This window comes from Microvirga antarctica, from assembly GCF_017921815.1.
Classification (GTDB): Bacteria; Pseudomonadota; Alphaproteobacteria; order Rhizobiales; family Beijerinckiaceae; genus Microvirga; species Microvirga antarctica.
The window spans coordinates 57,672-114,638 of sequence record NZ_JAGEMM010000003.1 but is presented as its reverse complement, the minus strand read 5'-3'; the positions used below and the strand labels follow the sequence as shown (position 1 = coordinate 114,638).

Sequence of the window (56,967 nt, the reverse complement as noted above, 5' to 3'; positions counted from 1 at the left end):
CGGCATCGATCTAGCGGCCCTTGTCGAGACGGGAAACCTCTTCATCGAGCAGGTCGACGCTGCCGAAATGTCCCCGGGGGAGTTTTCCCAGAAGGTGCGGACCTATGTGGACGGCAAGGAGGTGCGTACAGTCGTGATCGACAGCCTGAACGGCTACGAAGCCTCGATGCCTCAGGAGAAGTTTCTGATCCTGCACATGCACGAACTGCTGCAGTATCTAAACCGCCAGGGCGCCACCACCTTCCTCACTGTCGCCCAGCACGGACTTGTGGGCGACATGAAGGCCCCGGTCGACATCACTTACTTGGCCGACACCGTGATGCTGCTGCGCTATTTCGAGGCATTCGGTCGGGTCCGGCGCGCCATCTCGATCATCAAGAAGCGCGCCAGCGCCCACGAGGACACCATCCGCGAATACCGCATCAGTCGGCGCGGCATCAGCATCGGAAAACCTCTGGATGGATTCCAGGGTGTGCTGCGCGGCGTGCCCAACTACATTGGGCACGATCATCCGTTGCTTGAAGAACCCACCGCTTGATGTCGCCCATCGATCCTCACTCGATCCGCGCCCTGATCTTCGCCCCGCGCGGGCGGGATTCCGAGGTGGCCTGTGGTGTATTGGGGGAGGCGCTCATCTGCGCGTCCGCCTGCAGCGACCTGTCGGGGCTGCTGACCGAAATCGAACAGGGCGCAGGCTTGTGCGTCGTGACCGACGACGCGCTGGTGACATCGGACCTGTCGCCGCTTTCGGCGTGGATCGAAAGGCAGCCCGCGTGGTCAGATTTTCCTTTTATCATCCTGACCCAGCGCGGCGGCGGCGTTGAGCGCAACCCCTTAGCCGCGCGGCTGTCAGAGGTGCTCGGCAATGTGACGTTCCTTGAACGTCCATTTCATCCCACCACCCTCGTCAGCGTTGTGAAGGCGGCCTTGCGCGGGCGTCGGCGCCAGTATGAAGCGCGCCGCCGGCTCGAACAGGTGCGGCAGGCCGAGGACCGGTTGATGGCGGCGCTCGCGAAGGAAAAACGCTCGGCCGAGCACCAGCGTCTCCTCATCAACGAATTGAATCATCGGGTGAAGAACACGCTTACGACCGTTCAGTCTCTGGCGGCCCAGACCCTGCGAACGGCGAAGACCAGCGCGGAGGCCGGCGAAGCCCTCGAGACGCGTCTGCTCGCGCTGTCGCGCGCCCACAATGTCCTCACCCATGAGAACTGGGAGGGCGCCGAGCTCACGGACGTGGTGTCCGAGGCACTGGCGCCCTACCGGGGCGCGCGCGACGAACGTGTCAGCTTTACGGGTCCCAATGTGCGCCTCGCGCCAGGAATGGCACTCGCCCTCGCCATGGCGCTCCATGAACTGGCCACCAACGCGGTCAAGTATGGGGCCCTTTCGAACAACGCCGGGATGGTCGATATCGTGTGGAACGTGCTCGACGCGCCGGCGGCTCCCCGACTGGCCCTCAGCTGGACGGAAAGCGACGGCCCTCCGGTGACGCGCCCGACGCGCCGCGGGTTCGGGTCGCGCCTCATCGAGCGCAGCCTCGCCCGTGATCTGGATGGCGCCGTGCATATCGACTTTGCGCCTCGAGGCGTCATCTGCACGCTCAACGCCCCGCTTGCCTAAGGCCCGTGCCAAGGCAAGAACGGCAACGGCCACCGCAACGAATCACGGTGGCCGCAGACAGACTGGATAATGTTTTCTTTAACGGACGATCTGAACGATACGGCGGGTGCCGGGCTCGACGAGAACGGGCGTGTTGTTCACGACCGTGTAGCGATAGCCCTGAACCTTGTAATCAGCCGGCACTTCGTAATAGGTCACGCCCTGCTCTGGCAACACCGCGCCGACCCTGACATCTTCCGAATAGGCATAAGACGGCGCCTTCTGGGTGACGACGTATTCGCGGAACTGGGGCTGCTGCTGCTCGGCGATACCGCCGACGATGGCGCCGCCCACAGCGCCGACGACCGCGCCGATCGGTCCGCCGACAACGGCTCCGCCGACAGCACCCGTGGCCGCGCCGGCAGCGACACCACCGGACTGGGCAAATGCACCGGTGGACGCAAAGCAGACGAGGGCGGCGGCGGCGAGGATGATTTTCTTGGACATTGTCGTCTCCTAAGGGAACACATGCATTCCTGAGGCGACAACTGTATAGAGAAGTAAAAGTTTCCCTTGAATAAAGTATTTTCTCTTAATTTGCGTCGGATAATTTCATTAACGGCGTATGAACGCACCGTTAATCCCTGAATCACAGCCCATCAGCAATATGGGCCCTGAAGTGCTGGGTCACCATTACATCGTTTGAACTGTCACGAAGACGATGGTGAACGCTGTCGTTGATAGGACGAACATGGCAAGCGACCTGGCGAACGACGGAAGCCGCTCCGGAGATGGTGTCTGAATGTGCGGCATCGGCTGACCTGTGAGGAGAGATCATGAGGGGAATTTCAGTCTGCTTTCTGAATTCCAATGAGACGTCAAGGTTCCCTGCTGCCGGGCTGAAGATCACCCGTTTCACGCAGGTTTTCCATTGCGGCGCCCCTGCCGCGACCATTCAAGCGCGAGTACACGATCGATGACGGACGACACGGAGCTTCCTGCGGCCAAACTCGGCTCCCTGAGCCGGTATGTGCAGGATCATCTGGGAGAGCAACTGCGCGCGGCCTACGGCGACCCCGACACCCAGCGGGTTCCACGGCCGCTGGCGCAGCTGATCGCCCGGACGAGCCAGATCATCAGAGCCCATCAGGAGCCGGTCAGTCAGACCTTCGTCGACGGCATCATGGCCAGCATTCCATCGCTGCGGGCCTTTGCGATCTCGCTGACGCGCAACATCGACCGAGCAGAGGATCTCGTTCAGGAAACCGTGCTGCGGGCGCTGAGCCGCCGGGAAGGCTTCGAGGAGGGGACCAACATGCAGGTCTGGCTGTTCACAATTCTCCGGAACAGCTTTTTCACCGCCCACCGGTCGAAGGGCCGCGAGGTGGAGGATACCGACGGCCAGCATGCGGCAACCCTCGTCACCATTCCGGACCAGCACGACCGGCTGGTGATCAAAGACCTCCAGGCGGCGCTTGCCCAATTGTCGACCGAGCAGAGGTCCGCCATCATGCTCGTGGGGGCGGATGGCCTCACTTACGAGGAAGCTGCTCAGGCGCTCAATTGTGCGGTGGGAACAGTGAAGAGCCGCGTCAACCGGGCGCGCAGCAGGCTTGCCCTGCTCATGGGCGTGACAGACGACGGAGTGGGCAACTCGTCCGCGGTTGGCACTTAAGGCCCCTTGGTCTCATCCGCCTGGCGCATGAGAAAAGCAAAGCCGGCGCGAAAAAACCCGCGCCGGCTTTGGAGATGACGATCAGGCTTTGACTTTGGCCTTCTTGGCGGCAGGCGCGCGCTTGGCTTTCGCCGGGGCACCGATCACGCTGTCGCTGGAAACAGTCTTGGGCGACACGACCTTCTTGCGGATCTGACCAAGGCCGAGGCTTTTGGCGAGATCGGAACGACGCTTCGCGTAATTGGCAGCAACCATCGGGTAATCGGAGTGAAGGCCCCACTTCTCGCGATATTGAGCGGGGGTCATTCCCAAGATGCCAAGGTGACGCTTCAGTGTCTTGTAGGGCTTGCCGTCCTCGAGACTGAAGATGAAGTCAGGCGTGACTGACTTCCGGATGGCCACAGCCGGCTCTTGCTTGGGCGGTGCTGGCAGCGCCGGGGCATTCAACTGGTGAAGCGCCGCATGAACCGACACGATGACTTCGGCAAGATCGCCACGCGCCACCGAATTGTTTGCCACATAGGCAGAAACGATGTCGGCGGTGAGTTCAGTGAGATCGGGCAGCTGCTGTTCGAGCGGGTTCATCGTATTTCCAAGTTTATCATCGGGACAGGAATGCTACATCTTCCAATCACGGCATCCGGTCAAGCCGTTGGCGGACCGCCATATCAATTATAGTTATCCTCGCCACGTTGAGCATTCGACCGCAGAACCACCCGTCAGCGCCTCAACCCGAAGAACATTTGTCTTCGGCCAGACGGGAACAGGCCATCGGGCACAGGGCAAGTCTCGAATTGTTCTAAGCCATTTTGCGGAAAGTCGTGGCCAACAACTGTCTGTCACAAAGGCGGCGCCGATGTCTCGGCACGACTTTCCGGACGCGTATCCGCATCGAATCATCCCCGAGATTACGTCGCTCAGCCGCCTCGGCCGCGTCCGGCCGGCCGGTTGGGGCCTCCATGCCCGCCCCTGAGGCAGGGGCTCGACGGCCGACGGACGCGCCGCGCGGTCTGGGCAGTGGCTGCTCTTAAGGGGCGGAGGCGAGCCTGAAGAGCCGTCCCGCGCGTGTCTTCTCTTGACCTTGCTGCCAAACACTGCACGGTATAGGGCGTCACGCATAGATAAGGGCTTAGAGACATCAAATGGCGACTGGTACAGTGAAGTGGTATAACGACCAAAAGGGCTATGGCTTCATCCAGCCCGATACCGGAGGCAAGGACGTGTTCGTTCACGTCAGCGCTCTGGAACGCGCCGGCATGCGCGGTTTGGTCGAAGGACAGAAGATCTCCTACGAGGTCGAGCAGGACCGTCGGTCCGGCAAAGAGTCCGCCACCAATTTGCAATCAGCCTGAATAACGCCGCAGACGCCGGCCTGCTGGCGTCCCGCGCTCAAGCCGCCCTCCGGGGCGGCTTGAGATGGCTTGGGGTCTGGACCGCCTAGCCGTCTCGCCACCGTCCGGTCTCGGTTGCCGATTGGGAGCCACTGCCTCCCGTCCAGCACCGCTCAGGGCATCCGCCGGAGCCCTTTTTCATCATCCCTACTGTGCCAAGCGGCAAGCGCGCGACACCATGCGGGTCGGCACGCCGACGCCGACCCGAAAGCGGCGGAACCGGACCTCAGGCGACAAGCTTTATGCTGGGCGTGCCGATGGTCCCGACGACGCGGGCCCTGACCCGGCGCGCATCGCCCGGAAGATAGGCGATAGGGATATCTTCGGCGTCCACCAGCACCACCGTGTCCATATCCGCACCGGCCTCGACGGCCCGTCGCGTTGCAATGTCCTGGGCAGCCGCAAGTGCCGCCTCCCGGGTCAGGCCTGAGAAGACCTGATCGACCTCTCCCGAGACCTGGGCCATGGCCGCACCGAGCGCATTCGCGACGCCCGCATGCTCAACGTGGATGACCTCGCTCACACCGGCAAGCCGATCCGGCACGAGGAATGCGCCTCCGCCCACAACGATGATCGGCATGTCGCCAGCCGATGTCTTCATCCGGTCGACGCCGTCCTCGATCATCGCGTGGATGGCGGCCAGATGGTGTTTGACCTTTGCCGGGTCGAGATGTCTGACCCGGTCGCGGTCACCGATCTCGACGAGGCCGGCCGCAACCGCGATGTCCGTCGTCGTGAGTGTATCGCCGCCGAAGACCAGGGCCTTTTCGGTGATTCGGTAGCCGACGCTGCGCGGGCCGATCTTGCCGGTGAGCGGATCGATGATGGTGCCCCCGCCCAGCGCCATCGGCAGCAGGTCGGGCATGCGGAAGAGTGTGCGCACGCCGCCCACTTCCACGATATTGTTGGCCTCGCGCGGAAAGCCGTTCACCAGGCAGCCGATGTCGCTCGTCGTCCCGCCCACGTCGATGACCATGCCCTCGTCGCGACCCGACAGAAAGGCTGCGCCCCGCATGGAGTTCGTCGGGCCCGAGGCGAAGCTGTAGACCGGATTGGCGGCTGCCACCTCGGCCAGCACCACCGTGCCGTCGTTCTGCGTGAGGTAGAATGGCGCCACGATGCCGACGCTCTTCAGCGCGTCGCGGAAAGCCGCCACGGTATCCTTGCCGAGACTCTGAAGGGAGGCGTTGAGCAGCGTGACGTTCTCGCGCTCGAGAAGGCCAATGCGACCGAGGCGGTGGGACAGGGTGATGCGCGCGCCGGGCACGATGGCGGCGACGATCTCGGCCGCTTCGAGTTCGCATTCGGATGTCAGCGGCGAGAACAGGGCCGTGATGCCCACCGCGGTGATGCCGGCGTCGCGGATACGCAGCGCGGCATCGCGGATGGCGTCCCGATCGAGCGGGACAAGCGGGCGGCCGTCATATTCGTGGCCGCCGCGAACCATGAAGATCAGCGGATCGACGCAATCGCGCAGATCGGCTGGCCAGTCGACCATGGGCTTGAGCGAGGCCGAGGCTGGCAGGGCGATGCGGATGGCCGCGACCCGGTCGAGACGGGCGCGCTCGACCACCGCGTTGGTGAAATGGGTCGTGCCGATCATCACCGCGTCGATGTCGAGCGGAGTATCGCCTTGTTCGGCGACGATGCGCTGGATGCTGTTGACGACCCCCGTCATGACGTCCGAGGTCGTGGGCGATTTGACGGCTCCCAGAACTGTCGTCTTGTCGATCAGGACCGCGTCCGTATTGGTGCCGCCGACGTCGATGCCGATGCGCTTCATGCTGCGAATACCGATTTGAAATCAAGGTCGTAACCGAAAGCCCTGGGGCCCACATGCTCCAGGCCTTTGGGGGTGAGAAGAACGCCAGGCGCCGGAAGCGCGATCACGGTGACGCGCTGGCCGTAGCGCAGCGTCTCGGTGCCGATCGCCTCGCCCGACACCGTGTCGAGCACGCAGATCAGATCCGGCGTCATGACGATGGCCTCGCCATCCTTGAAACCGACCGCCCACTCGTTCTGGAAGGCGAGCTCGAGCTTGCTGCCGCGATCCGTGTCGAGCCCGTCCAGCGTGGCCGTTCCGCGCAGGAACCCGCCGGTCGTGCGGCGGTCCATGTCGGCGACCTTGCCCTTGAAGACCACCTGCCCGCCCTCATGGCGGAGAACCGCCGCGATCGGGTCAGCATGAGCCGCACGCGCATCGAGCACGGCGCGCCCGAGCGCTGTCGCCTTTGTAACGGTGTGCAGCACGCCCCAGTCCTTGACCTCGCGGCCCGTCCGCGGCGCTTTGCAGGTGGCAGACGTCGAGCCGACCTCCGTGCAGACGGTGCGGGAGATGCGCTCCATCCATTTCCAGGACGGCGTGCGCGCCACCACGACCTCGTTGTCGCGGCAATCGACGAGGCTCAGCGGGTACATTTTGAGATCACCGATGGCAAAGCTCGTCATCTGCGCCTCGGGATAGGCGCGGCCCATGGCGTCGGCATCGACCACCGGCAGGTCGAGAAGCGCGCCAGCCAGAAATGGCGAGAGCGCGTTGCCGCCGCCGATTTCGACGCTCATGATCGCGCGGAAGCGCTTTCCGAGATAGTCTTCCATGACCTGGACGGCGCGGGCGAGATGTGCCGGATCGACCAGGCGTTCCTGTCCGACCAGCGGCGCACCCATCTTCGAGACGACCGCCACATAATCCTCATCGTCGAGGTCGAGCGGATCGATCAGCCGGCAGAACTTTCCGTCCGCATAGAGCTGCTTCAGGTTAAGCTGGGCCAGATAGGGGCTGCCGCCGCCGCCGGTGCCCAGAATCCAGGCCCCGATGGCAAGCGGATCGATCTCGTCCGCCGCGAAGTCACGGATCATGGTGTTCCCTCCCATAAGGATTGGAACGGTAGCCTCAAGGCGGAGCAGCCGAAATAAGGGTCTGCACCTAATCCCTGCACCACAGAAGCAATCGATGCCGGTGTCGCACCGGGTTGTCCCTGCCCTCGCGGTCGCGCTAGAGATTGAAGCACAGATGACAGAGACACGACATTGACCGCGGGGCGATGAGCATCCGGACCTCACCAGAGCCTACCCTCCTCCGTGTCGCATTCGTCACCGTGGGGCAGACGCCGCGCATGGACGTGGTGCCGGAGATCCTGACGCATCTCGCCCTGCCCATCGCCGCCACCGAATTCGGGGCGCTCGATGGCCTGACGGATGCCGAGATCGCCGCCCTTGCACCGGTGGGGGATGAACATGCGCTCGTGACACGCCTGGCCGATGGCACCGATGCGGTCGTGTCCAAGCCGCGCGTGGGTGAGCGACTGGCGCAAATCCTCGCAGGCTTCGCGCCGCACGACTTCGACCTCGTGGTTATTCTCTCGACCGGCCTGTTCCGCGAGTTCGAAAGCCGGTGCCTGACGGTCAATGGCCAGCGGGCGATGGAATCCGGCGTCATGGCGCTCGCCGCCCACGGGGGCGCTGTCGGGATCGTTCAGCCGCTCGCCCAGCAGGTCGACGAGATCGAGGTCACGGCCCTGTCGCCCTATCGAATCTTTCTCAGCCATGCGGCCCCCGGCGACCGCGAGGCGCTGGCCGGCGCCCTGATCGATCTGGCCGAGAGCGAGATCATCGTGCTGAATTCGGTGAGCTTCAATGAGGCGGACCGCGCCATGGTGGCGCGCGCGAGCGGCAAACCGGTCGTGCTGGCGCGCCGCATCGTCGCCGGGGCGATGCGGCTTCTCCTCGACAGACGGCCCCAACCGACGCGTAGCTACGACACCTCGCCGATCCTGGCCGAGCGCCTGCAGCGGCTCACGCCACGCGAACGGCAGGTGCTGTCGCTGGCGGCCGAAGGATTGTCCAACAAGGCCATCGGACGCCAACTCGGCATCAGCCCGAAAACCGTCGAAATCCACCGTTCCAAAGTCATGAGCAAGATGGAGGTGTCCTCAACCGGCGCCCTTATCCGCCTCGTTGTTTCGGCCGAACACCCGGAATTGTGAGGCAGTTGCCCGATTTGAGGGCATGCCTTCCATAGGGGCAATTCCCTATAGCTGAACCCTGAAGCCAGCCGTTAGCCTGCGGCCTTGGAGAATGCAGGGGCCAACCATGACAAGACCGCACCGCCTGGCCTTCGTGACCATCGGCGAAAGCCCGCGTGACGACATCGTGCCGGAAATGCTGGCGGATATCGGCGGCGCCGTGGAGGCGCACGAATTCGGCGCGCTGGACGGCCTGTCCGACGCGGCGATTGCCGCGTTGACCCCGCGCCCGGGCGAGACGGCGTTTGCGACCCGCCGGCGTGACGGACGCGAGGTCACTATCGCCAAGGAGCGTGTGGAAGTGCTGCTCGAGAAGGTTCTGGCGCAGGTCGACGACCAGAATTTTGACGCGGTCGTCCTGCTTTGCACCGGCACCCACGTGAAGCCGCTGCAAAACACTTTGATGATCGAGGCGCAGCGGATCGTCGACTCGATGGTCGAGGCCATGGCGGCATCCTCCCGTCGCCTGGGCGTGATGCTGCCGCTCGAACGCCAGATTGAAGAATTTCCCAAGCGCCATGTGTTCCCTTCCGCCGAGGCGCCGCGCCTCGTGGCGGCCTCGCCCTACGCCGGCGATGCGATGGCCGAAAAGGCCGCAGGCCTGGCGGGTTGCGATCTCGTGATCATGCATTGCATGGGCTATTCGGAAGACATGCGCGCCGAGGTCCGCAGAGTGGTGGACGCGCCGGTCCTGCTGTCGCGCCGCATCGTGTCCGGCGCGATCCGGCAGATTCTCTAGAACAAGAACACCATCATCATGGCACTGGGAACAGGAGTTTCGACAATGCGAAATTGGCTATTCGGCGTTGCCGCCGCAGGTCTGATCGTCGGCATGGCCCATGCGGACAAAGCTGCGGCATTCGAACGCGTCGGCGACAAGAAGGTCGTCGTGTTCGGCGGACGCCAGCAGATTCCGGTCCTCGACCCGCATGTGCGCTACGACTGGTCCACCCGCATGATGCAGCAGGCGGTCTACGACGCGCTTGTGAAGTACGAGGGCGACCCCGCCGTCATCAAGCCGTGGCTCGCCAAGAGCTGGGAGACGAGCGCGGATGGGAAGACCTGGACGTTCCACCTCGTCGACAACGCCAAGTTTCACAATGGCGACCCGGTCGACGCGGAGGCGATCCGCTACTCCTTCGAGCGTGGCCTGAAGCTCAACAAGGGCGTGGCGTGGATGCTCAAGGACTTCCTTGATCCTGGCAGCATCGAGATCGTCGATTCCAAGACCGTCCGCTTCAACCTGAAGACGCCGTACTCGGCCTTCCTGTCGTTCCTGCCCTGGTGGTACGTGGTCAATCCCAAGGAGGTCAAAGCCAACGAAGTCGACGGCGATGACGGCCAGAAATGGCTGACCGACCACGCGGCCGGCTCCGGCCCGTTCAAGCTCAAGCGGTGGGAACCCAACGTTCTCTACGAGGTCGAAGCAGTCGCGGATTACTGGAAGGGCTGGCCGCAGGGTGAACAGAACCGTCCGGGGGGCGTGATCTATCGCATCGTGCGCGAGCCCGCCGTGCAGAAGGCTGCCCTGCAGCGCGGCGAGGTCGATATCGTCGAGGGCCTGACGCCCGACGATTACGTGCAGATCGCCAAGGCACGCGGCATCACGATCCAGGATCATCCTGGGATGACCACCTTCAGCATCAAGTTCAACACGCAGCAGGGACCGACCGCCGACAAGAACCTGCGCAAGGCCATCGCCTATGCGCTCGATTACAACGGCCTCGTTCAGATTTACAACGGCGCAGCCCGCCTGCAGACAAGTCCCTTCCCGGACGCCATTCGCGGCTATGTGAACGTTCCGGGCATTCCCCGGCAGGATCTCGCCAAGGCCAAGGAATACCTGGCAAAGTCCGCCTATCCGAATGGCGGCCTGACGCTCGAATATTACCACGTGGCGGGTCTCGAAGAAGCGCGCCGGATCGGCCTGCTCCTGCTCGATAATCTCGCACCGCTCGGCATCAAGGTGGATATCCGGCCGGAGCAATGGCCCAACATGGTGGCCAAGGGCTCGAAGGTCGAGACGTCGCCCGCCATGAGTTCGGTCTATGTCACGCCGATCTCGACCGACCCGGATGCGGTGGCCTACCAATACCATCCCAATTCCTACGGCCAGTATTTCGCCATGTCGTTCTACAAGAACGATGCCGTGACGGCGATGATCGACAAGGCCCGCCGCAGCAACGACTGGGACGAACGGGCCAAGCTCTACGCGGACATTCAGGCGCAGATCGTGGAAGACCAGCCGGAGGTGATCGGCATGATGCAGGATCGTCGCTGGGCTCACCGCGACTATCTCAAGGGCTTCCAGTTCAGCCCTGTGCGGTTTACCGGCGAGGTCGACCTCTATCCGCTCTGGATCGACGCCAAGTAATGGGCGCCCGGCGAGTCTCGCATGTCCCCCGCGTGGCTCGCCGCTGCTCGCTCAGGTTCACCTCGGCCGTTGGCCGAGGCGATCCGCGCCTCATGACCGACAGGAGGTGACCCCATGCTGTCGCTGACTTTGCGCAAGATCGCCGTACTGATCGGCACGATGATCGGCCTTGCGGCCCTCACGTTCCTCATCACCAACGTCGCGCCGGGAGATCCCGCGCGGCTCGTCGCGGGCCCCGATGCGACGAACGACATGGTGGAAACCATCCGCGTCGAATACGGCCTCGATCGGCCCCTGATCGAACAATTCGGCATCTATATGGGCGACCTGCTGACCGGGGATCTCGGCCGCTCCATCGTATCGACGCGCCCTGTCATCGACGACTTGGCCCGCTACGTGCCGGCGACGCTGGAACTGGTGCTGGTCGCAATGCTGCTGGGCGTCCTGATCGGAGTGCCGTTCGGCATGCTGTCGGCGGTCTATCGCGACAAGACGCTCGATCAGGTGACGCGAATCCTGTCGATCTCGGGCGTCGCCCTGCCGGCGTTCTGGTTCGGCATCCTGCTGCAGCTTTTCTTTGCCGTGCGCCTGGAATGGCTGCCGGTCTCGGGGCAGTTGCCCCTGACGTCGATTGCGCCCGAGCCGATCACCCATCTGATCCTGGTCGATTCGCTGCTGCGGGGCGATTTCGAGACCTTTCGCGAGGCTCTCTCGCATATCATTCTGCCGGCCGTCGTCCTGTCGTTTCCTTGCCTCGCCTCCATCCTGCGGGTGAACCGTGCGGAAATGATCGAGGTCCTGCAATCCGACCACATCATCGCCGCGCGCGCACACGGCATCTCGGCGGCCCGGATCGTCACCGTTTATGCGTTGAAGAACGCGTTGCTGCCGACCCTGGCGATGATCGGGCTGCGCTTCGGCTGGATGCTGGGCTCGACTGTGCTGGTCGAAACCGTATTCGACTGGCCGGGCATCGGTCTCTACGCTGTCTCGTCGTCCCTCGCGTCCGACTTCAAGCCCGTCATCGGCGTCACGCTGGTGATCGGCTTCCTCTTCATGCTCACCAACACCTTCGTGGATCTCGCCTATGCGTGGATTGACCCCCGCCTGAGGAGCGCCCAATGAGCTCCGTCGACTTGCCAGCCATAGCCCCGCACATCCCGGGCTTTCGCGAACGCCATGCCAGCACGATCCGGCAATGGCGGCTCTACGCCCATCTGTTCTCGGGCAGCTTCTCGTCGATGCTGGGACTCGGTCTGGTCGTGCTGTTCCTGATCCTGGCGATTTTCGGATCCTCGCTTGCGCCCTACCCCGAGGATACGCTGGGTGCCGTCAAGCTCGGGCAACGCCTTCTGCCGCCGAGCTTCGCCCACCCGTTCGGCACGGACGAGATGGGGGCCGATATCCTCTCACGCGTGATCGTGGGGGCGCGCACGTCGCTGTGGATCGGCCTCGTGATTACCGGGATCGGCGCCCTCGTCGGCGTGCCGCTCGGCATCATCGCGGGCTACAAGGATGGCTGGGTGCGCTCCGTCATCATGCGCATCACCGACCTTTTCCTGTCGGTCCCCGGCCTTGCCCTGGCGCTCTCGATCGTCGCCGCGCTCGGTCCCGGCATCATGAACTGCGTGATCGCCCTCTCGATCGTGTGGTGGCCCGGCTATGTGCGCCTCGTCCAGGCCAAGACCCTGTCGGTCAAGGAAGAGCTCTACGTCGAATCCGCCCGCGCGCTGGGCGCGCGCACGCCCTGGATCCTGTGGCACCATATCCTGCCCAACTGCATGACGCCGATTGTTGTGAAGGCCAGCATGGATATGGGCATGGCCATCCTGTCCGCCGCCAGTCTCGGCTTTATCGGCCTCGGCGCGAAACCGCCCCAGCCGGAATGGGGCGCGATGATTTCGGTCGCGCGGACCTACATGCCCGACTGGTGGTGGTACTCGGCCTTTCCGGGCCTCGCGATCTTTCTCACGGTGCTCGGATTCAACCTTCTGGGCGACGGCCTTCGCGACATCCTTGATCCGCGGAGCCGCGGTCGATGACAGCTTTTCTGACCATCGAGGATTACCGACTCGACATTCCGACCTTCGACGGCGACCTGAAGGTGCTCGATGGCATCACCCTGTCGCTCGAAAAGGGGGAGACGCTCGGCATCGTGGGCGAAAGCGGCTGCGGCAAGACCGTGCTGGCCCGCTCGATCCTCGGGATCGGGCCAGCCCGCGGCAAGCGCATGTCGGGCCGGATGGTGTTCGACTCAATCGAACTCGACGAGCTCGACGAATCCGAGTGGCGGCGCATTCGCGGCGTGAAGATCTCGATGATCTTCCAGGACCCGATGACCTACCTCAACCCGCTCTTCACCATCGGGCGGCAACTGGCCGACGTGGTGGTGGCCCATGGCCGCGCCAAGGCGGAGCGGACGCCCTCGCGCGACGAGCAACGGCGACGCTGCGACGCGTTGCTGGAGCAGGTGCAGATCCGCGATTCGGCCCGCGTGTTCGACAGTTATCCGCACCAGCTCTCCGGCGGCATGCGCCAGCGCGTGCTGATCGCCATGGCTCTCGCAGGCGAGCCCCAACTGCTGATCGCGGACGAGCCGACAACGGCTCTGGACGTGACGATCCAGGCCCAGATTCTCGAGCTCCTGCGTGATCTCGTCAGCCGCCTCGGTCTGACGGTCGTCATGATCAGCCATGATGTCGGGGCCATCGCGGCCATCGCGCGCCGCGTCGCGGTGATGTATGCGGGCGTGGTCGTCGAACAGGGACGGACCGAGGACATCCTGACCCGACCGCGCCACCCCTACACGCAAGGGCTGCTCGCCGCCTTGCCGGAGATCGAGGGGGAGCGTCACGTGCTCGAGGCGATCCCGGGCACCATTCCCAATCTCATCCACCCGCCCTCGGGCTGCCGGTTCCATCCGCGATGCCCGCGCGCCACGGATATCTGCAGCGTCGAGAAACCTGTCGCGCGCAGCATCGGAGCCGACCATGTCGTCGCCTGTCACCATGCCCTCGCCTGACGCCGGGCGCCCTCCTCTGCTGGAGGCCACCGGTCTCACCAAGGTCTTCCTGTCGGGCGGCAAATCCTTCAAGGCCGTGGACGACGTCTCGCTGCGGATTCCGCAGGGCGGGGTATTGGGGATCGTCGGTGAATCGGGATCGGGCAAGTCGACCGTTGCCCGACTCGTCATGCGCCTGATCGAGCCGACGGCCGGACGGATTCTCTTGGACGGGGAAGACCTCTCGGCAATGTCCGGCGAGCCACTGCGCCTTGTCCGCCGGCACATGCAGATCGTGTTCCAGAACCCGCATTCGGCCCTCAATCCCCGCCACACCATTCGCGACGCGATCGCCGAGCCGTTTCTTGTCCAGACACAGTTACGCGGGATCGAACTGGAGCGGCGGGTGGACGGGCTGTTGGACATCGTCAGCCTGCCCAAGGCCTTCAAGTACCGTTATCCCCACGAACTGTCCGGTGGCCAGAAGCAGCGCATCTGCATCGCGCGCGCGGTCGCCCTCGAGCCGCGCCTGCTGGTGTTGGACGAGCCCACCTCCGCCCTCGACGTCTCCGTGCAGGCGCAGATCATCACGTTCCTCCAGGAACTGCGCGAGCGGCTCAACCTCACCTACCTGTTCATTTCGCATAATCTCGCGGTCGTCCGCTATCTCTGCGACCACGTCATCGTCATGAACCGCGGAAGGATGGTCGAAGAGGGGCCGACCGATGCGGTGTTCGCAAACCCGTCAGAGGACTACACGCGCAAGCTCATCGCGAGCATCCCGCGACTTCCCCAGCGGGCGCAAACCTGAAACGGATCATCACCTATCGGGCCGATTGCCGGTGAGACCGAGCTTCAGTGCCTGCTGGCTGGGAACGGCGGTGTGGAGGCGCTCGCGAAAGCGCCCATTCGCCTCGTTCATGATGCGCTTGTGACGCAGGCCCGAATCGCCATCGTCGACGACGCGCACCACGGCTGCTGCGGCGTTGAAGAGATCGTCTGCCGCCGCCTCGATCCCGGGGTCGCGTTCCACCAGCCACAGAATGCTGAGAATCTGCGCCCGCAGATCGCCGAGACCGGCCTCGCTTTCGGGCTCCCGTGACAAGGCTGCCAGGATCCCATCGATCGCGTCCGTGGCCTGGTGCACGGCATCGTTGAGCTGGGGCATGGTCATGTCTCCTGCGCTGACAACGATCCTTCGTTGGACGCAGCCGACACGGTCCCGTGCTGCGCCCGAATCATTGTTTCGATAGACCTCAGGGAGGCCACCGATTCCACCGGAAGGTCGAGGGCTTCCGCCTGCGTAATAATATCTCCGAGCACGTTCGCCATCGAATCGAGATCGGAAACCTGACTTGCGGATAGAATATGGAAAAGCGTCGTAAGCGCGACCATCACCGCTTGTTCGTTGTTTTCGAGCCTGTCGCAACGCTGCTTCAGCGCCTCGAGCTCCCGGTTCTGCGCCGAGACGATCTCGACAACGGCCAGCAACTGGTCCGTCAGCGTGTCGATCGATCGCGTCATCGCAGACCGATCATCGACGGGTCAGGGTTTGGGGCACGCGGTATCCCTTTTGCGATCGGATCGGACGCCAAGTGTACCGACCGCGTTGCCGGATGGGAAACCGTTGCCGGTGGATAACCCTCGGCTGGTCAGGTCACGCATGCCCGTGCTAGCCCCATGCGCAGGAGGACGAACCGATGAGCCCCTCGCCTCAGGATCCCACCCTGCCCGTGGACGACGACGCCCGCGCGCTCGCCAAGGCTCTGCTGCGAACCGCGCGCGCCGGCACGTTGGCCACGCTCGATGCCAACGGAAGCCCGTTTGCGAGCCTTGTGGCGCTCTCCACCACAATCGATGGCACACCGATCATCCTGACCTCTTCTCTCTCAGCGCACACGCAGTATCTGGCCGCCAATCCTATCTGTTCGGTGCTTGTCGCCGCCATTGGCAAGGGCGACCCGCTGGCGCATCCCCGGCTCACGGTCCTCGCCACCGCCCGGCCCCTGGCGCGGGACGCAGCCGAGACGGCGGAGACGCGGAGGCGCTATCTCGCACACCAGCCCAAGGCCGCGCTTTATGTGGATTTTCCCGATTTCGGGTTCTGGCGTCTCGATGTGACGCAGGCCAGCCTCAATGGCGGATTCGGGCGGGCCTATCGGATGAGTGCTGCGGATCTGTTGACGCCGGTTGACGACGTCGAGGCCTTCACGGTGATGGAGGCCTCGGCCATCGCGCACATGAATGCCGATCACGCGGACGCGGTGTCGCTCTACGCGACGCGCCTATGCGGCGCTGAGCCGGGACCCTGGATCATGACGGCAATCGACCCCGAGGGCGCGCAACTGGCTTGTGGCGACACGGTTGTGCGTCTGGTCTTCGGGCGGGCTCTGGCGAGCCCGGACGAGGTGCGGCCGGCGTTGATCGCGCTCGCCCGCAAGGCCAGAGACGGCAACTCCTGATCGTCGAGGATCAAGCGGCGTATTTGCCGCGCAGATAGGCCAGATACGGCGCCGGATCGAGGCCGCGGCCGGTCTCCCGCACCAGCAATTCATCCCGCCGGAAGCGCCGTCCGTGCTGCCATATCCGCGAGCGCAGAGCGTCCGCAAGGCCGGCGTATTGTCCGGCCTCGATCGCGTGTTCGAGCGACGGGTCGTCCCGCCGGAGAGTCTCCATCATCTGCGCGGCCATCACATTGCCGACGGTGTAGGTCGGGAACGAACCGATATAGCCGGTCGACCAATGCACGTCCTGCAGCACACCCTTGGCGTCGTTGGGGACATCGAGGCCGAGATCGCGCTTGATGGCGGCGTTCCAGGCCGCCGGCAGATCCTTGACCGCCAGCGATCCGTCCATCAGGGCGCATTCCAGTTCGGTGCGCAGCATGATGTGAAAATCATAGGTGAGCTCGTCGGCCTCGACACGGATGAAGCCCGGCTCGACGCGTGTGACCGCGCGGTAGAATTCATCCGCGGTCACGTCACCGAGTTGATCGGGGAAATGCCGTTGCAGGTCCGGGAAGTGCAGCTGCCAGAAGGTCGGGCTGCGGGCCACATGATTTTCCCACAGGCGTGACTGCGATTCATGCGCTCCGAAGCTGGTGCCGCCGACCGCATACAGGCCGATCAGGTCGGTGGTCAGCGTTGTGCGTGTGTAGGCCGGGTCGACGCCCTGCTCGTAGAGACCATGGCCGGTCTCGTGCGCCGTGCCGAACATGGAAGCCGGCAGATAGTGACGGTTGTAGCGGGTGGTGATGCGCACGTCGTTGCGGGTGAACGACACCTCGAACGGGTGCACGGTGGTGTCGAGCCGTCCGCGGGTGAGATCGTAGCCCAGCGTCTCGGCCATCTTCAGGCCAAAGGCCCGCTGCTGTTCTTCCGGGAAGTCGCGGAACAGGAAGTCCGATCGCGGCGACGGCCGCGAGCGGGCGATGTCGAGGATCGGCTGCATGCCGGTGCGCAGGACACCGAACAGGCTCCGCAAGCTCGCGGCCGTCTCCCCCGGCTCGTAGATCGACACCATGGCGTCGTAGGGATGATCTTTGAAGCCGATGCAATCCGCATATGCGCGGGCGAGCGCGACGGTCTTTTCCAGATGTGGCGCGAAGAGCGAGAAATCGCTCTTGGTCCGGGCCGCGATCCACGCTGCCTGGGCCACCGTCCGCAGCGAGGCGCGCTCCTCGATCAGCGAGGCCGGCACACGCGAGTGGTGGGTGAAGGCCTGACGGGTCTGGGCGACCATCCGATACTCGGCCGAATCCTCCGGAAGGTCCGCGACATCGCGCTCCGCGGCATCGAGAGCCGCCTCTGTCTCGCGCGCCAGCAGCAGGTCACGGGCGATGCGGGTCAGGGTCGCAATCTGGTATCCGCGCGTCTCGGCGCCGCCGGCCGGCATCATCGTGCGCGAGTCCCACGTGAGCACGGAGGTCGCGTTCAACACGTCGTTGACGGCGGCCACGCGGGCCTTGAGGGCGGAAAGAGCGGAGTTCTGGGTCATGTCAGTCAGTTCCGTGAAATCAGGCAGTACCGCCGGTGTTGAGATGGCAGGCCGAGAACCGGCCCTCCGCGATCGGCAGCAAGGCCGGCGCCTCGCTGCGGCAGCGCGGACCGGCGAACGGGCACCGCGGATGGAAGTGGCAGCCCTTCGGCGGGTGCAGGGGCGACGGAATCTCCCCAGCGATGGGGCGGAAATCCTTTCGTCCAACACCAACCCGCGGAACGCTCTCGAACAATGCCCGCGTGTAGGGATGGTTGGGCGAGGCATATAGCTCGGGCGTCGGAGCAAGCTCCACGATGCGGCCGAGATACATGATCGCGACGCGATCCGACACATGGCGCACCACGCCCAGATCGTGGCTGATGAAGATCGCCGTGAGATCGAGATCCCGCCGGAGATCCATGAACAGGTTCAGCACCTGCGCCTGGATCGACACGTCGAGCGAGGCCACCGGCTCGTCGAGGACGAGAAGGTCCGGCTTCATGGCAAGCGCCCGCGCAATGGCGATGCGCTGACGCTGCCCGCCGGAGAACTGGTGCGGGAAGCGACGGCGGAAGTTCGGGTCCAGACCCACGCGCTCCAGTGTGTCGACCACATAGGCATCCGCGTCGCGCGCCTTGATGATGTGATGCGTGACCGGTCCCTCGCTCACCGTGTCGCCGATACGCATGCGCGGATTGAGACTGGAGAAGGGGTCCTGGTGGACCATCTGGATGCGGGTCGTGAGTTTGTCGGTGCGGCGGCCTTTTTCGCGCGCCACGGGCTTCTGGTCGAACAGCACCCTGCCGTCGCTGGGCGTGTAGATGCCGGCGACGATGCGCCCCAAGGTCGACTTGCCGCAGCCGGATTCGCCCACGAGGCCGACGACTTCACCCTTGCGGATCGACAGGCTGACGTCGCTGACCGCGCGCACGATCTCGGTCGCGCGACCGGCACCGAGAATCCCGGCGATCCGCTCGCCGAGACTCGGGCGCTTTACGAAGCGCTTTGATACGTGGTCGATGTCGAGGAGAGCGGCTGACATGAATCGGGCTCGATGGGATAATGGCAGAGGGCGGTGCGTCCGTCTTCGAAATGCTGGACAGGCGGCGTCGTGTTGCAGGCGGGCCCCGCCTTGAAACAGCGGGGCGCGAACGCACAGCCGGGGGGCAGGTCCGCAAGCGAGGGCGCGGAGCCCGGCACCTGCGGCAGCCGCTCGCCCGGTTCATGCTCGGCCGGAACGGAGGCGAGCAGACCCGCCGTATAGGGATGGCGAGGCGAGGCGATAACATCCGCAGCAGGGCCTGTCTCGACCACGCGGCCCGCGTACATCACGCAGATATCGTCGGCGAGGCTGGAGACCACCGCCAGATCGTGCGTCACCCAGACGAACGCCGTGCCGGTGTCATCCGCCAGCCGCCGCACTTCGGCCAGGATCTGCCCCTGGATCGAAACGTCCAATGCGGTCGTCGGTTCGTCGGCGATGATCACGGCGGGCTTGTGAAGCAGCGCGATGGCGATCGCCACGCGCTGGCGCATGCCGCCGGAGAGCTGGTGCGGATAGGAATCGAGCCGTTCCTCAGGACTCGGGATGCCGACTGTCGCCAGCGCGTCGCGGGCGCGCAGCCGTGCGGCTTTTCGCGAAACGTTGCTGTGCGCGCGGACGGCGGCGATCATCTGCGTCGAAATCTTGAGGACCGGATTGAGGGTCATCATCGGGTCCTGGAACACCATCGCGATCTGGGCCCCGCGCACGCGGCGGATCTGCTCGCCCTTGAGCTTGGTCAGATCCACGCCGTTCAGCAGAACTTCGCCGCCGGCAATGCGGCCCGGCAGCTCGATCAGACCGAGAATCGAATAGCCGGTGACGCTCTTGCCGGATCCGGATTCGCCGACGAGGCCGAGAATGCGCCCGCGGCCGACCTCGAATGTCACGCCGTCGACGGCCTTGACCACGCCTGCCCGAACCTTGAACTCCGTGCGAAGATCGGTGACGCGAAGAACCGGCTCGCTCATCGGCTGCGCCTCGGATTGAGGACATAGCGCACCTGATCGCCGACGAGGTTGATGGCCACGACAGTGAGCATCAGGGCGATGCCCGGATAGATCGAGATCCAGTAGCGCCCCGACAGCAGGAACTGGAATCCGTTGGAGATCAGCGAGCCCAGCGACGGCTGCGTGAGCGGAAGGCCGAGGCCCAGGAACGACAAGGTCGCCTCAAGGGCGATCGAATTGGCGACCTGCACGGTCGCCACCACGATCAGTGGCGGCAAGGCGTTGGGCAGGAGGTGGCGGAACAGGACCTGTCGGGCCGGCAACGGCGTCGAGAGCGCCGCCTCGATATAATCCTTGCCGCGCTCGGCGCTGGCGGCACCATGGGTGGTGCGCGCGAAGTACGCGTACTGCGCGAGCGTCAGAGCGGTCACCAGCTGCGGCAATCCCTGACCCAGCATGGCGACGAGCACGAGCGCCAGCAGGATCGCCGGCAGGGAGAGCTGCAGATCGATGATGCGCATGATCACCGCCTCGGTGCGGCCACCGTAATAGGCCGCAATCAAGCCCACGACGCCGCCCAGAACGAGCGCAAAGGTGCCGGCCAGCACGCCCACGATCAGGCTCGTGCGCAATCCATACAGGATGGCCGAAAAGACGTCGCGTCCGGCAGCATCGGTGCCGAGCCAGTGCACGTAGCCGCCGGACCCGATTTCGCCCGGCGGAAGCCTCGCATCGAACAGGTCGAGGGTGCTCTGGTTGTAGGGATCCTGCGGCGCCACGAGCGGCGCCAGAATGGCCATCAGCACCACCGACACGATGATGATGAGAGCGGCGAGCGCTACCGGACTCTGGCGGTAATCCGACCAGAAGGCCGCAAGCCGTCCCCATCGGGTTTCGGGTGCAAGGCTCATGATGCGGCCTTGACGCGAATGCGGGGATCGAGCTGGCCGTAGATGAGATCGACCACGAGGTTGATGAGCACGAACAGGAAAACCACGAGAATGAGATAGGCGACCATGACGGGACGATCGAGAACAGTGATGGAATCGATGATGAGCTTGCCCATGCCGGGCCAGTTGAACACGGTCTCGGTAACGACGGCGAAGGCAAGGGTTGAACCCAGTTCAAGCCCGAAGATCGTCACGATGGGAATCGAGATGTTCTTCAGCACATGGAGGCCCACCACCTTGCCCTCCGACAACCCTTGCGCGCGCGCAAAGCGCACATAGTCCGAACTCATCACCTCGACGGTTCCGGAGCGCGTCAGCCGGATCAGCAGCCCGAGCTTGAATAGGGCGAGATTGAAGGCCGGCAGGATGATGTAGCTTAAGCCTTCCATGGAATCGATCGAGAGCTTCATGCCGAAGATGTCGGTGACCGGTCCGCGGCCGCCGGAGGGCAACCAGCCGAGTTCCACGGCGAACGCCATGATGAGGAGCAGGCCGACCCAGAAGGTCGGAACGCTAAAACCGAGAACCGAAAGGCCCATGATGAACTTCGACGAGATCGCATCCGGCTTGTAGCCGGCCCACAGGCCAAGCGGGATGCCGAGCAGGGTCGCGATCAGCATGGCGGAGATTGCCAGTTCAAGCGTCGCGGGAAGGCGCGAGAAGATCAGGCCCATGACGGGCAGCCGATAGATGAAGGACTCGCCCAGATCGCCCCGGAGCATGTTGCCCATGAAAATGAAGTATTGTTCGACCAGCGACTTGTCGAAACCGTAGCGCTGGATGAGCGCCGCGCGCAGGGCCTGATCGGACGCAGGGTCGATCATCACGTCGATCGGATTGCCGATGGCGTAGACGCCGACGAACACGATCACCGACATGGCGACGATGACGAGAATCGCCTGCAGAATGCGCTGAATAAAAAAACCGATCATGCGGATCCGAGCATGGACTGACGATGGGAAATTGCTGAAAGGTGACGTCGGCCGGGGCAGCCCCGGCCGACGGTTTCATGATGATCAGGTCTTGGGCTTGATTTCGTAAGCCAGCGTTTCCTGGTCGACGCGCGGCGGAATGGTCAGCATGCCCTTCTTGGCAGCCCAGACGGTCTGGAGCTGGACGGTCGGGATGAGGGCCCGGTCGTTCATGGAGACCTCGGTCACCTTCTCGAACAGGGCACGACGCTTGGGATCGTCCATCGTGCGGCTGCCTTCGTCCAGAAGCTTGTCGACCTCCGGATTCGAGTAGCCCTGCTTGTTGAACGCGCCCTGGCCCGATGCGGGATCGGCCGTGTGGACGAGCGACCCGTAGGTGTAGCTCGCCTCGCCGGTCAATGTGCCCCAGCCGCTCATCCAGAGGCTGAACTCGCCCTTCTGCTGGGCGGGGAAGAACACGGTGCCGTTGAGCGCATTGGCGTTCACCTTCAGGCCGGCGCGGGCCCACATCTGCGAGAGGGCTTCGCACACCGCCGAATCACCCGGAAGGCGATTGTTGGTGCAGGCGAAATCGATCTCGAAGCCCTTCGGGTAGCCCGCCTCCGCGAGGAGCTGCTTGGCCTTAGCGACATCGTAGGGCTTCTCGGGCAGCGCCTTGCTTCCGCCGAAGAACGAGGTCGGCATCAGCTGGTTGGCAGGACGTCCGAGACCTTCCAGCACCACGCGCACAAGCGTCTTGCGGTCGATGGCGAGATCCATCGCCTCGCGCACCTTGGGGTCGCGCAGCGGGTTGGCCGCGATGTCCTTGCCGTCCACCTTCACGGGCTTGGGCAGGGTCTCTTTGACGTTCGGCGTGATGTTGAGGAAGTAGACGGAGTCGGCGATGAACGTGTCGACGCCCTTGTCCTTCTGCATCGACGCGTAGTCGGTTGCCGGGACATAGTTGACCATGTCGACCTGGCCGGATTTCAGCGCCGCCATGCGGGCCGAATCGTTCGGGATCTCCTTGCGGACGACCTTCTGCCAGGGCTGCTTGTCACCCCAATAGCCGTCAAAGCGCTCGACGACGAAATCGCCCTTGGGTTCCCACGACACGAACTTGTAGGGACCTGTGCCGATGGCAGCCTTGCCGGAGTTGAACTGCTCGTTGCGCGCGTCGGCCCCGATGGATTTCGACACGACGAACAGTCGGATGAAGTCGTTCGGCAGGGTGGGCGCTGCGACCTTGGTCTTCACGTGCAGGGTGTATTTGTCGATGACCTGAGTCTCTTTCACCTGCTTGGTGTAGATCGTCATGCTCATCGGACCCGTCACCTGAGGGATGCGGTCGATGGAGAACTTGACGTCCTCGGCCGTCAGATCAGAACCGTCGTGAAACTTGACGCCTTCGCGGATCTTGAACTCCCAGGTCGTCTCGTCGACGGGCTTCCAGGAGACGGCGAGACCCGGCTTCATCTGCAGGTTTTCGTCCGCCATGACGAGCGTGTCGAACACATGGCGCAGCGTTTCGGCCTGGCTGCCGAGCGTCGACCAATGTGGATCGATCGAATCCGGACCGGCGCGCACGCCCATCGTCAGTGTCTGGGCCGAAACCGCGCTGCTCAGCATGGTTCCCAGAAGAAGGGCCGCTGCAAGCGTCCCACCGAGCTTGAAAGTTTGTTTCATTCAATATCCCCTCTTGCTAAGAACCGATCTTTTCGTCCAATGTGTTCTTATCGATTATGACGGTAGGTCGTCAAACCCGCAGAAGTCAACAGCAACCTAGAGATGACAGAGAAAAGCTTTACTGTTGCAACAGCGGACTGTGATAGTTCACTAGAACAGACGAATGCGGAGCGGATTCTGACGGGATTGGCCGGATCGCTCGATCGAACCCTGCCTGTACCGCTCGGCATCCAGCTGCGCGGTCTCGTCGAATTCGGCATCGCGCTTGGCGAATTGCAGCCGGGCCAGCGCCTTCCTTCTGTCCGGGAACTGGCGGACCGGGCCGGCATCGCGCCCATGACCGTCTCCACCGTCTACCGTGAGCTGCGCCAGTCTGGATTGATCGAGGCCAAGCCCGGCGCCGGCACCTATGTGGGGGACGGCCATGGCAGCGACGGCCTGCGCTCGTCGGCCATGCGCAAGATGCAGCGCCGGATCGATGTGCTGTTCAACGAGGCGCAGGAATTGGGCCTGGCGCCGTCGCTCGTCGCCTCGCTGGTAAATGCCCGAGCGGCGCGCGGGCGATCCTCGTCCCGTCCTGTTCGCCTCGTGATGGTCGGCAACTTTCTCGACACCACGCAGCAATATGTGGATCGCATCCGCGAACATCTCGGCCAAACCGACACCATCGTGGCGACGACCGTCAGCGCGCTTCAGAAAGCTGGCGGCGAGACGCCGGCCTTTGATCTCTGTGTGACGCTTGCCCATCGACGCGTGGAGGTTGAGGGTCTCCTTCCACCCGGCATCCCCGTGGTGGGACTGAGCTTCATCCCGGCCGAGGAAACCCGCGCCCAGTTGGCCATGATCGATCCCATGGCGCGCATCGGCATCGTGTCGATCTTTCCGGAATTCATGGCGCTGATGAAGCCTGGCGTCCTGCGCTTCACGCCGCATGTGTCCGATGCGGAGGTCCGGCTCATCACCGCGCCCGACCTCAAAGATTTTCTCCTTGGACTGGACGTGCTGATCTATGCCAGCGGCGCCGAGCCCATCCTGAAGGATCTGCCGGTTGGACGGCAGGCCATCGAGTTCCGGTATGTGCCGGATCCCCACGCCATCAGACAGACGCTGATTCCGGCTATCGAGAAATTGCGCACGGACGCTGTCGCCAAAGAGGACATGGTATGAACATCAGCGAGATGAACTGGCCGCAGGTCGAAGAGTACCTGAAGACGGACGACCGCGCGGTCGTGCCCCTTGGCTGCACCGAACAGCACGCGTATCTCAGCCTGTCGGTCGACAGCATCCTGGCCGAGCGCGTCGCTCAGGAAGCCGCAGCGCCGCTCGGCGTGCCGGTCTTTCCCGTTCTGGGCTACGGCATCACGCCCTATTTTCTGTCCTACCCGGGAACCGTGTCGCTCAAGGCCGAGACCTATTTGCGCATCATCACGGACGTGCTCGACAGTCTGCGGCGGACCGGCTTCCGCCGGATCCTGTTCGTCAACGGACATGGCGGCAACGCGCCCGGCCAGACCGCCGCCATCGAGTGGATGGACCAGAACGCCGATTGCCGCGTGCGCTTCCACAATTGGTGGAATGCTCCTCTGACTCTCGAGAAGGTGAAGGCTATCGATCCGGTCGCCTCGCACGCCTCCTGGATGGAAAACTTCCCCTGGACGCGACTTCCCGGCATCGAGCAGCCCGCCCACCAGAAGCCGATGGTCGATCTGGAGCGGATGCGCACCTTTGGACCGGAAGGCGTGCGGGACATTCTGGGAGACGGCAATTTCGGCGGCCGCTACCAGCGCTCAGACGAGGACATGAACGCCATCTGGTCGGTTGCCATCGCTGAAACACGCGCCTTGCTGGAGGTGTGGTGATGGGAGCGGAAGCGATGAACCAGGACACCATCCTGATCTGGGGAGCAGGCGCCATCGGCGGCACTCTCGGCGCCTATCTGGCCCGCGCCGGCGAGGACGTGCTCCTCGTCGATATCGTCGCGCCCCACGTGGAGGCGATGAACCGCGATGGCCTCGTCATCGAGGGTCCCGTCGAGGCCTTCACGCAAGCCATCCGAGCGACGACGCCCGATCAGCTTCACGGCCAATTTCGGCGCATTATTCTGGCCGTCAAGGCGCATCACACGCGCGATGCGGTGCGTGCCCTCGCGCCGCATTTGACCGAGGACGGCTCGGTCCTGTCGGCCCAGAATGGTCTGAACGAGATCGTCATCGCGGAGGAGATCGGCCCGCAGCGCACTGTTGGCTGCTTCGTTAATTTCGGTGCCGATTGGCTGGAGCCCGGACGCATCCTGTTCGGAAACCGCGCCACGGTGGCGGTGGGCGAAATCGGTGACGGCGCACCCGGGCATGCGGCGGAATACCACCGGCTGCTGTCGATCTTCGAGCCGGACGCGATCCTCACCGACAACATCTGGGGTTATCTGTGGGGCAAGCTCGGCTACGGGTCGATCCTGTTCGCAACCGCACTCACCAACGAATCGATGTCGGACAATCTGGCGTCCGAGCGCCATTTCCAGGTCTTCAACCGTCTCGGCCGCGAGGTGATGGCCGTGGCACTGGCGCGCGGCGCGACGCCGCTCGGCTTCAACGGATTCGATCCCGCAGCCTTCATGCCGGACGCGAGCGAGGCCGCCGCAAGACGGTCCGTGGCCGATATGGCGGAGTTCAACCGCCACACGGCCAAGACCCATTCGGGGATCTGGCGCGATCTTGCGGTCCGCAAGCGCAAGACAGAGGTCGATGCGCAGATTGCCGTGATCGCGGCGCTTGGCGCGGAATCCGGTGTGGCCACGCCGGCCATCGACACGCTCGTCTCGCTGATCCACGACATCGAGGATGGACGGCGCGAGCAATCCTGGGCCACTCTCGATCGGATGCTGCCAGCATGACACAGACTCTTACGCAGCGCCGCGCCATCGTCACCGGCGCGGCCCAGGGAATCGGGCGCAGCATCGTACAGGCGCTTGCCGCGGAGGGCGCCCGCGTGGCAGCCTTCGATCTCGACGGCGAAGGCCTGCGCCTGGCTGTGGAGGCTGGAGCCACCACGACCCATCAGCTCGACCTTGCCGACCGCGACGCGGCCTTCCGCGCGGTGCAGGACGTTGCAGACGCGTTCGGCGGCGTCGACATTCTCATCAATTGCGCGGGCGGCGTACGCGGTCAGGTTGGCCGCCCCCTTGAAGAGGTGAGCGAGGCCGATTGGCGCGTGTTGTTCGACGCCAATGTGAACGGCGCGTTCTTCTGCGCGCAGGCGGTCGCGCCGTCCATGAAGGCGGGCGGCTTCGGCCGCATCGTCAACATTGCGTCCGGCGCCGGGTTGCGCCCGAGCCTCACGGGCATTCAGGCCTACACGGCCTCGAAACATGCACTCGTCGGTTTGACGAAGCAGCTGAGTTTTGAACTGGGTCCCCATGGCATCACCGTCAACAGCGTGGCGCCCGGATTCGTCCTGTCGAACCCCGCGACCCAGCGCCAATGGGAGAGCTATGGCGAGGACGGACAGAAGCGGCTGATGGAGAGCATCCACACGCGCCGGCTTGGCAAGCCAGAGGACATCGCCAATACAGTGGCGTTCCTGACATCTGAGGCGGCGGGCTGGATTTCCGGCCAGATCATTTCGGTGGATGGCGGCCGCTCCTGACCGGCGCCCTGAGGCCCTCGGGTCTCCAATAATCATATGAGGAGGGTTCGCCTTGGACGACATGCAACAGCAGCCATGGGCCTGGCCGGAAAATATCTGGCGCGACAAGGTCAACCATGTGAGGGCCGGCCGCACCTTGAAGCCCGCACAGTGGAAGAATGGCACGCGCTGTGCCGTTGCCTTCTCGTTCGATTCCGATCACGAGACCAACGAATTGCGGGACGGCGGAAAATCCATCGGCCGCATGTCACAGGGCCAGTACGGCAATCGCAAGGGCGTTCCACGCATTCTCGACGCGTTGGCCAAGCACGACGCGAAGGCGACCTTCTTCGTTCCGGCCGTGGCCGCGCTTTTGTATGAAGACGAGCAGCGGCGCGTGGCGGCAGAGGGACATGAGCTCGGAATCCATGGGTGGATCCACGAGCTCAACTCGCAGCTTCCCTACGAGGTCGAGCGGGACCTGATGTTCCGAGCGGCCGATACGCTTGAGCGGCTCGGCGGCAAGCGGCCCGTCGGCATGCGCACGCCATCATGGGATTTCAGCCCCGATACCCTGCGCATCCAGCGCGAACTCGGTCTGCTCTACGATTCGTCCCTCATGGCCGACGATGACCCCTATGAACTGGTCGAGAAAGGTGAGCCCACCGGCATCGTCGAGCTGCCGGTCGAGTGGATCCGGGACGATGCGGTCTATTTCAACATGCACCGGTTCAACGGCCTGCGGCCCCACACCGCGCCGACGGATGTCTACGATATCTTCTTCCGGGAATTCGAGCGCGCCTATCAGGAGGGCGGCCTCTTTCTTCTGACGATGCATCCGCACATCACCGGATATCGCTCACGCATCTGGATTCTCGAAAAGCTCCTGGCCGAGATCACCCAGCGCTCCGACGTCTGGATCGCCACCCATGCGGAGATCGCAGACTTCGTGAAAGCCGAATGCCTCCGGTGACAGCGGCCTTGCGGGCCCGCGACGCGGGTCTTGCCTGCGGACACCTCCCCAGCGGACCGCGCAACACGATTGCCGACGTGCCAGGCATGCGCGTCGGTCATCGCACGCTTCTGTCGGGCGACATCCGCACCGGCGTCACGGCGATCGTTCCGCCTGCGCCAAACCTCTATCGTCACAAGGCCGTGGCGGCAGCCGATGTTCTCAACGGCTTCGGCAAAAGCGTCGGTCTGGTACAGGTGGACGAGCTGGGTACACTTGAGACGCCTTTGCTTCTCACCAACACGCTTTCGGTCGGCACCTGCTCCACGGCGCTCATCCGTCACGCGCTCGCGCTCAATCCCGATATCGGCCGGGAGACCGCGACGGTGAATCCGGTTGTCCTCGAATGCAACGACGGCTGGCTCAACGACATTCAGGCCATGGCCGTCACCGAAGCGGACGCCGCGGCCGCGCTGGCAGCGGCTTCGGACACCGTGATCTCGGGCTCGGTTGGCGCCGGCTGCGGCATGAGCGCTTTCGGGTTCAAAGGTGGCGTGGGCACCGCATCCCGGCAGCTCCATCTCGATGGCGCGGGCTTTCATCTGGGGGTTCTGGTGCTGGCCAATTTTGGCCGGCCCGGCGAGCTTCGTCTGCCGTGCGGACGACGGGTGGCGCCGCCTGCGCCGCTTACTCCTACGGCCCCGGAACAGGGGTCCATCATCGTCATCATGGCAACCGACGTGCCGGTCAGCGACCGACAGATCAGACGCATCGTGCGCCGCGCCGGCGTGGGACTGGCGCGCCTCGGGTCATTCTGGGGCAACGGAAGCGGTGATATCGCGCTCGGCCTGACGACCGCAAATACCATTCTGCACGACGAAGCGGCAGCAGTTTTGCGCACCCACCTGCTCAACGAAAATCGCCTCGATCTTCTTTTCGAAGCGATGGCGGACGCGACGCAGGAAAGCGTCCTCGACGCGCTGGTGTCCGCAGGTTCGATGACCGGTCGCGCCGGGCATCATCGCCCGTCGCTCGCCGATACCCTGCTGACATCACCTACAAAGGACCTCGCACGCTCATGACACACCCAACGTCGGCTGATTTCACACTCGCGGTCCATGGCGGCGCGGGCACGATTCTGCGCAGCAAGATGAACGCCGAACGCGAGGCGGCCTATCACGCCGGCCTGCGCCGCGCGCTCGACGCCGGCCGCGTTGTGCTGGCCGATGGCGGGCGGGCGGTGGATGCGGTCACCGCTGCTGTCATGGCCCTGGAGGACGAACCCTTGTTCAATGCGGGCCGGGGCGCGGTCTATACCTCCGCAGGCAAGCAGGAAATGGATGCGGCCATCATGGACGGCAGCGACCGGGCAGCAGGCGCCATCGCGGGAATCTGCGGCCCCCGCAATCCCATCCTGGCCGCCCGCGCCGTGATGGAAAAGTCCGATCATGTGTTTCTCATCGGCGAGAGCGCGATGGCGTTCTGCCGCGACACCGGCATTGCCTTCGAAGACGCCACTTACTTTTTCACCGACCAGCGCTGGAATGCGTTGCAGGAGACGCTCGCGATGCGGCGCAGCGGCGCCGAGGATCTAGACGAATCGCGCAAGCACGGCACCGTCGGGGCGGTCGCCCGCGATCGCAACGGCCATCTGGCAGCCGCTACCTCGACAGGCGGCATGACGGCGAAATCGCCCGGTCGCGTCGGCGACAGCCCGGTCATCGGCGCCGGGACCTGGGCGGACGACGGCACCTGCGCGATCTCGGCGACGGGGCACGGCGAGATCTTTATCCGTTATGCGGCGGCCCACGATATCGCGGCGCGCATGCGCTATGCGGGCCAGAGCCTGGAGGAAGCCGCACGGCATGTGGTCGTCGATGTCCTCGCCCCCGTCGGCGGCTCCGGTGGCCTGATCGCGGTTGATCGCGATGGCCAGTTCTCTTTGCCGTTCAACTGCTCGGGCATGTATCGCGGCGTCGTGACGGCCGATGGAATTCTGCGTACGGCGATCTACGACGAACCGCTTCGCGACGTTTCGTAATCGGCCTTCGCCGCGACGGTCACGCTGGCCAAGGGAAATGAGATCACGCAGCGGACGCCATCGGGCGGAAATTCGAGCTTCAACTCGCCTCCCAATTGCTGGGCGAGCCCACGCTTGATCAGCTTCGTGCCAAATCCCTGACGTTGCGGGGGCGCAACACTCGGGCCGCCGGTTTCGATCCATTCGACCAGCAGGGCCGGTGGCGCGGTCCCGCGCGTCACCGCCCAGGTCACGTTCACCCGGCCGCTCGCGTTGGACAGGCTGCCGTATTTGGCCGCGTTGGTGGCGAGTTCGTGGATGGCGAGACCGAAGGCCAGCACGGCGCTCGGCTGCAGGCTGACGCGCGGTCCGCGCAGCCTGATTCGCTGGCCGAGCGCATCCTGGTAGGGATCCAGTTCGCTACGCAGGACGTCGTCCAGCACTGCGCCGGTCCAGTTGGTGGCTGTCAGGAGATCGTTGGTGACAGCCAATCCCTGCAGGCGCCCCATGAAGGCATCCCACAGGGCAGGATCACCGGGCTCGGCCGAGCGACGGGTCAGCGACGCGACAGATTGTACGGTCGCCAGGGTGTTCTTCACCCGGTGGTTCAACTCATGGAGCAGCAGCCCCTGGCGGTCGCCGGCCTGTCGTCGCTCCGTGACGTCCTGCGATACACCGGCTAGGGTTACCTGGCCGTCCGCTGCCTGCCTCGCGCGTCCGGTGATCTCCAGCCAATGGTCGCTAGTGTCCGGCCAGCGAACACGGACCTCGATCTTCAGATCGCCCTTCGTTGCAAGCGCTTCCGTCACCGTCTTCTGGTGCAGGTCACGGTCCTCGGGATGAATGGCAGCGACCAACTCCGCATAAGTGGGAGCAGGACCGGTCTCGCGTCCGAGATGCGCGCGTGACTCCGCCGACATCGTCAACGTGCCGGTCGCCGGAACGAACTCCCATGTCCCGAGAGCGCCGGCCGTGAGAGCCAGTCGAAGGCGCGCCTCACTATCGGCGCTGAGGGCAAGCGCGTGCGCGCGCTCTGCGTTCTGCCGCTTGATGGCGCTGGCCGCCTCCTCCAGGGCGCTCTGGATGGCATCGAACTCGACGACGCGTGTCGAGGTGGGCGTCGTCGGGAGGCCGCGACCGACCCCTCGTGCGGCTCTCACGAGTTGATCGACCGGTTGAGCGATTCGTCGCGACAGCAACGCCGCCATGGCGACACCGAGGACGATGATGCCCAGGAGAAATGACAGCCACATCACGGGTCGCCGCACTGCGGCTCCGAGTTCGGATTGTGGAATGCTGATCACGAAGGCCCAACCGGTATTCGGCGCACGATGAAAATAGCTCTGGGCGGGGATACCGTCGAGCGTGATTGTTGACACGCTCCCGTCTGAGGAGGCTGTAATGGCTGCGGCGAGTTCGGGCCTGACGCTCTGTCCGATGTAGCGTTCAGGAGAACGGGCCCGACCGACGATTCGGCCGGCCCGATCAATCACCGCAGCATTCCAGCCTGCCGGAATGCGCTGCTCCTCGATCAGCCGCTGGAACACGTCGGGTCCGACGGCAGTGCCCAGCACGAAGGCAACCAGATCGTCCAGGATGACCGGCACGTCGATGGTAACCAAGGGTTGGCCGGACACGGCACCGTTGAACAGATCCGACAGTTCCGCGCGGCGTGTTGCAACAATGCGCGCGATGGTTTCAGGCCGCGCGCTTGCCGGCAATGGCGTCCCGAACGGCACACGGGTGCTGACGATGGCCTGGCCGGTCGAGTCGAAGAGCGCGACCCAGCTTGACTTTGCGATTCCAGCCTCCAGAATCTGGCCGTGAAAGCTTGCAAAGTCGCGACTGCGCAGATGCGGCGAGGACGCCAGCACATGCATGGCGACCTCGGTCTTCTCGATTTCACGATCGAGCCAGAGGCTCATCGCCCGCGTGGTCTCGCGCAGGCGAAGATCGGTCGCCGTTTGCTCGGCCCGATAGGCCGAATAGAGCCCGGCAGTTGCCACGGTGGCCGTCGGAAGCGACAAGACCACCACCAGCCCCCACAGCACCTGTCGGAGGGAGGTTCGGGCGACGGACGGTGCGACGGCTTCTGCAGCGTCCTCCAGGACCGCCGCCGCCTCGATCACGATGACGCACCTGTGGCCTGAAGCGGCACGTCGACGCGCACGAGCGTCGCGCCGTCGTCCTGAGGCCACTCCACGGACGCATGGAGCTGACGGGACAGAGCGGTCAGAACGGTCCCCGTGCTGCTGTCCCGCGCGGCTTCCTTTTCGACGGGACTGAATGCACCATCGGCAAGCTCAAACAGCAGGCGTCCTTCATGCGCCCGCATCCGCAGGGTGAGCCTCCCGTGGCGGTCTTGGTAACCATGCGACAAAGCGTTCATGATCAGTTCGTTGAACAGGAGCGCCATGGGTGCTGCCAGCGAGGAAGCGACCTCGACCGTCTCGACATCGAATTCCGCTACCACGTGCTGGCGATCGGGATGCGAGGTGTGCTCGATGAAAAGCTCCCGCGTGAACGTCGCTGCGTCGAAGCGGCTCGCCCCCAATCCGTCGTAGAGATCGCGATGGGCCGTTGCCAAGGCCTGCACGCGCTCCTTTACCCTTGTCAGAGCGGCTCGTGCTTCCGCCCGATCCGCTTGCCGGATCTCGATGCTGAGAAGCGACAGGAGAAGCTGCAGGTTGTTTTTCACCCGGTGGTCCAGCTCATGCAGGAGGGCGGTGCGTTGTTCTAGAAGGTCTCGCGACGCCTCTTCGGCGCGCCGGCGCTCCTCGCGCGCCCTGGCTTCGGCGAGCGCGCGCAGGACGGTGGCGGGCAGACGTTCAAGTCGCTGCTTCAACACATAATCGGTTGCCCCCCGCTTCAAAGCCTCGATGGCAATCTCCTCCCCCAGCGTGCCGGAGACGAAGATGAACGGTGTCTCGGGCGCGGCCTCGCGCGCAACACGCAACGCGCTCAACCCATCGAAATCCGGCAGAACGTAGTCGGCAAGGACGAGATCCCACGTCTCCCCCTGGATGGCCTCCATGAAGGGCGCTGCCGACACGACGTTGCGGATCTCGCACGGGAGACCCGTCCCTGACAGGGCCTCGGTGACAAGCTCGGCGTCGAGCGCACTGTCCTCCAGGAGAAGAACCTTCAAAATCCGGTCCGGGGAATCACGATTCAACCGATCCATCAGTAACCCGTCTGGCCGGTGCGCGGAGCGGGCTCGTTGATGATCGCCCAGAACACGCCGAGATCTTGGATGGCGTCGAAGAATTCGCGGAAGCCCACAGGCTTCACCACGAAGGCGTTGACGCCGAGCTCGTAGCTGCGGAGCAGATCCGTCTCCTCCCGCGAGGAAGTCAGCATCACCACCGGCGTATGACGCAGGTCGGGGTCGCCCTTGACCGTCTGGAGCACCTCGAGGCCATCGACCTTCGGCAACTTCAGATCGAGCAGCACCACCGCCGGATCGCTGGTGTTGCGACTCTCGTGCGGGCCACGCCGGTAGAGATAGTCGAGCGCCTCCGCCCCGTCGCGCACCACCACAACCTCATTGGCGAGCTGGCTCTGTTCGAGGGCGGCGAGTGTCAATTCCACATCGTTGAGGTTGTCCTCGACGAGGAGAATGGGTTTGAGATGAGGCATTCAGGCTGCTCCTTCGAGCACGGGAAGACTAAAAAAAACGGTAGCGCCCTGATCGATCGCGCCTTCGGCCCAAGTGCGGCCGCCATGGCGTTCGACGATGCGACGAACATTGGCAAGGCCAATACCCGTCCCTTCGAAATCCTCCATCCGGTGCAGCCGCTGGAAGACGCCGAACAGTTTGCCGACATATTGCATATCGAACCCGACGCCGTTGTCGCGCACGAAGAACACCCACTCGTCGTCCTGCCGCTCGCACCCAACCGCGATCTGCGCGACGTCGCGTCGACGCGTATATTTGACGGCGTTCGAGAGCAGGTTTTCGACGACGAGGCGGATCATCATGGCGTCCGCCTGGACGACAGGCAGGTCGCCGATTGTCCAGACGATGGCGCGATCGCCGATCTCGAGCAGCAGTCGTTCACGCACTTCCTCCACCAATTCGCGCGTCGGCACGCGGCGCGGATTGAGGGCAGTCCGTCCCATCTGCGAGAAGCTGAGGAGGTGATCGACAAGCGTTCCGGCCGTGAAGGCGGACTCGATGATGGTGTCGACGTAACGGCGCCCCCTTTCCGACAAGGAAGCGCCTTCCTGCTTCTTCAGCAGCTCTGAGTAGCCGACAATGTGCCGGAACGGCGCGCGCAGATCATGCGACACCGAATAGGAAAAGGCCTCCAGCTCCTTGTTGCTGCGCGTCAGCTCGTCGCTCAAGGCCGCGAGTTCCTCGGCGCGGCGCAGGACGATTCCCACGAGGGTATGTCGCAGCTCGGTAACGGCCTCGATCTCCGCCGCATTCCAGGCGACGCAATGGCCTCGCACGATCTCCTTCCAGGCTTCAAAAGAATGCCGTGGGTTCAGGCGCGTGGCGCCATTGCCGTCGGGAGAATCCTTCTGTCGCGGATCGCCCGCCCATTGAACGGTCTCGACGACCTCAGGCCTGAACCACATGACGTAGCTCGCATGAATTTTCGAAATCGAGATCGACAGCAATCCGCTCGCTTTGTCGGCAAAGGATAGCGCCGCCGGATAGACGGCGGCCAGCGAATCCGTCGCGAACACATCGTCGGAATTTTCCTGCGCAAGCCACGTATAGAGCGCACGCACCTCAGCCTCACAGGGCGTGTCGCCCCTCAGCCAGACGTGGTGACCAGAGAGGACGGCAGCACCCGTAGCGCCGGCAAGGTCCAAGAGCTCGGCAGGATTGTTGACCAGGCCGTTGATGAAAAAATCCTCGGAGGCCATGTGGGCAAGCAGGCGCGTCTGCACACCCCGCAGGCGCATACGACGTTCTGCGTGCGCAGATTTCTCCCGCGCCTCGAGTTGCAGGGAAAAAATCTGGGTCAGGAAATCGCAGGCGTTCCGCACGGAGAGCGAGACTTTCCGCGGCGCCACGCTGTGACACGAGACGAGACCCCAGAGTTCCCCGTCACGCATGATAGAGATCGACATGGACGCCATAGTGCCCATGTTCCGCATGTATTCCAGATGAACGGGCGAGACACTTCTGAGAACCGAATCGCTGAGATCCAACGGCGCAGTCTCATGCGTCTCAATCGGGATCGGTGTGTAATTTGCGTCAGCGATCAGCCGCAGGCGGTTGCGTCGGTAGAGCGCGCGAGCTTGGGCGGGAATGTCCGAGGCCGGAAAGTGCAGATCGAGGCAGGACGGCAGCACGTCGTTGCGGCTTTCACCAACCACCATGCCGTGCCAATCGGAATCGAATCGATACACCAGAACGCGATCGAAAGCGGTCATGCGGCGGATGTCGTCGGCGGCAAGCTGGCAGAGGAGGCCGACGGTCGAGGCTCCCTGTAGACCCGCGATGAAGCTGCGAAGGGCAGGATGAAACTCAGCGACCGTCAGGCCTGCCGGTGCATCCTCCAGTTCCAGGATGGCCAGGTCCTGTCCGCCGGACAGCACCGCGTCAAATGTCCGCTGCCCCTCGCCTGTCGCGACGGTGACGGGGCCAAGGTGACGCGCGCCAGTCTCCTCGCTCACCACGCCTAGCGTCTCGGCGAGATGCGCCAAACCCGGCAGCAAGGCTCTCAGATCACTGCCCAGAACCGAGCCTTCGGCCAGATTGAAAGCCGAGGCTACATTCGCGGTCGCGTATATGACCGCAAGATCGGCGCGGCGGATCCCCAGCAGGAGACCATTGGGCTGGATGCTGCCTGGAATATGAATCGGTTCGCGCGCACAGGCATCGACGGCATCCAGCAGAGTGTCAGGTCGAGTTGTCATGCGAGCGGCGGCCCTGTTTTCCGGGTGCGGGCCTTTCGGCCATGTGAGGGATGCAGAACGATAAACCAACATCACGCGGTGGCCTATGCGAGCGCTCCGCCCCTCTCGCCGCCAAGCCGGCGAAGTGCGAAACGTTCGATGCCCCCCATGAGACCGTGAATCAGGACGGCAAGCAGCGCCACCACCAATCCGCCCTGTAGGACGAACGCCAGATTGTTGGACTGCAACCCGGCGATGATCACCTCACCAAGGCCCTTGGCGGCAACCGTCGAACCAATGGTAGCTGTCCCGAGATTAATGATAATCGACAGGCGAATTCCAGCCAGAATAACGGGAAGGGCCAATGGCAGTTCCACGCTGAAGAGACGCCGGGTTGGACCCATTCCCATGCCGCGGGCGGCGTCCAGCGTGAGCGGCGGGACCTGCGTGAGGCCCCCGAGCGTGTTCTCGAAGATCGGCAGGAGTCCGTAGAGAAAAAGCGCGATGAAGGTGGGCGCCTCGCCGAAGCCCACGAGCGGAACCGCGACGGCCAGAACCGCAATGGGCGGGAAGGTCTGGCCAATATTGACCAGGCTGCGCGAGAGCGGCAGGAATTCGAGGCCGCTTGGACGCGTGACGAAAATTCCCAACGCAACCGCCAGCACCGTGCTGGCCAATCCGGCGCCGAACACGATGGTGAGATGCGATACCGTCAGCGACCACAGACTGCCCTGGTTGTAGATGGCCGGCGCGTTGTTCTCGGTGAGCGGCTCGAACACAAACGCGAAAGCGTCTGGCATGGTGAGGAACGCGACGAGCAGCGCGAACACGACAAGCCGCCCGATGCCGGCCCAGCCCATCAGATGGGTTTCCGGGCATGGGCCAGAATGCCGTCGACGGAGACGCGGCCGCGTATGGCACCAGTGGCATCGCGCACCGGGAGCATGTGCTGTCCGCACCACATCAGATGCGACAGCGCATCGCGCAGGTTCGCGTCCATCTCGATCGGCTCGCCCGACGCCGCGCCGGGCTCCAGCGCGTCGGCCACACGGGTGAGGGAGAGGAGGCGAAACGGGCGCTCCGTGGTGCCGACCAGGCGTTCGACGAATCCTTCGGCAGGACTGATCAGCAGTTCGGCCGGCGTGCCGTATTGCAGCAGGCGTGCATCGTCCATCACCGCAATGCGATCGCCCAGGCGAAAGGCTTCCTCCATGTCATGCGTGACCAACACGATGGTGGTGCCAAACCGGCGCTGGATGGAGAGAAGGTCCTCCTGGGCCTTGCTGCGGATCACGGGATCGAGCGCGCCGAACGGCTCGTCCATCAGAAGAAGCGTGGGCTCCGCCGCCAGCGCACGCGCGACGCCGACGCGCTGCTGTTGCCCGCCCGACAGCTCATGGGGATATTTTCGCGCGAACTCGGCAGGGTCGAGTTGAAACAGCACGAGCAGATCGTTCACCCTTTTGTCGATCCGCTTCGCATCCCAACCCAGAAGGTGGGGAACGGTCGCGATGTTGCCCGACACCGTGCGGTGCGGAAAAAGGCCATTGCCCTGAATGACGTAGCCGATGCGATGCCTCAGGGTGTCCTCGGGAATCGCCATCGTATCCTGACCATTGATCAGCACACGGCCCGATGTCGGCGCGATGAGGCGGTTGATCATCCGCAGCAATGTGGACTTGCCGGCGCCTGATGTGCCGACGATCACGGTCAGCGTTCCCGCCTCGACCCCCATCGAAACGTCGTCCACGATCGTCTGCCCGCCGATTGTCTTGGTCAGGTGCTCGATTGCGATCACGGGCGGACCCCGCTGGCGAGATCGACAACGGCGTCGAGGACGACGGCTGCCGCAAACGCCATCGCCACGATGGGGATGGCCCCGAGCAGGACGAGATCCATCGCCGTCTGGCCGATGCCCTGGAAGATGAAGGTGCCGAGGCCGCCGCCGCCGATGAGCGCCGCGACTGTGGCAAGGCCGAGATTTTGAACCAGCACGATGCGGATGCCTGTGAGGATGATCGGAAAAGCCAGCGGCAGCTTGACCTGGAAGAGCTGCTGGCGCCGCGAAAGACCCATGCCCCGGGCCGCGTCGACCACGGGGGCCGCCACCTGATCCAGCCCCACAACCGTGTTGGCGACGACAGGCAGCAGCGAGTACAGGAACAGGGCCACCAAGGCAGGGGCAGCGCCAATCCCGCGGATCCCGAGCGCATGGGCGAGCGGAGACACGGCCGCAAGGTAGCCCAGCGGCACCATCAGGATTCCGAACAGGGCGATGCTTGGAATCGTCTGGATGATATTGAGAACCTGCAGCGTCGCCCCTTTCAGGATCCTCGCCCGGTGGCAGAGCACCCCGAGCGGGAACCCGATCAGGATGGCCGCCGACAGGGAGCCGAGGGCGAGGAAAAGGTGCTGGCGTCCCTCGCGCCAGAAGCTCTCGGCGCGGCCGGCATATTCCCTGACGAGCGAGACGTCGTTCCACGACCCCGAGGCCAGGAGCACCGCCAACAGGGCGAAGGCCAGCGCCAACGAGGCGAGGCGTTCCCAGGGACCGAACCGGAGGCGCGTGAGACAATCGGCCAGGAGAAGCGCCAGGGCGAGCCCGATGAGCCAGAAACCCGCAGCCGGCGAGACGCGCGCGAAGGTGTTGCCAGGTGGCGTAAGGTAAGAGGCCGCCCAGCCGATGGCGGGAAAAAGGAGTGCCATCCCGATGGCGGCAGCGGCCAGGCGAAGGGGCGGTTGACGCACGAGCACAGCGATACCCGCAATCGCCACGAGAGCCACGATCAGGCCGACCGCTCCCACAAGGGGGAGTGCCTCCATCACCGATCGGGTGTCACCGGCCACGATCCGGTTTGCCCGGTACGTGACGAGCGGGACCGCCAGCAGGCCCACCCCGATCATCATCGCAACAAGCGCACCGAGGCGATCGACGCCACTGCCGACGACGACATCCCCGTCAGGCCTGATCGGCCCGCCCCGATCGCGCGCGGGTGCGATCACGGCTGTCTTTCCGGAACGCGGCACTGCCGGCAGCCGTTTGCCGCCGGCCCCTTATTTTACGAAGCCCTTCGTCTTGAGGTAATCCGCCGCCACGGTCTTGGCGGCCTCGCCGCCGACCTGCACCCGGGCATTCAGGCCCTGGAGCGTCGTCAGATCGAGAGACTGGAAGATCGGCTTCAGGATCTCAGCCACCTTGGGGTTGTCCTTCAGCACGGCCTCTCGGATGATCGGCGCAGGCGCGTAGACCGGCTGAACGTTCTTGTCGTCCGCCAGCACCACGAGACCCGACGGCGCAATCCCCCCATCGGTGCCGTAGACCATCGCCACATTGGCGCCGCTGGTCTTGTCGGCCGCGGCCTTGATGGTGGCGGCCGTGTCGCCGCCCGACAGGACAATCAGCTGCTCGGGTTTCATCTTGAAGCCGTACGCCGCCTGGAATGCCGGAAGGGCCGCGGCCGAATTGACGAATTCGGACGAGGCCGCAAGTTTCGCCGCGCCCCCGCCTGCGACCCATTTGCCGAAATCAGACATGCTGGCGAGCTTGTTGGGTTCGGCCACGTCCTTGCGAACCGCAATGGCCCAGGTGTTGTTGGCGGGCGACGGGTCGAGCCAGACGATCTTGTTGGCGTCGTAATCCATCTTCTTGGCCGCCTCATAGCCCTTGGCTGCGTCCTTCCAGAGCGGGTCGTCGGCCTTGTTGAAGAAGAAGCCCGCGTTGCCCGTATATTCCGGGTAGATGTCGATCTCGCCGGCCGTGATGGCCTTGCGCACGACCGAAGTTGCGCCGAGCTGCACCCGATCCTGAGTCTTGATGCCGTTGGCGTTGAGAGCCAGCAGGATGATGTTGCCGAGCACCGAGCCCTCGGTGTCGATCTTCGAGGACACCACCACGTCCGCCTGCGCGGCGAGTGTTGAGACGCCCAGCGCCAGGGCGACGGTCAGGGATTTCAAAGTCACGTTCATCAATCGACCCTCTTCGACAACCCGGTCAAGCCGGCTTTTCCGATCTAGGGCTGTTTAGGCGCTTCGACAGTCCCGATCCACGTCAAAGCGGGATTTCGGGCGAGAAGATTGCGAATGGGCAGACCCGCCGCCGCCATGCCGGGGCGGCGGGTCCGGTTTTTCAGCCGGCCGCGGCGCTCATCGGCTCCTGGGCGATGGTGAAACGCACCTGCGCCTGGGGGCGATGATCCTCGGAGAGGTAGCGCCAGGTCCGCTCAGCCTCGCCCTTGCTCTCGAACGGTCCGACCAGTCGCTCGGTGCCGCGAATCAGCGTTTCGAACTCGGTGGAGGTGTATTCGCCTCCGATGACCCAGAATCGTGCCTGTTGCATGGTCTTGCTCCTGATGGAGCGGCCTATTCGGCCGCGTGAAGTTTCGGCGTTGCGTGGAATTGAGCGGTCTCGGTGGAATCGTTCATGGCCGTGGTGGAGGATTTTCCGGCCGTGATCGCGAGCGATACCTGGTCGAAATACCCGGTTCCCACTTCGCGCTGGTGGCGGGTGGCGGTGTAGCCATCGACCTCGGCGGCGAATTCCCGTGCCTGCAGCTCCGAATAGGCACCCATGCCGCGATCTCGATAGCCCGTGGCCAGATCGAACATGCCGTAGTTGAGCTGGTGGAAGCCGGCGAGCGTCACGAACTGGAACTTGTAGCCCATGGCGCCGAGTTCGCGCTGGAACTTGGCGATGGTGGCGTCGTCGAGCTTCTTCTTCCAGTTGAACGACGGCGAGCAGTTATAGGCGAGAAGCTTTCCGGGATACCGCTTGTGGATCGCCTCGGCGAAGGCCCGCGCGTCGTCGAGATCCGGGTGCGAGGTTTCCCACCAGAGAAGGTCGGCGTATTCCGCATAGGCCAGACCGCGGGCGATGCAATGCTCGAGGCCCATGCCCTCTTTCAGGCGGAAGAAGCCTTCCGGCGTGCGGCTGTCGGGCTCGATGAAGGGGCGGTCGCGCTCGTCCACGTCCGATGTGATCAGCATGGCCGATTCGGCATCCGTGCGGGCCATGATCAGGGTCGAGGTGCCCATCACGTCGGCAGCGAGCCGCGCTGCGATCAGGTTGCGCTCATGCGCCGAGGTGGGAATGAGCACCTTGCCGCCGAGATGGCCGCATTTCTTCTCCGATGCGAGCTGGTCCTCGAAATGGACGCCTGCCGCGCCGGCCTCGATATAGGCCTTCATGATCTCGAAAGTGTTGAGCGGACCGCCGAAGCCGGCCTCCGCATCCGCCACGATGGGCAGGAACCAGTCGCGCTTGGCACCGCCTTCCGCATGCTCGATCTGGTCGGCGCGCTGGAGGGTGCGGTTGATGCGGCGGCACAGTTCGGGACCCGAATTGGCCGGATACAGAGATTGGTCAGGATACATCGCGCCGGCGACATTGGAATCCGCCGCCACCTGCCAGCCCGAGAGATAGATCGCCTCGAGGCCGGCCCGCGCCATCTGCATGGCCTGATTGCCCGTCATTGCGCCCAGCGAATGGACGTAAGGGCGATCCTTCAGCATCTCCCAGAGCTTGGCGGCGCCGCGCTCAGCCAGCGTCTGACGGATGTCCACCGAGCCGCGCAGACGCAGGACGTCGTCCAGGCTGTAGGGACGGGTGACGCCATCGAACCGGCCTGCGGGGGCGGCGTGGTGCAAAGCCTCGAAGGAGGTGGGAGTGGTCTGCGCGGGCATGGGTCGTCCTTACGTTTACATTTCTTGACAATCGAAGCAGAGAATTGACAATTGATCCTGCCGCCTCGGTCTCTGTCATGAATGTTGACTGCCCTCGTCTCCATTGCAATGGTTGAGAAAGATAAGAAAAGTCGGCTTGTCACAGGACAACACGGTCTAATTTGTCAGTGTGTAAAGAAAATTACAAATGGATGACACACGGAAACTCTTTGTCGGCCCGCGTCTCAAGCGCCTGCGCCGCGACAAGAATCTGACCCAGGCCGGCATGGCCGAGGAGCTGGGCCTGTCGCCGAGCTACCTCAACCTGATGGAGCGCAACCAGCGGCCGATCACCGCCCAGGTCCTTATCCGCCTGTCGCATGCCTATGGGCTTGATCCACGGGAATTCGCCACCGACGATCACGATCGCACCGTCACCGAACTCGACGAGGTCTTTGCCGATCCGCTCTTTCGCCAGACCCCGGTGCCGCGCCTGGAGCTGCGCGAGACGGTCGAGAACGCCCCTGGGCTGGTCGACGCCGTGAGCCGCCTCTACCGGGCCTATGCGGCGATGCGTGGCGCGCGGGAATTGCGTCCGCCGGCGCTTGACGACCACGACCGCGCCGAGGATGCGGCCGACAACCCGGTCGATCGGGTCCGTCGGCACATCCAGGAGGCGAAGAACTACTTCCCCGAGCTTGACGAGGCGGCCGAAGCGCTTGCTGGCGAACTCCTCGCCGCGGGCCACGACCCCTTTTTTGCCATGTCGGAACGGCTCTCCAGCAACCACGGCATCCGCGTCCGGGTGATGCCGATCGACGTGATGCCGGACAGCCTGCGCCGCTACGATCATCACCGCCGGCAATTGTTCATTTCCGAGATTGTCGACCCTTGCGGACGGACCTTCCAGGCCGCCTATCAGCTTGCCTTCGCCGAAATGCGGCCGGTCCTCGACCGGCTGGCGGCCCGCCTTGAGCCGGAGGACGGCCCGGCCCGCCGGCTCCTGCGCATCTCGCTGGGCAACTACTTCGCCGGCGCGGTAATGATGCCCTATGGCAAATTCCACGCCGCCGCAGAGGCTTTGCGCTATGACGTCGATGTGCTGGGCGCGCGGTTCGGCGCGAGTTTCGAACAGGTGGCGCACAGGCTGACGACGCTCGCACGGCCTGGCATGCGCGGCATCCCGTTCTTTCTGATCCGGGTCGACTCGGCCGGGAACGTATCGAAGCGCTTTTCATCCGGCCGGTTTCCGTTCTCGCAATATGGCGGTACCTGTCCGCTCTGGAACGTCCACGCGACCTTCCGCACGCCCGCCCAGGTGGCGACCCAGATCGTCGAGCTCCCCGACACCTCGCGGTGGTTTTCCATCGCCAAGTCGGTGAGGCGGGCCTCCAATCCGTGGGGGATGCCCGACCCGCAATTCGTCGTCGGTCTCGGCTGCGAGCTGAAATATGCCTCCCGGCTGGTCTATGCGCGCGGCATCGACCTTGCGGCCGCCGAGGCGACGCCGATCGGGATCAATTGCCGCTTGTGCGAACGGGCGGCCTGCCCGCAGCGCGCGGCGCCGCCCCTGATGCACCCGCTCATCGTCGACGAGATGAAACGCGGCATCTCCCCATTCGAGTTTGACGCCACCTGAAACCCGCCAACTGAAACCGCTGGTCAGGCGATGGCGGGCTGCGGCGCGCCCGCGAGCCAGTGGTCGAGGAACAGGTCGAGCCAGCGCGCTACGTGCGGATCGTAGAGGTAACGCCCCTCGATCTGGCGAATGCGATCCTGCGCGCCGAGCGTCGCCAGCCGTTCGGACCCCAGCACCGTCCAGCGGCAGATCATGGCGTGGGTGACCTCGGGATGAAACTGCAGGCCGAAGGCCGACGGGCCGACGCGGATCGCCTGGGTCGGAAAATCGTCACCGGTCGCCAGCGTGTCGGCGCCATTCGGGCAATCGAAACCCTCTCGATGCCAGTGATAGACATGGGTCGGCCACCGAATTCCCCACGCGTCTTCCAGAGCCTCGCCGGAGGCCGTCGGCAGCAGCGGGTAATAGCCGATCTCCGCCCGCCCCTCGGGATGCGGCCACACCTTGGCGCCGAGATGCCGGGCCAGCATCTGCGCCCCGAGGCACAGGCCCAGATAGGGCTTGGCCTCCCGCAACGGCACGTCGAGCCAGTCGATCTCCGCCTTGATGAAATCGTCGGGGTCGTTCGCGCTCATGGGACCGCCGAACACGACCGCACCCGCATGATGCGCGAGGGTCGATGGCAAAGGGTCGCCAAAGCGCGGCCGGCGAATGTCGAGGCCGTGGCCGCGCTCCCGCAAAAGCCTGCCGACACGGCCGGGCGTGGAGTGCTCCTGGTGCAGCACGACGAGGATGGGGTCCTTGCCGGCTGGCTTAGCCATGGGCCGGCAGGGCTTGCAGATCTTTGAGAACCTCGGCCTTGAGTTCGGCCAGATCCCGATCGCTGAACCCCAGCAGGCGGCCCGTCCGCCAGATCAGGTCGTCCTCGAACTCGTGAATGGTGCCGTCCATGGCGGCGACCCGGTAGGCCAGTCCGAGGAGGGGTCCGCGATCCTCGAAGGGCACGTCGTGGATGATGCGCTCGATCAACGTGGTGGACGGATCGATCCCCGCCTCCAGGCGGGCCGCATCGTCAAGAAGTCCGCGGGCTGCCTCGGGCGCCAGTGCAAATCGGGAGCCGAGCAAGACGAGAAGTCCGTCTGTCTCAACCGGGAGCACCCGCCCGTCGGCATGAGCAACCAGTATGAGGAGAGCCGCGGCCGTGAGCTGTTCTTCATGGGCCGCCGAGGGGGGGGCGGCAAGACGGAGTGCATCACGGAGGGACGAAATCACGGACATGACACAGTATTCAGGCTGGCCGTGCTTGGCGCAAGCCCCAGTTGGTGGAAATGCGCGGTTTCGTACTGAGCGAGGTCCATCTCGCAAGGAAAGACGAAACGTCGCAGCGTTGCGCAAATTACTGGCATTTTGCGGTCGTTTCGGACTCCAGTGGCGGCTTCTGCGGGGGTCTTGGCGTTAAAACGAGACGTCAACGGCCTGCGGCGGCTGGCATCAGGCTCCGCCGGGAGTGATTTGCGGTCGATCTTTTGCGGATTTGCGCAGGGGTGCTAGAACCTCGCGGACCTCGGCCGATTCTCCATGACAATGGCCGGATAAGAAGACATATTTCCTGCTGCGGCCGCCATCGAGCATCGGTCGCGCTACCTAGGGTGAGCCTGTGACCGAAAGCATGACAAGCAGCGGCGAACTGACCGGCCTGCGCATCCTTGTCGTGGAAGACGAAGCTGCGATTTCGCTGCTGCTCGAGGACATGCTGCTGGATTTCGGCTGCGAGGTCATCGGTCCGGCGGCACGCCTGTCGGCAGCGCTCGAAACCCTGGCACGCGAGAAGGTCGACCTGGCCATTCTCGACGTGAATGTCGCGGGCGAACCGATCTATCCGGTCGCTGAGGCGCTGGCCAAGCGGGCCATCCCGTTCGTGTTCTCGACCGGCTACGGCAGCGCCGGCATCCGGGACGCCTACCGGGATCGTCCCGTGCTGCAAAAGCCCTTCGCCCAGAACGACCTGAAGGTGAAACTCCTGCTGGCGCGCGCCTCGCAGGCCTGAAGCCGGAGACGGCGGTCGCGCCCCCATTGACCATGTGCGGTAAAACACCGCGCCAAGGCCGTGAATCCTCTTTGAAGTCAAGCTTCCTCTGAGTAAACTTCTGGTTCTCAGAGTTATAGTATAACTTCAGAGTCCATGTTCAGATCGCCGCACCCCCTTGGCCTTTTCGCCGCCGCCAGCATCCTCGCATTGACCTGCGGGATGGCAGTCGCCCAGTCGCCCATCCCCCGCCCGACAGCGGTGGCGGGGTCCATCGTGGCTGTCAAAGGTGGCGAGGAGTTGCGCTTCGTGCGCGAAGAAGCCTGGCGCGCCGCCGAAATCCGTCAGGATGTGGTGGGCGGTGACGTGCTGCGCACCAACGCCCTCGGCAACCTCGCCATTCTGTTCGCCGACCGGACCCAGATCCGGGTGGGACGCAACTCGACCCTCAGCGTCAATCAGGTTGCCAGCAGCGATGCCGGGACCACCGACCTTACCCTTCAGAGCGGCACCATCTGGGCCCGCGCCGCCCGCGGGGGAAGCGGCGTCGACGTCAAGACGCCGGCTGCGGTTGCGGCCATTCGCGGGACCGACTGGTCCATGTCTGTCGACGGGTCGGGCAAGACCGGGTTGGTGGTCCTCGAAGGGGTCGTCGAGCTGAAAAACGCCCAGGGCTCGGTCACCGTCCGACAGGGCGAGGGCGCTGTCGCATCGATCGGGCAGGCACCGACCAAGTTCGTGCTCGTCAATTCCAATGATCGCGAGCAGATGCTGTTCTACCTCACCCTTCGCGATGCCTTCACGTGGCTTCCCGCCTCGCCCTTGAAGAGTCGCGCCCTACGGGAGCAACGCGCGCGCATCGAGGGCATTCCGAAGACTTCGCGGAGCACCGGCGACTGGCTCGACCTCGCCGAGGCGGCCCTGGCGCTCGACGGCCGTGCGGTAGCCAAGGCGGCGCTGGCGGAGGCCCGCAGCCGCCCCCTCGACAGAAACCTCGCCGCACGCGCCGATCTGGTGGCGGGCCTGCTCGCAGGCTCCGAGCGGCGCTGGAGCGATGCGGCGAGCCTGTTTTCCAGAGCCGAGAAAGGCCTCGACTCAAAGCGCCGCATCAGCGCCGCCTATGGCCGCTATATCGCGGCCTCGCTGGCTGATCCCAAGCGCGTTCAGCCCGAACCCGCGATCGGCCGCAACGATGCCGAAGCCGCCTTGGCGCGCGCCTATATTCTCGGGTTCAAGCAGGATCTGAAAGCAGCCTTCGCGGCCGCGAAGGAAGCCGAGAAGCGCTTCCCGGGCGATGCGCGGCTTGCCGTGTTCTCGGCGCAGGTCGCCTTGGCCCTCAACGAGCGCGAGGCCATGCGCGAAGCTGTCGCCCGCGCGCGTCGGATCGATCCGGATGATCCCGAGGTGCTCCTGGTGAGCGGCGTCGTTCGCGGCGACATCGACGGCGAGGTTGTGCGCGCGCTGACCGAATTGCGGCAGGCGGCGGCAACCGCGCCCGGACAGGCCGAAGTCTGGAACACCATCGGTCTCTTCGAGTCGGATCGCGGTTCGCCGATTGCCGCCGAGGAGGCCCTGCGCCGCGCAATCGTGGAGGATCCGCAAAGCCCGGTCGCTTATGCCAATCTGGCGATTCTCCTGCTCGACCAGAGCCGGGTGGACGAGGCTGGAACGCTCATCGACAAGGCGCTTGAACTCGATCCCTCATTCAACGTCGGCTATGTGGCGCGCGGCCGCTACTTCCTTCAGAAGGGCGAGACAGCCAAGGGCATCGAAGCGGCGCTTGCCGGGTCCACTGCCAATCCGGCCTATTCCCAGGGCCTTCTGGTCACGGCCATCGCCTATTACCAGAACGGCGACGACGATCTCGCCATGCAGGCCCTCGACAATGCGGACCGGCTCGATCCCAACGACCCGGTGGTCTCGGTCGTCCGCACGGCCATTGCGCTCGACGCCTATCAGGCCGACGAGGCCGTGCGCGCGGCGCGCGAGACCGTGCGGCGGTATCGGCTCCGGGGCGGCGACTATGCGGGCCTGGCGGTCAACCGGGATGCCGGGTCCTACCCGGCCCAGGCCTATCGCTTCATCGATCTCGACGAATGGGCCCGCTTCTACGGCGACCGGGTGTTCGATCCCTTCACGGCGTCGAGCTATTTCGACCAGGCCGTGGCGCGGCGCCAAAGCCTCCTCGTCAACCGGCCAAGCGCCGCCACGGCGTTCAGCGCAGAGCCGGACCTGACGAGCTTCAACCTGACGATCCAGGGCCTGTTCTTCGATCCCCTCGCGGTCTCCGCGCGCGTCGGCCGGCAGGATCTGGTGCGCCGACCCTTTATCGATACCGAAATCGGCGGCAGCCTTCTGGTCCGCAACCGGCGCGCCGGCTGGGGTGCGGACGCGACCGTGCAGGGCTTCAGCAACGATCCCGCCCCAACCTCATTCTCGCTCACCGCTGGACGCGTGCGGGCGGCTGGGCGCGAATCGCTAGACAACGACAGCGCGTCGAACGCCTCCCTGTTCGTCGGGATGGCGCCGGATGCGGTCAACCGTTTCCTGATCTTCGGCTCAGCCAGCAATGAGCAGCCGGGGCTTGCCGCCATCAACACGCCGACGCGCTATTTCACCGGCACATCCGACAACACCGCCATGCAGGCCGGCGCCGGTTGGAGCCATTCCTTCGCCGACCGCAACGTGCTCACCGGTGCCGTCTACGCCAATCGCGGATTTGAGCGCCGCTTCGTCAACAGCGCGAATCTCGATCTCGATCTGCTGACCGCCGCCGAGTTCTGGCAACGCAACCGCACCGACGGTGTGGTGGCCGCCCTGAACCACAGCATCGGCATCAACGACCTGACGTTCCGCTACGGGATCGAGGGTCAGGTCGGAAGCACGTTCAACCGGAATTTCGGCCAGCAACTCGTCGTCAACCGGTTCACCGGCGAGAGCCAGCTTTTCGATCTGACGAGCCAGCAGGATGCGGATTTCCGCGCCAACCGAATCTACGCCGATGCTTTCTGGCGACCATCCGACAGGTTCGAGGCGCAGGTCGGGATCCAGCGCACGTCGCTCAGCGTCACCGGCCAGCCCGACGAGACGACTGTGTCGCCGCGGATCGGCATCGGCGTTTCCCCGCTGGAAGGGCACTGGCTCCGGGCCGCCTACCGGCAGGATGGGGAATTGCCGCTGAGCTTCACGCTGGCGCCCGTCACGACCCTCGGACTGGTTCCCAACAGCATTCCGGTGGCTCTTGGCGGGCGCACCGACACCCTGGCCCTGCGCTGGGACGCCGAATGGTCGCCGCATTTCTTTACGGCGGTCGATTACCAGCATCAGGATGTGCGCTTCATCGATCTGCCGGTCGCCAACACGTTCGACACGATCGCGATCGGCAAGGCGAGCGTGGACCGGCTCGCCGCCACCGCCAATCTCTGGCTGGGCGGCGGGATCGGCGTGTTCGGGACTGTCGGCACGAATTCCAGCGAGATCCGCTCCGAGGAGGCCCCCGGACGGGATGTGCCGCTTGTCGCGGATCGGTTCGCCCGCGCCGGCGTGACCTTCGTCCACCCCAGTCGCCTCAAGCTGACGATTGCCGGCACTTACGTGGGCGATCGCGCGCGCAACCTCGTCGGCGGCGTGCTTGACGATTACTGGACGGCCGACGCGGCCATCACCTGGGAAACGCCAGACCGCCGTCTGATGATGGGCGTGACGGTGCTCAATATCCTCAACACGGATTACGAGATGACGCCCGGCATTCCCGGTCCGACCCGGGCGGTGGCCGCGACCCTCAAAGCGCGGTTCTGACCGTGAGTCCTGCCGCCCCGACGGCCCGGTCGCGGCGGGATGGGCTCTGGCAGCACCTGGCGATGGCAGGCCTCGTGGCAGGCCTCCTGCTGCCGCTCTCCCTGGTCCCGGCCTTCCAGCTTGTCGATGCCCGCGTCTACGACCTTCTCTCGACGATCATGCCCGCCCGCCCTGCAGAGCCGGGGGCCGTCATCGTTGCGATCGACGAGCCCTCGTTCTCGGAAATCGGACAGCGATGGCCCTGGTCGCGCGCCCTGCATGCCCGGGTGCTCGACGAATTGCGTGCGGCCGGCGCGAAGGTGGTGGGGTTCGACATCATCTTCGCGGAACCCTCCGACCCTCAGGCCGATCAGGCTCTGGCCAAAGCCCTCGGCCCGGATGTGGTTCTGGCCGCCGACGATGTCACCACCGGGTTGGAGCAGGGCACCCAGGTCACCCGCGTTCAGCCACTGGATCTGTTCCTTGATGCGGGCGCTGCAGCGGGTCTGACCTCGGTTTCGCTCCATGGCGACGCCGCGCTCCGCGACGTGCCGCGCGCGCCCGACAGTTTCGCCGCCGAGATGCTGCGCAAGGCCGGCATGGCGGCGGCGATCCCGCCGCTCGGGGCCCTGATCCAGTATTTCGGCCCGCCCCGCTCCTACCCGACCGTGTCCTATTATCAGGCGCTGGATCCCGGTACCTTCTTGCCTCCGGGCACCTTCAAGGACCGGATCGTGCTGGTGGGCCTGAGCCTGAAAGCATCGGCGGCGGCCGATAGCGGTGCGCCCGATTCCTTTCCCACCCCCTACACCCTGAGCACGGGCAGCCTCACGGCGGGCGTGGAGGCGCAGGCGACCATTCTCGACAACCTGCTTCATGGGCTTTACGTCGTGCCGGTCTCCCGGCTCACGGCCCTCGGCCTCGTGCTCGCCGCCAGTCTTCTCGGCGCGTTCCTGTGCCGCGAGGGGGTCAACTGGCGAAGCGGGTCCTCGACCCTGCTGCTGCTGGCCTTCTGGATCATCGGCAGCTGGGCCCTCCTGCGCTTCGGCCGGGTCTGGGCCGCGCCGGTGCTTCCGGTCTCGGCGACTCTCCTCGTGGTGGCGACCCGGTTCGGGGTCGATTATGCCCGCGAACGGCGGATGCGGCGGGCCATCTCCACCGCGTTCTCGCGCTATCTCTCGCCGGACCTGGTGGCCCAGCTCGCCGCCGATCCGTCGGCGCTCAAACTGGGCGGAGAACGGCGCAATCTGACGATCCTGTTCTGCGACGTACGGGGATTCACCAGCCTGTCCGAGCGCCTCAAGGATCAACCGGAGCGCCTGACAAGCCTGATCAACCGCCTCCTCGACCCCCTGTCCGAGGCTGTGCTGGCCGAGGGCGGGACGATCGACAAATACATGGGCGACTGCATCATGGCGTTCTGGAACGCCCCCCTGCCGCGCCCCGACCATGCGGCCCGCGCCGTGGCGGCGGCGGCACGGATGATGACGGCCGTCACGGTGCTCAACCGCACCCTGAAGGACGAGGAGGGCGACAGCGCGCCCGTCTTTGCCGTCGGCATCGGGATCAACAGCGGGGATTGCGTCGTCGGCAATGTGGGCTCGCGCTGGCGCTACGATTATTCCGTGCTCGGCGACACCGTGAATCTCGCGTCCCGGCTCGAAGGCCTGTCCAAGGAATACGGCGTCTCGGTCATTCTGGGGCCGGACACCGCCGAGGCGGTTCAGGCCGGTCATGCTCTCATCGAGCTCGATCGGATCGCGGTGCGCGGCCGGGCATCCGAATCCGCCATCTACACCGTTCTCCATCCCGGACCCGGGGAGGCGGACGCCTTCGCTGATCTGGCCCGCCAGCACGCGCTTCTGATGACGGCCCTTCGTGCAGGCGACCGCGCCGAGGCCTTGCGGCTTCTCGCGCTCTGCGCCCCTGTCACGCCGGTGCTCGCCCGCTATTACGACCGGCTGCGGGCGCGCATCCCGTCCGACGGCGACGAACAGGCGGTGGCAGCGGGCGGTTCGGCTTAACCGGCAAGGAGCCGCTTTTGCAAGCCGTTTGCAAGTAGAAACAATGACTTGCACCAGAATGACCGGGCTTTATAAGGTCCGTCCGAACCGGCAATCCAGACTCCTTTGATGGTGTGAAGCGATGGACAAGATCCAAAGACTTGCCATTGGCAGTATCGTCATCGGGACAATCGTCCTCGTCCTGAAGTATGTCTCCTACCGTCTCACCGGCAGCGTTGCGCTCTATTCAGACGCGCTGGAGAGCATCATCAATGTCGTCACCGCAGTGGCGGCCCTGATGGCGGTTCGCCTCAGCGCGGAGCCGGCCGACAAAAATCACCCCTACGGCCACCAGAAGGTGGAATATTTCTCGGCCGTCCTCGAGGGCGTCCTCATTCTCGTGGCCGCGATGGTGATCCTGCGCGAAGCCTATGCGGGGTTTTTCGACCCGCGGCCGCTGGAAGCACCCCTCGTCGGTCTGGCCGTGAACGGTCTGGCAACGCTCATCAACGCCGGATGGTCGTGGCTGCTCATTCGCGAGGGCCGCCGCCTGCGCTCCCCTGCCCTTGTCGCGGACGGACGTCACCTGCTGACGGACGTGATGACCTCCGGCGGCGTGATCGCGGGCCTGCTGCTGGTGCCGTTCACCGGCTGGTACTGGCTCGATTCGGTTCTGGCCGCACTTGTCGCCGTCAACATCATCTGGTCGGGCTGGGCGCTGATCAAGGAGAGCATCGGCGGCCTGATGGACGAGGCGCTTCCCGAATCGATCCTCACCCGCGTGCGCGAGATCATCGCCATCAATGCCGAAGGCGCGATCGAGGCGCACGACCTGCGCACCCGCCATGCCGGCCGCCTCACCTTCATCGATTTCCACCTCGTGGTGGAGGGCGGGATGAGCGTCACGGAGGCGCACGACATCTGCGACCGGCTCGAGCGCGCGCTCAAAGCTGATATCGGCGATGCCCAGGTGACGATTCACGTGGAGCCCGAGAACAAGGCCAAGCACGCCGGGATCGTCGTCCTTTAACGATAAAGGCCGCGTGTCGCCTCAGGCCTCCGTCGGCAGGAGCCCGCCCTCGCGCAGAATCCGCTCGAGGTCATGGGCACCGACCGGGGGCGCAAACAGAAAGCCTTGCACCTCCTCACACCCGATGGCCCGCAGCCAGGCAAGCTGTGCCTCGGTCTCGACCCCTTCGGCGACGATTCCCTTTCCCAGCGCCTTGCCGAGCGCCACGATGGCCGCAACGATCGCGCCGCCCTGCGGAGAGGCAATGTCGCGCGTGAACGAGCGGTCGATCTTGAGCGTGTCGATGGGCAGGCGATTGAGGTAGGACAGGCTCGAATAGCCGGTGCCGAAATCGTCGAGAGAGACGGTAAAGCCCGCCTTCTGCAGGCTGGTCAGGCCATCGGTGATGCGCGGTTTCGGCTCGACCAGCGTAGTCTCGGTAATCTCGAGTTCGATCTGCCGGGCAGCAATGCCGTATTTCTCGGTCGCGGCAATGAGCGAGGCATAGAAATCGTCCCGGCGCGCCTGCATCGGCGACACGTTGATGGAGACGCGCAGGTCCCGCAAGGCCGTGCCGCCCCAGGCCTTCAACTGCCCGCAGACCGCCTCGATCACCCAATGGCCCACGAGCGTGATGAGGCCGGTCTCCTCCGCGATCCGGATGAAACGGGTGGGCTGAATCAGTTCGCCGTCATGACGCAGGCGCACCAGCGCCTCGACACTGGTCGCGCGTCCCGACGTGAGATTGATTCGGGGCTGGAATTCGAGCTCGAGGGCGTCGTTGCGCAGCGCCTGTCGCAGGATGGCTTCCATGCTGACGCGCTCGCGCGCGCCCTCGTTCATCGCCTCGGCGAAAAACTGGTAGCTGCCACGTCCGTTGCGCTTCACATCATAGAGAGCCACGTCGGCTGCCTGCATAAGAGCGTCACTGCTGCGCGCATCGAGCGGGTAGAGCGAGATGCCGACCGAGATGCCGATTTCCACCGGGTCCAGCAGACCCTCGAGGTGAAACGGCGCGCTGACGGCGGCGACCACCTGCTCGGCCAGAACGCTGACGGAGCGCGCAGACACATGCGTCTGCGGCAGCAGGATTCCAAACTCGTCCCCGGCCCAGCGGCTTAAGGTATCGCCGCTGCCGATGCATTGCCTCAGGCGGCTTGCAGCCTCCACGAGAACCCGGTCCCCCACCGCGTGGCCGAGGGTGTCATTCACGTGCTTGAACCGATCGAGGTCGCAGAACAGGACCGCCACGCATCCGCCGGTGCGGTGCGCGTGACTGACAGCCTGCTCGAGCCGGTCGCGGAACAGCGTCCGGTTCGGCAGATCCGTCAGCGCGTCGTGATGGGCCATATGCTCCATCTGTCCGGCCAGCGCCCGCTGCTGCGTGACATCGTGGAAGACAAGAACGCCGCCCACGACGGCGCCGGAGCGGTCGCGGATGGGAGCCGCGGAATCTTCGACCGGGATCTCTCGGCCGTCCCGTTGCTGCAGGATGGTGCCGGTGCCGAGCCAGATGACCCGCTCCTCGCTCACCGCAAGCGTGAGAGGGTTGAGGATCGCCGCCCCGCGTTCATAGGAGATCGCCCGGTAGACCTCGTCCACGTGGTGTCCATGGGCCTCCTCGAGGCGCCAGCCGGTCAGGGTTTCGGCGACGGGATTGAGGTAGGTGATGCGGCCCGCAACATCGGTGGTGACGACCGCGTCGCCAATCGACCGGAGGGTGACCTGGGACAGTTCGTGTTCTCGAAAGAGCCGCTCCTCGGCGACCTTCCGATCCGTGATGTCCTGGACCTGGGAGACGAAGTAGAGTGGCACGCCGGCCCCGTCGCGGACAAGCGACACACTGAGGATGGCATGCACGTCAGCGCCGGTCTTGTGACGGTAGCGCTTCTCCATGGCGTAGGAGTGCTGGCGGCTTTCCAAAAGCGCAATCGTCGCGGCGACATCGGACGCCAGATCGTCGGGGTGAGTGATCTCCTGAAACAACAAGTCGTTGAATTCATCCGCCGAATAGCCAAGCATCTGGCACATCGCGGCGTTCACCTGCAGATAGCGCCCCTCCGGGCTGACGATGGCCATGCCGATGGCAGCGGATTGGAATGCGCCGGAGAAGCGCGCCTCGCTCTCGATCAGCCGCACCTCCAGGGCACGCCTTTCGCTGATGTCAGACACCAGGATGAAGAAGCCTCGCACCGCCCCGTCCGGCCCAACGTCGGGGGAATAACTCCCATGCACGTATCGCGGACGCCCAACCGTCAACAGTTCCTGCTCGTACTGCACCGCCTCGCCCGCGAGCACCCGGGTGATGAACGGCTCCAGCCGGCGGTAATTGGTTTCGCCCAAGACCTCGCGCATGGTCTTGCCCAGCGCCGCCTGTGGATCGATGCCGTACCAGTCGCGATAGGCATTGTTATTGAAGAGATAACGTTCGTGACGATCGGCGTAGGCCATCAATGCCGGAACATTGTTGAGCACCGAAAGGCCGATTTGGGTTGGCACTGACGAAATGTCTCCCTCTCGGAACCGTGCGGGCGGGCAGTAGAAGCTGAGCTGAGCCTACCCTAAGCCAAGTATCGGAACATGCGAGGACTTTCGCGTCCCGTCTGATTCGGCCGCGGGAATTCAGCCGACTCGGCAGTTTGATGGGCCACGGCCCTTCAACAGGCCAGCGTCACGGACCTTGACCTTACACGGGGCAATTACGCGCAACGAGCGCGGTGGATTTCCTCGCCGAGTTTCGGTAGAGACCGTCGACGGATGGCAAAGGTGCCGTCCCGCAACGACCGGGCCGCGTGCCGGATTGTTCGCGATCTGCCGTGTGCCCGGAGGGCGAAACGCATTGTCGAACCCGCATCCTCTGCCTCACGCCGACCGGACGCCTCGGACCATCCTTGTCGTCGAGGATGAGATCCTCATCAGGATGCTGATCAGTGATGAATTGCGCGACGCGGGTTTCGAGGTCATCGAGGCGGCCAGCGCGGATGACGCCCTCGGCGTTCTCGCGTCGGGACATCCCATCGATCTGGTCTTCACGGACGTGCGCATGCCCGGCTCCATCGATGGCGCCGAACTGGCGAGCCGGATCAAAAAGAACCATGCCGAGATGCAGGTCATCCTGACCTCGGGCCATCTGCCGGCGCACGAAGCGCTGTCGATCGCGCCGTTCATCGCCAAGCCCTATTCCATCGCCAAGGCGATTGCACTGATCGACGCGACCCTCGGTTCCATCTCAGATCTGGGCCTATCCGCATGACGTCTTCGAAATCCTGCATTCTTGTCGTCGATGCGGACATTCTGGTGCGACACGCCCTCGCCGAGTATCTGCGAGATTGCGGCTATCGGGTCATCGAGGCCGTCAACGCGGATGAGGCCATGGCTGTGCTGATGGAGCCCACGGTCACGCCGCATGTGGTTCTGGCCGACGTCACCGATCCGGAGATCTTCGACGGCTTCGGCCTCGCGCGCTGGATCCGCGCCAATCGCACGGGCGTGGAGGTCATTCTCGTCGGGTCGATCAGGAAGGCAGCCGCGGAGGCTGCCGAACTCTGTGAAGAAGGTCCTCATCTCTCCAAGCCCTATGAACCGGCCGTCGTGGTCGATCGCATCAAGAAGTTGCTGGCGGCGGCGGCGCGAGCCCAATGAGGTTGTGCGGTTTGGGCCGCACGGCATCAAGGCTGGCGATCGATGGCCTATCCGGCCCTCCGCTCGTGCCGGATACGCTTTCGTAGCCGCCGTTAGACGATGTGGTTGCCTGTCGCACCTGGCAATTTCGAGTCGGACCGTCTCAAAAGGAACGGCCGGGTTAGGCTTTGTTGCCGGAACCCCGGTCTGGCGTCCGGGTTAAGCTCTTCGATGACGTAAAACTGGGAGATGACGTGGTGGACGACATGAACGAGTTCCGCCTTGCTGTTTCTGACGCGTCCCCAGCAAATGACCTTACGGCACACGTCCTGCGCTGGGTCGGCCTCATCGGGGGCGTTGGCCTCTGTGTCGTGGGCATCGCCGTGGCCCTTGTGTGACCACGTCGCGCCTCTCGCGCGACCGCCGATAGAAACAGCCCTTCTTCGAATTTAATGGCGCGACAGCACGTCCCTGACAGCGGATGTCAGCTGCGTCGCGCGGTAGGGCTTGTGCAGGAACTTGCCGTGATCGGGCACCTGGTCGTCCCGCAGGGTCGTGCCGCCCGAGGTGACAAGCGGCCAGATATGCGGCCAGCGTTCATGCACAATTCGAGCAAGCGCGAGCCCGTCGAGGGCACCCGGCATGTTGATGTCAGTGAACAGAACAGCGACATCGTCGCAGCACTCGGCCAGCAGTGTCAGAGCCTCGTCGGCGCTACTGGCCTCGAGCACGGCAAATCCCTCATCCTCGAGCATATCCACTGCGTTGATACGGAGGAGCAACTCGTCTTCCACGACGAGGACCATGTGCGGCGCTGACTGAACCATGTGAACAAACCCCCTCTAACCACCAATCGTTCCGGATTGAGCCTGCGACCTAGGCCAGAACCACGACCTTCGTGCCCTCCGGGGCCCGCTGGTAGAGATGAATGACGTCCTGATTGACCATGCGGACGCACCCGGACGAGACATTCGTGCCGATAGTCTCGGGCTCGGTCGTGCCGTGAATGCGATAACCGGTGTCGCCATCGGCAAAGAGGTACATGGCGCGTGCCCCGAGTGGGCTTTTCGAACCGCCGGGAACGCCCAATCCGCGGGACGTCGAGACCAGTTGCGCACGGATCGCCGGGTCGCGCGCGACCATCTCCTTGGGCGGCACCCAGTCGGGCCATGTGCGGCGCATGTTGATTTGCGCTGGGCCTGACCAGCCGAACCCTTCCCGGCCGACGCCGACTCCATAGCGGGTGGCCCGGTCGCGCGC

Annotated in this window: 53 protein-coding genes (2 of these 53 running past the window's edge); 26 read left to right on the top strand and 27 right to left on the bottom strand. The window is 64.5% G+C overall.

Translation table 11 applies throughout. From position 1 onward, the window contains the following. On the top strand, positions 1-538 hold the 3' portion of the coding sequence (locus J4G32_RS11735) for an ATPase domain-containing protein (protein ID WP_210492775.1). It extends 962 nt beyond the left edge of the window; 538 of the gene's 1,500 nt are visible here — the last part of the coding sequence; its start codon lies beyond the left edge, outside the window; its stop codon occupies positions 536-538. Further along, positions 538-1,623 (top strand): sensor histidine kinase, encoded by a 1,086-nt coding sequence (locus J4G32_RS11730; protein ID WP_210492768.1) that lies wholly within the window; start codon positions 538-540, stop codon positions 1,621-1,623. Before J4G32_RS11735 ends, J4G32_RS11730 begins: the two co-directional genes overlap by 1 nt. Before the next feature lie 78 nt (positions 1,624-1,701). On the opposite strand, the gene J4G32_RS11725 is transcribed toward J4G32_RS11730, so the two are convergent. Next, positions 1,702-2,109 carry a DUF1236 domain-containing protein gene (locus tag J4G32_RS11725; RefSeq protein WP_210492762.1) on the bottom strand — a complete coding sequence of 136 codons (408 nt, stop codon included), beginning with the start codon at positions 2,107-2,109 and terminating at the stop codon, positions 1,702-1,704. A gap of 469 nt (positions 2,110-2,578) precedes the next feature. Between J4G32_RS11725 and J4G32_RS11720 the strand changes: the two genes are divergently transcribed. Next, positions 2,579-3,277, top strand: a complete 699-nt coding sequence (locus J4G32_RS11720) for a sigma-70 family RNA polymerase sigma factor (protein WP_210492757.1) — start codon at positions 2,579-2,581, stop codon at positions 3,275-3,277. An 81-nt stretch (positions 3,278-3,358) separates the two neighbouring features. Here the strand turns inward: J4G32_RS11720 and J4G32_RS11715 are convergent, their stop codons facing one another. After that, the gene (locus J4G32_RS11715) at positions 3,359-3,862 is read right to left on the bottom strand and encodes a Ros/MucR family transcriptional regulator (protein ID WP_210492750.1); all 504 of its coding nucleotides are present in this window, start codon (positions 3,860-3,862) and stop codon (positions 3,359-3,361) included. Between the two features lie 557 nt (positions 3,863-4,419). Here J4G32_RS11715 and J4G32_RS11710 point away from each other — a divergent pair. Then, positions 4,420-4,629 (top strand): cold-shock protein, encoded by a 210-nt coding sequence (locus J4G32_RS11710; protein ID WP_150945255.1) that lies wholly within the window; start codon positions 4,420-4,422, stop codon positions 4,627-4,629. Between the two features lie 265 nt (positions 4,630-4,894). Here the strand turns inward: J4G32_RS11710 and J4G32_RS11705 are convergent, their stop codons facing one another. Both J4G32_RS11705 and J4G32_RS11700 read right to left on the bottom strand, forming a co-directional pair. Further along, positions 4,895-6,451 carry a hydantoinase/oxoprolinase N-terminal domain-containing protein gene (locus J4G32_RS11705; protein ID WP_210492734.1) on the bottom strand — a complete coding sequence of 519 codons (1,557 nt, stop codon included), beginning with the start codon at positions 6,449-6,451 and terminating at the stop codon, positions 4,895-4,897. After that, positions 6,448-7,527 (bottom strand): S-methyl thiohydantoin desulfurase family protein, encoded by a 1,080-nt coding sequence (locus J4G32_RS11700; RefSeq protein ID WP_210492729.1) that lies wholly within the window; start codon positions 7,525-7,527, stop codon positions 6,448-6,450. Before J4G32_RS11700 ends, J4G32_RS11705 begins: the two co-directional genes overlap by 4 nt. 185 nt (positions 7,528-7,712) lie before the next feature. Between J4G32_RS11700 and J4G32_RS21785 the strand changes: the two genes are divergently transcribed. The 7 genes from J4G32_RS21785 to J4G32_RS11665 all read left to right on the top strand — a co-directional run bounded on the left by J4G32_RS21785 (position 7,713) and on the right by J4G32_RS11665 (position 14,879). Next, positions 7,713-8,654 carry an AroM family protein gene (locus J4G32_RS21785; protein WP_246505012.1) on the top strand — a complete coding sequence of 314 codons (942 nt, stop codon included), beginning with the start codon at positions 7,713-7,715 and terminating at the stop codon, positions 8,652-8,654. Between the two features lie 106 nt (positions 8,655-8,760). After that, positions 8,761-9,432, top strand: a complete 672-nt coding sequence (locus J4G32_RS11690; RefSeq protein WP_210492727.1) for an AroM family protein — start codon at positions 8,761-8,763, stop codon at positions 9,430-9,432. A 45-nt stretch (positions 9,433-9,477) separates the two neighbouring features. Then, positions 9,478-11,067: an ABC transporter substrate-binding protein gene (locus tag J4G32_RS11685; protein ID WP_210492725.1), complete on the top strand. Its 1,590-nt coding sequence runs from the start codon at positions 9,478-9,480 to the stop codon at positions 11,065-11,067. 114 nt (positions 11,068-11,181) lie between these two features. Further along, positions 11,182-12,192, top strand: a complete 1,011-nt coding sequence (locus J4G32_RS11680; RefSeq protein ID WP_210492721.1) for an ABC transporter permease — start codon at positions 11,182-11,184, stop codon at positions 12,190-12,192. Continuing rightward, a complete protein-coding gene (locus tag J4G32_RS11675; protein WP_210492715.1) occupies positions 12,189-13,109 on the top strand; it encodes an ABC transporter permease in 921 nt (306 codons plus the stop codon). Before J4G32_RS11680 ends, J4G32_RS11675 begins: the two co-directional genes overlap by 4 nt. Then, the gene (locus J4G32_RS11670; protein WP_210492713.1) at positions 13,106-14,089 is read left to right on the top strand and encodes an ABC transporter ATP-binding protein; all 984 of its coding nucleotides are present in this window, start codon (positions 13,106-13,108) and stop codon (positions 14,087-14,089) included. Before J4G32_RS11675 ends, J4G32_RS11670 begins: the two co-directional genes overlap by 4 nt. Further along, entirely contained in the window at positions 14,058-14,879 is an 822-nt protein-coding gene (locus J4G32_RS11665; protein ID WP_210492709.1) for an ATP-binding cassette domain-containing protein, read from the top strand. The genes J4G32_RS11670 and J4G32_RS11665 overlap by 32 nt, the downstream gene beginning before the upstream one ends. Positions 14,880-14,888: 9 nt before the next feature. Here the strand turns inward: J4G32_RS11665 and J4G32_RS11660 are convergent, their stop codons facing one another. Together J4G32_RS11660 and J4G32_RS11655 are read right to left on the bottom strand one after the other, a co-directional pair. Beyond that, positions 14,889-15,236, bottom strand: coding sequence for a hypothetical protein (locus tag J4G32_RS11660; protein WP_210492703.1), 348 nt, complete (start codon positions 15,234-15,236; stop codon positions 14,889-14,891). Between the two features lie 2 nt (positions 15,237-15,238). After that, positions 15,239-15,592 (bottom strand): hypothetical protein, encoded by a 354-nt coding sequence (locus tag J4G32_RS11655; RefSeq protein ID WP_210492700.1) that lies wholly within the window; start codon positions 15,590-15,592, stop codon positions 15,239-15,241. A 176-nt stretch (positions 15,593-15,768) separates the two neighbouring features. Between J4G32_RS11655 and J4G32_RS11650 the strand changes: the two genes are divergently transcribed. Beyond that, a complete protein-coding gene (locus J4G32_RS11650; RefSeq protein ID WP_210492695.1) occupies positions 15,769-16,530 on the top strand; it encodes a HugZ family pyridoxamine 5'-phosphate oxidase in 762 nt (253 codons plus the stop codon). Between the two features lie 10 nt (positions 16,531-16,540). Here the strand turns inward: J4G32_RS11650 and J4G32_RS11645 are convergent, their stop codons facing one another. The 6 genes from J4G32_RS11645 to J4G32_RS11620 all read right to left on the bottom strand — a co-directional run bounded on the left by J4G32_RS11645 (position 16,541) and on the right by J4G32_RS11620 (position 23,585). Next, complete coding sequence (locus J4G32_RS11645; protein ID WP_210492691.1) at positions 16,541-18,064, bottom strand: carboxypeptidase M32; 1,524 nt, start codon at positions 18,062-18,064, stop codon at positions 16,541-16,543. A gap of 19 nt (positions 18,065-18,083) precedes the next feature. Continuing rightward, entirely contained in the window at positions 18,084-19,088 is a 1,005-nt protein-coding gene (locus J4G32_RS11640) for an ABC transporter ATP-binding protein (protein WP_210492686.1), read from the bottom strand. Continuing rightward, on the bottom strand, positions 19,040-20,059 hold the full coding sequence (locus tag J4G32_RS11635; RefSeq protein ID WP_210492681.1) for an ABC transporter ATP-binding protein: 1,020 nt from the start codon (positions 20,057-20,059) through the stop codon (positions 19,040-19,042). The genes J4G32_RS11640 and J4G32_RS11635 overlap by 49 nt, the downstream gene beginning before the upstream one ends. Continuing rightward, the gene (locus J4G32_RS11630) at positions 20,056-20,949 is read right to left on the bottom strand and encodes an ABC transporter permease (protein ID WP_210492676.1); all 894 of its coding nucleotides are present in this window, start codon (positions 20,947-20,949) and stop codon (positions 20,056-20,058) included. The genes J4G32_RS11635 and J4G32_RS11630 overlap by 4 nt, the downstream gene beginning before the upstream one ends. Further along, positions 20,946-21,920, bottom strand: a complete 975-nt coding sequence (locus J4G32_RS11625) for an ABC transporter permease (protein ID WP_210492672.1) — start codon at positions 21,918-21,920, stop codon at positions 20,946-20,948. Before J4G32_RS11625 ends, J4G32_RS11630 begins: the two co-directional genes overlap by 4 nt. A gap of 84 nt (positions 21,921-22,004) precedes the next feature. Continuing rightward, positions 22,005-23,585, bottom strand: coding sequence for an ABC transporter substrate-binding protein (locus tag J4G32_RS11620; protein WP_210492667.1), 1,581 nt, complete (start codon positions 23,583-23,585; stop codon positions 22,005-22,007). 186 nt (positions 23,586-23,771) lie between these two features. Between J4G32_RS11620 and J4G32_RS11615 the strand changes: the two genes are divergently transcribed. The 7 genes from J4G32_RS11615 (at position 23,772) to J4G32_RS11585 (ending at position 30,199) form a co-directional block, all read left to right on the top strand. Beyond that, entirely contained in the window at positions 23,772-24,752 is a 981-nt protein-coding gene (locus J4G32_RS11615; protein WP_210492662.1) for a GntR family transcriptional regulator, read from the top strand. Next, a complete protein-coding gene (locus tag J4G32_RS11610) occupies positions 24,749-25,444 on the top strand; it encodes a creatininase family protein (RefSeq protein ID WP_210492654.1) in 696 nt (231 codons plus the stop codon). Before J4G32_RS11615 ends, J4G32_RS11610 begins: the two co-directional genes overlap by 4 nt. A gap of 14 nt (positions 25,445-25,458) precedes the next feature. Then, positions 25,459-26,475 carry a ketopantoate reductase family protein gene (locus tag J4G32_RS11605; protein WP_210492650.1) on the top strand — a complete coding sequence of 339 codons (1,017 nt, stop codon included), beginning with the start codon at positions 25,459-25,461 and terminating at the stop codon, positions 26,473-26,475. After that, complete coding sequence (locus J4G32_RS11600) at positions 26,472-27,227, top strand: SDR family NAD(P)-dependent oxidoreductase (RefSeq protein ID WP_210492644.1); 756 nt, start codon at positions 26,472-26,474, stop codon at positions 27,225-27,227. The genes J4G32_RS11605 and J4G32_RS11600 overlap by 4 nt, the downstream gene beginning before the upstream one ends. A gap of 61 nt (positions 27,228-27,288) precedes the next feature. Continuing rightward, positions 27,289-28,179, top strand: a complete 891-nt coding sequence (locus J4G32_RS11595; RefSeq protein WP_210494185.1) for a polysaccharide deacetylase family protein — start codon at positions 27,289-27,291, stop codon at positions 28,177-28,179. Beyond that, a complete protein-coding gene (locus tag J4G32_RS11590; RefSeq protein ID WP_210492641.1) occupies positions 28,167-29,240 on the top strand; it encodes a DmpA family aminopeptidase in 1,074 nt (357 codons plus the stop codon). The genes J4G32_RS11595 and J4G32_RS11590 overlap by 13 nt, the downstream gene beginning before the upstream one ends. Further along, positions 29,237-30,199, top strand: a complete 963-nt coding sequence (locus J4G32_RS11585) for an isoaspartyl peptidase/L-asparaginase family protein (protein WP_210492636.1) — start codon at positions 29,237-29,239, stop codon at positions 30,197-30,199. Before J4G32_RS11590 ends, J4G32_RS11585 begins: the two co-directional genes overlap by 4 nt. Here J4G32_RS11585 and J4G32_RS22095 read toward each other — a convergent pair. From J4G32_RS22095 to aceA, 10 genes are all read right to left on the bottom strand, one after another. Next, positions 30,169-32,307, bottom strand: coding sequence for a sensor histidine kinase (locus tag J4G32_RS22095; protein WP_210492631.1), 2,139 nt, complete (start codon positions 32,305-32,307; stop codon positions 30,169-30,171). The genes J4G32_RS11585 and J4G32_RS22095 overlap by 31 nt on opposite strands. Then, positions 32,304-33,326, bottom strand: coding sequence for a sensor histidine kinase (locus J4G32_RS11575; RefSeq protein ID WP_246505011.1), 1,023 nt, complete (start codon positions 33,324-33,326; stop codon positions 32,304-32,306). The genes J4G32_RS22095 and J4G32_RS11575 overlap by 4 nt, the downstream gene beginning before the upstream one ends. A gap of 35 nt (positions 33,327-33,361) precedes the next feature. Beyond that, positions 33,362-33,817 (bottom strand): response regulator, encoded by a 456-nt coding sequence (locus J4G32_RS11570; RefSeq protein ID WP_210492610.1) that lies wholly within the window; start codon positions 33,815-33,817, stop codon positions 33,362-33,364. Continuing rightward, a complete protein-coding gene (locus J4G32_RS11565; protein WP_210492606.1) occupies positions 33,818-36,055 on the bottom strand; it encodes an ATP-binding protein in 2,238 nt (745 codons plus the stop codon). 83 nt (positions 36,056-36,138) lie between these two features. Next, complete coding sequence (locus J4G32_RS11560) at positions 36,139-36,894, bottom strand: ABC transporter permease (protein WP_210492592.1); 756 nt, start codon at positions 36,892-36,894, stop codon at positions 36,139-36,141. Continuing rightward, positions 36,894-37,832, bottom strand: coding sequence for an ABC transporter ATP-binding protein (locus J4G32_RS11555; protein ID WP_210492588.1), 939 nt, complete (start codon positions 37,830-37,832; stop codon positions 36,894-36,896). The genes J4G32_RS11560 and J4G32_RS11555 overlap by 1 nt, the downstream gene beginning before the upstream one ends. Then, complete coding sequence (locus J4G32_RS11550) at positions 37,829-38,941, bottom strand: ABC transporter permease (RefSeq protein ID WP_210494176.1); 1,113 nt, start codon at positions 38,939-38,941, stop codon at positions 37,829-37,831. Before J4G32_RS11550 ends, J4G32_RS11555 begins: the two co-directional genes overlap by 4 nt. A gap of 147 nt (positions 38,942-39,088) precedes the next feature. Beyond that, entirely contained in the window at positions 39,089-40,000 is a 912-nt protein-coding gene (gene osmF / locus J4G32_RS11545) for a glycine betaine ABC transporter substrate-binding protein OsmF (protein ID WP_210492584.1), read from the bottom strand. Between the two features lie 160 nt (positions 40,001-40,160). Then, complete coding sequence (locus tag J4G32_RS11540; RefSeq protein ID WP_210492576.1) at positions 40,161-40,370, bottom strand: DUF4170 domain-containing protein; 210 nt, start codon at positions 40,368-40,370, stop codon at positions 40,161-40,163. Between the two features lie 23 nt (positions 40,371-40,393). Next, positions 40,394-41,713, bottom strand: a complete 1,320-nt coding sequence (gene aceA / locus J4G32_RS11535; RefSeq protein WP_210492568.1) for an isocitrate lyase — start codon at positions 41,711-41,713, stop codon at positions 40,394-40,396. A gap of 187 nt (positions 41,714-41,900) precedes the next feature. On the opposite strand from aceA, the gene J4G32_RS11530 reads away from it, so the two are divergent. After that, entirely contained in the window at positions 41,901-43,331 is a 1,431-nt protein-coding gene (locus J4G32_RS11530) for a helix-turn-helix domain-containing protein (protein ID WP_210492564.1), read from the top strand. Positions 43,332-43,354: 23 nt separating this feature from the next. Here J4G32_RS11530 and J4G32_RS11525 read toward each other — a convergent pair whose 3' ends face one another. Next, positions 43,355-44,092 carry a glutamine amidotransferase gene (locus J4G32_RS11525; protein ID WP_210492557.1) on the bottom strand — a complete coding sequence of 246 codons (738 nt, stop codon included), beginning with the start codon at positions 44,090-44,092 and terminating at the stop codon, positions 43,355-43,357. Then, the gene (locus tag J4G32_RS11520) at positions 44,085-44,549 is read right to left on the bottom strand and encodes a tellurite resistance TerB family protein (protein WP_210492551.1); all 465 of its coding nucleotides are present in this window, start codon (positions 44,547-44,549) and stop codon (positions 44,085-44,087) included. Before J4G32_RS11520 ends, J4G32_RS11525 begins: the two co-directional genes overlap by 8 nt. Positions 44,550-44,940: 391 nt before the next feature. Here J4G32_RS11520 and J4G32_RS11515 point away from each other — a divergent pair, with 391 nt between their 5' ends. From J4G32_RS11515 to J4G32_RS11500, 4 genes are all read left to right on the top strand, one after another. Next, entirely contained in the window at positions 44,941-45,318 is a 378-nt protein-coding gene (locus tag J4G32_RS11515; protein ID WP_210492548.1) for a response regulator, read from the top strand. Positions 45,319-45,519: 201 nt separating this feature from the next. Then, on the top strand, positions 45,520-49,095 hold the full coding sequence (locus tag J4G32_RS11510; RefSeq protein WP_210492541.1) for a FecR domain-containing protein: 3,576 nt from the start codon (positions 45,520-45,522) through the stop codon (positions 49,093-49,095). Between the two features lie 2 nt (positions 49,096-49,097). Further along, positions 49,098-51,098 carry a CHASE2 domain-containing protein gene (locus J4G32_RS11505; protein ID WP_343232641.1) on the top strand — a complete coding sequence of 667 codons (2,001 nt, stop codon included), beginning with the start codon at positions 49,098-49,100 and terminating at the stop codon, positions 51,096-51,098. A 121-nt stretch (positions 51,099-51,219) separates the two neighbouring features. Beyond that, the gene (locus J4G32_RS11500; protein WP_210492535.1) at positions 51,220-52,107 is read left to right on the top strand and encodes a cation diffusion facilitator family transporter; all 888 of its coding nucleotides are present in this window, start codon (positions 51,220-51,222) and stop codon (positions 52,105-52,107) included. Positions 52,108-52,128: 21 nt separating this feature from the next. On the opposite strand, the gene J4G32_RS22090 is transcribed toward J4G32_RS11500, so the two are convergent. Beyond that, positions 52,129-54,585 (bottom strand): sensor domain-containing protein, encoded by a 2,457-nt coding sequence (locus tag J4G32_RS22090; RefSeq protein WP_210492527.1) that lies wholly within the window; start codon positions 54,583-54,585, stop codon positions 52,129-52,131. Positions 54,586-54,925: 340 nt separating this feature from the next. Between J4G32_RS22090 and J4G32_RS11490 the strand changes: the two genes are divergently transcribed. Further along, entirely contained in the window at positions 54,926-55,339 is a 414-nt protein-coding gene (locus tag J4G32_RS11490) for a response regulator (RefSeq protein WP_281413559.1), read from the top strand. Then, the gene (locus J4G32_RS11485; RefSeq protein ID WP_210492516.1) at positions 55,336-55,728 is read left to right on the top strand and encodes a response regulator; all 393 of its coding nucleotides are present in this window, start codon (positions 55,336-55,338) and stop codon (positions 55,726-55,728) included. Before J4G32_RS11490 ends, J4G32_RS11485 begins: the two co-directional genes overlap by 4 nt. Positions 55,729-56,156: 428 nt before the next feature. Here the strand turns inward: J4G32_RS11485 and J4G32_RS11480 are convergent, their stop codons facing one another. Continuing rightward, entirely contained in the window at positions 56,157-56,534 is a 378-nt protein-coding gene (locus tag J4G32_RS11480; RefSeq protein ID WP_210492509.1) for a response regulator, read from the bottom strand. A 49-nt stretch (positions 56,535-56,583) separates the two neighbouring features. Further along, a protein-coding gene (locus J4G32_RS11475) for a L,D-transpeptidase (RefSeq protein ID WP_210492498.1) crosses the window boundary here: on the bottom strand, positions 56,584-56,967 show its 3' portion. It continues 327 nt past the right edge of the window; only the last 384 of its 711 coding nucleotides appear in the window; the start codon falls outside the window, past its right edge; its stop codon occupies positions 56,584-56,586.

Excerpts from the sequence above, each read along its gene's own strand:
- J4G32_RS11540 (WP_210492576.1), bottom strand. The coding sequence starts at position 40,370 with ATGCAACAGGCACGATTCTGGGTCATCGGAGGCGAATACACCTCCACC.
- J4G32_RS11550 (WP_210494176.1), bottom strand. The coding sequence starts at position 38,941 with ATGATGATCGGGGTGGGCCTGCTGGCGGTCCCGCTCGTCACGTACCGG.
- J4G32_RS11565 (WP_210492606.1), bottom strand. The coding sequence starts at position 36,055 with ATGACAACTCGACCTGACACTCTGCTGGATGCCGTCGATGCCTGTGCG.
- aceA (WP_210492568.1), bottom strand. The coding sequence starts at position 41,713 with ATGCCCGCGCAGACCACTCCCACCTCCTTCGAGGCTTTGCACCACGCC.
- J4G32_RS11620 (WP_210492667.1), bottom strand. The coding sequence starts at position 23,585 with ATGAAACAAACTTTCAAGCTCGGTGGGACGCTTGCAGCGGCCCTTCTT.
- J4G32_RS11725 (WP_210492762.1), bottom strand. The coding sequence starts at position 2,109 with ATGTCCAAGAAAATCATCCTCGCCGCCGCCGCCCTCGTCTGCTTTGCG.
- J4G32_RS11630 (WP_210492676.1), bottom strand. The coding sequence starts at position 20,949 with ATGAGCCTTGCACCCGAAACCCGATGGGGACGGCTTGCGGCCTTCTGG.
- J4G32_RS11590 (WP_210492641.1), top strand. The coding sequence starts at position 28,167 with ATGCCTCCGGTGACAGCGGCCTTGCGGGCCCGCGACGCGGGTCTTGCC.
- J4G32_RS11665 (WP_210492709.1), top strand. The coding sequence starts at position 14,058 with ATGTCGTCGCCTGTCACCATGCCCTCGCCTGACGCCGGGCGCCCTCCT.
- J4G32_RS11720 (WP_210492757.1), top strand. The coding sequence starts at position 2,579 with ATGACGGACGACACGGAGCTTCCTGCGGCCAAACTCGGCTCCCTGAGC.
- J4G32_RS11655 (WP_210492700.1), bottom strand. The coding sequence starts at position 15,592 with ATGACGCGATCGATCGACACGCTGACGGACCAGTTGCTGGCCGTTGTC.
- J4G32_RS11690 (WP_210492727.1), top strand. The coding sequence starts at position 8,761 with ATGACAAGACCGCACCGCCTGGCCTTCGTGACCATCGGCGAAAGCCCG.
- J4G32_RS11585 (WP_210492636.1), top strand. The coding sequence starts at position 29,237 with ATGACACACCCAACGTCGGCTGATTTCACACTCGCGGTCCATGGCGGC.
- J4G32_RS11645 (WP_210492691.1), bottom strand. The coding sequence starts at position 18,064 with ATGACCCAGAACTCCGCTCTTTCCGCCCTCAAGGCCCGCGTGGCCGCC.
- J4G32_RS21785 (WP_246505012.1), top strand. The coding sequence starts at position 7,713 with ATGAGCATCCGGACCTCACCAGAGCCTACCCTCCTCCGTGTCGCATTC.
- J4G32_RS11680 (WP_210492721.1), top strand. The coding sequence starts at position 11,182 with ATGCTGTCGCTGACTTTGCGCAAGATCGCCGTACTGATCGGCACGATG.
- J4G32_RS11635 (WP_210492681.1), bottom strand. The coding sequence starts at position 20,059 with ATGAGCGAGCCGGTTCTTCGCGTCACCGATCTTCGCACGGAGTTCAAG.
- J4G32_RS11600 (WP_210492644.1), top strand. The coding sequence starts at position 26,472 with ATGACACAGACTCTTACGCAGCGCCGCGCCATCGTCACCGGCGCGGCC.
- J4G32_RS11685 (WP_210492725.1), top strand. The coding sequence starts at position 9,478 with ATGCGAAATTGGCTATTCGGCGTTGCCGCCGCAGGTCTGATCGTCGGC.
- J4G32_RS11500 (WP_210492535.1), top strand. The coding sequence starts at position 51,220 with ATGGACAAGATCCAAAGACTTGCCATTGGCAGTATCGTCATCGGGACA.
- J4G32_RS11530 (WP_210492564.1), top strand. The coding sequence starts at position 41,901 with ATGGATGACACACGGAAACTCTTTGTCGGCCCGCGTCTCAAGCGCCTG.
- J4G32_RS11510 (WP_210492541.1), top strand. The coding sequence starts at position 45,520 with ATGGCAGTCGCCCAGTCGCCCATCCCCCGCCCGACAGCGGTGGCGGGG.
- J4G32_RS11525 (WP_210492557.1), bottom strand. The coding sequence starts at position 44,092 with ATGGCTAAGCCAGCCGGCAAGGACCCCATCCTCGTCGTGCTGCACCAG.
- J4G32_RS11710 (WP_150945255.1), top strand. The coding sequence starts at position 4,420 with ATGGCGACTGGTACAGTGAAGTGGTATAACGACCAAAAGGGCTATGGC.
- J4G32_RS11660 (WP_210492703.1), bottom strand. The coding sequence starts at position 15,236 with ATGCCCCAGCTCAACGATGCCGTGCACCAGGCCACGGACGCGATCGAT.
- osmF (WP_210492584.1), bottom strand. The coding sequence starts at position 40,000 with ATGAACGTGACTTTGAAATCCCTGACCGTCGCCCTGGCGCTGGGCGTC.
- J4G32_RS11730 (WP_210492768.1), top strand. The coding sequence starts at position 538 with ATGTCGCCCATCGATCCTCACTCGATCCGCGCCCTGATCTTCGCCCCG.
- J4G32_RS11605 (WP_210492650.1), top strand. The coding sequence starts at position 25,459 with ATGAACCAGGACACCATCCTGATCTGGGGAGCAGGCGCCATCGGCGGC.
- J4G32_RS11520 (WP_210492551.1), bottom strand. The coding sequence starts at position 44,549 with ATGTCCGTGATTTCGTCCCTCCGTGATGCACTCCGTCTTGCCGCCCCC.
- J4G32_RS11670 (WP_210492713.1), top strand. The coding sequence starts at position 13,106 with ATGACAGCTTTTCTGACCATCGAGGATTACCGACTCGACATTCCGACC.
- J4G32_RS11675 (WP_210492715.1), top strand. The coding sequence starts at position 12,189 with ATGAGCTCCGTCGACTTGCCAGCCATAGCCCCGCACATCCCGGGCTTT.
- J4G32_RS11625 (WP_210492672.1), bottom strand. The coding sequence starts at position 21,920 with ATGATCGGTTTTTTTATTCAGCGCATTCTGCAGGCGATTCTCGTCATC.
- J4G32_RS11480 (WP_210492509.1), bottom strand. The coding sequence starts at position 56,534 with ATGGTTCAGTCAGCGCCGCACATGGTCCTCGTCGTGGAAGACGAGTTG.
- J4G32_RS11570 (WP_210492610.1), bottom strand. The coding sequence starts at position 33,817 with ATGCCTCATCTCAAACCCATTCTCCTCGTCGAGGACAACCTCAACGAT.
- J4G32_RS11640 (WP_210492686.1), bottom strand. The coding sequence starts at position 19,088 with ATGTCAGCCGCTCTCCTCGACATCGACCACGTATCAAAGCGCTTCGTA.
- J4G32_RS11595 (WP_210494185.1), top strand. The coding sequence starts at position 27,289 with ATGCAACAGCAGCCATGGGCCTGGCCGGAAAATATCTGGCGCGACAAG.
- J4G32_RS11485 (WP_210492516.1), top strand. The coding sequence starts at position 55,336 with ATGACGTCTTCGAAATCCTGCATTCTTGTCGTCGATGCGGACATTCTG.
- J4G32_RS11715 (WP_210492750.1), bottom strand. The coding sequence starts at position 3,862 with ATGAACCCGCTCGAACAGCAGCTGCCCGATCTCACTGAACTCACCGCC.
- J4G32_RS11700 (WP_210492729.1), bottom strand. The coding sequence starts at position 7,527 with ATGATCCGTGACTTCGCGGCGGACGAGATCGATCCGCTTGCCATCGGG.
- J4G32_RS11705 (WP_210492734.1), bottom strand. The coding sequence starts at position 6,451 with ATGAAGCGCATCGGCATCGACGTCGGCGGCACCAATACGGACGCGGTC.
- J4G32_RS11560 (WP_210492592.1), bottom strand. The coding sequence starts at position 36,894 with ATGGGCTGGGCCGGCATCGGGCGGCTTGTCGTGTTCGCGCTGCTCGTC.
- J4G32_RS11610 (WP_210492654.1), top strand. The coding sequence starts at position 24,749 with ATGAACATCAGCGAGATGAACTGGCCGCAGGTCGAAGAGTACCTGAAG.
- J4G32_RS11515 (WP_210492548.1), top strand. The coding sequence starts at position 44,941 with ATGACAAGCAGCGGCGAACTGACCGGCCTGCGCATCCTTGTCGTGGAA.
- J4G32_RS11650 (WP_210492695.1), top strand. The coding sequence starts at position 15,769 with ATGAGCCCCTCGCCTCAGGATCCCACCCTGCCCGTGGACGACGACGCC.